The sequence below is a fragment of the Streptomyces sp. NPDC014907 genome, from assembly GCF_055562975.1.
In genome coordinates, this window is record NZ_JBVHEG010000006.1 from 1 (window position 1) to 55,021 (window position 55,021).

54 protein-coding genes and 1 rRNA gene (1 of these 55 cut by a window edge) are annotated in these 55,021 nt (G+C 73.1%); 34 read left to right on the forward strand and 21 right to left on the reverse strand.

Annotated features, from left to right (window positions below; all coding sequences use genetic code 11):
- From rrf to ACZ3IL_RS17850, 10 genes are all read left to right on the forward strand, one after another.
- A 5S ribosomal RNA gene (rrf, locus tag ACZ3IL_RS17805) occupies positions 1-92 on the forward strand; the annotation flags it as partial.
- Between the two features lie 68 nt (positions 93-160).
- Entirely contained in the window at positions 161-808 is a 648-nt protein-coding gene (locus tag ACZ3IL_RS17810; RefSeq protein ID WP_467391352.1) for an HAD family hydrolase, read from the forward strand.
- 43 nt (positions 809-851) lie between these two features.
- Positions 852-2,063 carry an MFS transporter gene (locus tag ACZ3IL_RS17815; protein ID WP_467391353.1) on the forward strand — a complete coding sequence of 404 codons (1,212 nt, stop codon included), beginning with the start codon at positions 852-854 and terminating at the stop codon, positions 2,061-2,063.
- The gene (locus tag ACZ3IL_RS17820; RefSeq protein ID WP_467391354.1) at positions 2,032-3,207 is read left to right on the forward strand and encodes an acetoin utilization protein AcuC; all 1,176 of its coding nucleotides are present in this window, start codon (positions 2,032-2,034) and stop codon (positions 3,205-3,207) included. The genes ACZ3IL_RS17815 and ACZ3IL_RS17820 overlap by 32 nt, the downstream gene beginning before the upstream one ends.
- A 177-nt stretch (positions 3,208-3,384) precedes the next feature.
- Entirely contained in the window at positions 3,385-3,684 is a 300-nt protein-coding gene (locus tag ACZ3IL_RS17825) for a hypothetical protein (protein WP_467391355.1), read from the forward strand.
- 94 nt (positions 3,685-3,778) lie between these two features.
- On the forward strand, positions 3,779-4,594 hold the full coding sequence (locus ACZ3IL_RS17830; protein WP_467391356.1) for a phosphatase: 816 nt from the start codon (positions 3,779-3,781) through the stop codon (positions 4,592-4,594).
- A gap of 127 nt (positions 4,595-4,721) precedes the next feature.
- Positions 4,722-4,931, forward strand: a complete 210-nt coding sequence (locus ACZ3IL_RS17835) for a helix-turn-helix domain-containing protein (RefSeq protein WP_467391357.1) — start codon at positions 4,722-4,724, stop codon at positions 4,929-4,931.
- A gap of 182 nt (positions 4,932-5,113) precedes the next feature.
- Entirely contained in the window at positions 5,114-5,212 is a 99-nt protein-coding gene (locus tag ACZ3IL_RS17840; protein WP_003948845.1) for a 30S ribosomal protein bS22, read from the forward strand.
- 149 nt (positions 5,213-5,361) lie between these two features.
- The gene (locus tag ACZ3IL_RS17845; RefSeq protein ID WP_467391358.1) at positions 5,362-6,429 is read left to right on the forward strand and encodes an NAD-dependent epimerase/dehydratase family protein; all 1,068 of its coding nucleotides are present in this window, start codon (positions 5,362-5,364) and stop codon (positions 6,427-6,429) included.
- Positions 6,430-6,444: 15 nt separating this feature from the next.
- Positions 6,445-7,500, forward strand: a complete 1,056-nt coding sequence (locus ACZ3IL_RS17850; protein ID WP_467391359.1) for a lysophospholipid acyltransferase family protein — start codon at positions 6,445-6,447, stop codon at positions 7,498-7,500.
- Between the two features lie 84 nt (positions 7,501-7,584).
- Here ACZ3IL_RS17850 and ACZ3IL_RS17855 read toward each other — a convergent pair whose 3' ends face one another.
- From ACZ3IL_RS17855 to ACZ3IL_RS17865, 3 genes are all read right to left on the reverse strand, one after another.
- The gene (locus ACZ3IL_RS17855) at positions 7,585-8,832 is read right to left on the reverse strand and encodes a DUF5667 domain-containing protein (RefSeq protein WP_467391360.1); all 1,248 of its coding nucleotides are present in this window, start codon (positions 8,830-8,832) and stop codon (positions 7,585-7,587) included.
- A gap of 287 nt (positions 8,833-9,119) precedes the next feature.
- The gene (locus ACZ3IL_RS17860; protein WP_467391361.1) at positions 9,120-9,905 is read right to left on the reverse strand and encodes an ECF subfamily RNA polymerase sigma factor, BldN family; all 786 of its coding nucleotides are present in this window, start codon (positions 9,903-9,905) and stop codon (positions 9,120-9,122) included.
- 446 nt (positions 9,906-10,351) lie between these two features.
- Positions 10,352-11,290, reverse strand: coding sequence for an HAD family hydrolase (locus ACZ3IL_RS17865; protein ID WP_467391362.1), 939 nt, complete (start codon positions 11,288-11,290; stop codon positions 10,352-10,354).
- Between the two features lie 104 nt (positions 11,291-11,394).
- Between ACZ3IL_RS17865 and ACZ3IL_RS17870 the strand changes: the two genes are divergently transcribed.
- The 7 genes from ACZ3IL_RS17870 to ACZ3IL_RS17900 all read left to right on the forward strand — a co-directional run bounded on the left by ACZ3IL_RS17870 (position 11,395) and on the right by ACZ3IL_RS17900 (position 18,252).
- Complete coding sequence (locus tag ACZ3IL_RS17870; protein WP_388699138.1) at positions 11,395-11,664, forward strand: glutaredoxin family protein; 270 nt, start codon at positions 11,395-11,397, stop codon at positions 11,662-11,664.
- Positions 11,665-11,936: 272 nt separating this feature from the next.
- Positions 11,937-12,722, forward strand: a complete 786-nt coding sequence (locus tag ACZ3IL_RS17875; RefSeq protein WP_467391363.1) for a redox-sensing transcriptional repressor Rex — start codon at positions 11,937-11,939, stop codon at positions 12,720-12,722.
- Positions 12,719-14,092 (forward strand): glutamyl-tRNA reductase, encoded by a 1,374-nt coding sequence (locus ACZ3IL_RS17880; RefSeq protein ID WP_467391364.1) that lies wholly within the window; start codon positions 12,719-12,721, stop codon positions 14,090-14,092. The genes ACZ3IL_RS17875 and ACZ3IL_RS17880 overlap by 4 nt, the downstream gene beginning before the upstream one ends.
- The gene (gene hemC / locus ACZ3IL_RS17885) at positions 14,089-15,075 is read left to right on the forward strand and encodes a hydroxymethylbilane synthase (protein WP_467391365.1); all 987 of its coding nucleotides are present in this window, start codon (positions 14,089-14,091) and stop codon (positions 15,073-15,075) included. Before ACZ3IL_RS17880 ends, hemC begins: the two co-directional genes overlap by 4 nt.
- Complete coding sequence (locus ACZ3IL_RS17890; RefSeq protein ID WP_467391366.1) at positions 15,072-16,742, forward strand: bifunctional uroporphyrinogen-III C-methyltransferase/uroporphyrinogen-III synthase; 1,671 nt, start codon at positions 15,072-15,074, stop codon at positions 16,740-16,742. Before hemC ends, ACZ3IL_RS17890 begins: the two co-directional genes overlap by 4 nt.
- A gap of 124 nt (positions 16,743-16,866) precedes the next feature.
- A complete protein-coding gene (gene hemB / locus ACZ3IL_RS17895; protein WP_467391367.1) occupies positions 16,867-17,868 on the forward strand; it encodes a porphobilinogen synthase in 1,002 nt (333 codons plus the stop codon).
- A gap of 111 nt (positions 17,869-17,979) precedes the next feature.
- Entirely contained in the window at positions 17,980-18,252 is a 273-nt protein-coding gene (locus ACZ3IL_RS17900) for a DUF1876 domain-containing protein (RefSeq protein ID WP_467391368.1), read from the forward strand.
- A gap of 120 nt (positions 18,253-18,372) precedes the next feature.
- On the opposite strand, the gene ACZ3IL_RS17905 is transcribed toward ACZ3IL_RS17900, so the two are convergent.
- Positions 18,373-19,164, reverse strand: a complete 792-nt coding sequence (locus tag ACZ3IL_RS17905) for a DUF4232 domain-containing protein (protein WP_467391369.1) — start codon at positions 19,162-19,164, stop codon at positions 18,373-18,375.
- Between the two features lie 260 nt (positions 19,165-19,424).
- Here ACZ3IL_RS17905 and ACZ3IL_RS17910 point away from each other — a divergent pair, with 260 nt between their 5' ends.
- On the forward strand, positions 19,425-21,107 hold the full coding sequence (locus tag ACZ3IL_RS17910) for a helix-turn-helix domain-containing protein (protein WP_467391370.1): 1,683 nt from the start codon (positions 19,425-19,427) through the stop codon (positions 21,105-21,107).
- Between the two features lie 73 nt (positions 21,108-21,180).
- On the opposite strand, the gene argS is transcribed toward ACZ3IL_RS17910, so the two are convergent.
- Positions 21,181-22,950, reverse strand: coding sequence for an arginine--tRNA ligase (argS, locus tag ACZ3IL_RS17915; protein WP_467391371.1), 1,770 nt, complete (start codon positions 22,948-22,950; stop codon positions 21,181-21,183).
- Between the two features lie 280 nt (positions 22,951-23,230).
- Between argS and lysS the strand changes: the two genes are divergently transcribed.
- Positions 23,231-24,997 carry a lysine--tRNA ligase gene (lysS, locus tag ACZ3IL_RS17920; protein WP_467391372.1) on the forward strand — a complete coding sequence of 589 codons (1,767 nt, stop codon included), beginning with the start codon at positions 23,231-23,233 and terminating at the stop codon, positions 24,995-24,997.
- 88 nt (positions 24,998-25,085) lie between these two features.
- Here the strand turns inward: lysS and ACZ3IL_RS17925 are convergent, their stop codons facing one another.
- The 3 genes from ACZ3IL_RS17925 to ACZ3IL_RS17935 form a co-directional block, all read right to left on the reverse strand.
- Positions 25,086-26,363 (reverse strand): DUF2637 domain-containing protein, encoded by a 1,278-nt coding sequence (locus ACZ3IL_RS17925; protein WP_467391373.1) that lies wholly within the window; start codon positions 26,361-26,363, stop codon positions 25,086-25,088.
- A 125-nt stretch (positions 26,364-26,488) separates the two neighbouring features.
- Positions 26,489-27,223, reverse strand: a complete 735-nt coding sequence (locus ACZ3IL_RS17930) for a DUF3558 domain-containing protein (RefSeq protein WP_467391374.1) — start codon at positions 27,221-27,223, stop codon at positions 26,489-26,491.
- Positions 27,224-27,347: 124 nt separating this feature from the next.
- Positions 27,348-28,319: a DUF3558 domain-containing protein gene (locus ACZ3IL_RS17935; RefSeq protein WP_467391375.1), complete on the reverse strand. Its 972-nt coding sequence runs from the start codon at positions 28,317-28,319 to the stop codon at positions 27,348-27,350.
- Positions 28,320-28,493: 174 nt separating this feature from the next.
- Here ACZ3IL_RS17935 and ACZ3IL_RS17940 point away from each other — a divergent pair, with 174 nt between their 5' ends.
- On the forward strand, positions 28,494-29,687 hold the full coding sequence (locus tag ACZ3IL_RS17940) for an RtcB family protein (protein ID WP_467391376.1): 1,194 nt from the start codon (positions 28,494-28,496) through the stop codon (positions 29,685-29,687).
- 133 nt (positions 29,688-29,820) lie between these two features.
- On the opposite strand, the gene ACZ3IL_RS17945 is transcribed toward ACZ3IL_RS17940, so the two are convergent.
- A complete protein-coding gene (locus tag ACZ3IL_RS17945) occupies positions 29,821-30,585 on the reverse strand; it encodes an SDR family NAD(P)-dependent oxidoreductase (RefSeq protein ID WP_467391377.1) in 765 nt (254 codons plus the stop codon).
- Between the two features lie 158 nt (positions 30,586-30,743).
- On the opposite strand from ACZ3IL_RS17945, the gene ACZ3IL_RS17950 reads away from it, so the two are divergent.
- Entirely contained in the window at positions 30,744-31,226 is a 483-nt protein-coding gene (locus tag ACZ3IL_RS17950; protein ID WP_467391378.1) for a hypothetical protein, read from the forward strand.
- Between the two features lie 58 nt (positions 31,227-31,284).
- Positions 31,285-31,842, forward strand: a complete 558-nt coding sequence (locus tag ACZ3IL_RS17955) for a MarR family winged helix-turn-helix transcriptional regulator (RefSeq protein WP_467391379.1) — start codon at positions 31,285-31,287, stop codon at positions 31,840-31,842.
- Here the strand turns inward: ACZ3IL_RS17955 and ACZ3IL_RS17960 are convergent.
- From ACZ3IL_RS17960 to ACZ3IL_RS17975, 4 genes are all read right to left on the reverse strand, one after another.
- On the reverse strand, positions 31,839-32,576 hold the full coding sequence (locus tag ACZ3IL_RS17960; protein ID WP_467391380.1) for a Mut7-C RNAse domain-containing protein: 738 nt from the start codon (positions 32,574-32,576) through the stop codon (positions 31,839-31,841). The genes ACZ3IL_RS17955 and ACZ3IL_RS17960 overlap by 4 nt on opposite strands.
- A gap of 226 nt (positions 32,577-32,802) precedes the next feature.
- The gene (locus ACZ3IL_RS17965) at positions 32,803-33,654 is read right to left on the reverse strand and encodes an NAD(P)H-binding protein (protein ID WP_467391381.1); all 852 of its coding nucleotides are present in this window, start codon (positions 33,652-33,654) and stop codon (positions 32,803-32,805) included.
- A 190-nt stretch (positions 33,655-33,844) separates the two neighbouring features.
- Complete coding sequence (locus ACZ3IL_RS17970) at positions 33,845-34,378, reverse strand: GNAT family N-acetyltransferase (RefSeq protein ID WP_467391382.1); 534 nt, start codon at positions 34,376-34,378, stop codon at positions 33,845-33,847.
- Positions 34,379-34,392: 14 nt separating this feature from the next.
- Entirely contained in the window at positions 34,393-35,376 is a 984-nt protein-coding gene (locus ACZ3IL_RS17975; protein WP_467391383.1) for a DUF6597 domain-containing transcriptional factor, read from the reverse strand.
- Between the two features lie 212 nt (positions 35,377-35,588).
- Here ACZ3IL_RS17975 and ACZ3IL_RS17980 point away from each other — a divergent pair, with 212 nt between their 5' ends.
- Both ACZ3IL_RS17980 and ACZ3IL_RS17985 read left to right on the forward strand, forming a co-directional pair.
- Complete coding sequence (locus tag ACZ3IL_RS17980) at positions 35,589-36,167, forward strand: TIGR03086 family metal-binding protein (RefSeq protein ID WP_467391384.1); 579 nt, start codon at positions 35,589-35,591, stop codon at positions 36,165-36,167.
- 180 nt (positions 36,168-36,347) lie between these two features.
- Positions 36,348-37,334, forward strand: a complete 987-nt coding sequence (locus ACZ3IL_RS17985) for an ABC transporter substrate-binding protein (RefSeq protein WP_467391385.1) — start codon at positions 36,348-36,350, stop codon at positions 37,332-37,334.
- 104 nt (positions 37,335-37,438) lie between these two features.
- Here the strand turns inward: ACZ3IL_RS17985 and ACZ3IL_RS17990 are convergent, their stop codons facing one another.
- Complete coding sequence (locus tag ACZ3IL_RS17990; RefSeq protein WP_467391648.1) at positions 37,439-37,840, reverse strand: MerR family transcriptional regulator; 402 nt, start codon at positions 37,838-37,840, stop codon at positions 37,439-37,441.
- A gap of 400 nt (positions 37,841-38,240) precedes the next feature.
- The gene (locus tag ACZ3IL_RS17995) at positions 38,241-38,870 is read right to left on the reverse strand and encodes a hypothetical protein (RefSeq protein WP_467391386.1); all 630 of its coding nucleotides are present in this window, start codon (positions 38,868-38,870) and stop codon (positions 38,241-38,243) included.
- Positions 38,871-39,139: 269 nt separating this feature from the next.
- On the opposite strand from ACZ3IL_RS17995, the gene hemL reads away from it, so the two are divergent.
- From hemL to ACZ3IL_RS18035, 8 genes are all read left to right on the forward strand, one after another.
- Entirely contained in the window at positions 39,140-40,447 is a 1,308-nt protein-coding gene (hemL, locus tag ACZ3IL_RS18000) for a glutamate-1-semialdehyde 2,1-aminomutase (RefSeq protein WP_467391387.1), read from the forward strand.
- A gap of 152 nt (positions 40,448-40,599) precedes the next feature.
- A complete protein-coding gene (locus ACZ3IL_RS18005; RefSeq protein ID WP_467391649.1) occupies positions 40,600-41,247 on the forward strand; it encodes a histidine phosphatase family protein in 648 nt (215 codons plus the stop codon).
- A gap of 367 nt (positions 41,248-41,614) precedes the next feature.
- Positions 41,615-42,934, forward strand: coding sequence for a polysaccharide deacetylase family protein (locus ACZ3IL_RS18010; protein WP_467391388.1), 1,320 nt, complete (start codon positions 41,615-41,617; stop codon positions 42,932-42,934).
- Between the two features lie 125 nt (positions 42,935-43,059).
- The gene (locus tag ACZ3IL_RS18015) at positions 43,060-43,662 is read left to right on the forward strand and encodes a TlpA family protein disulfide reductase (RefSeq protein WP_467391389.1); all 603 of its coding nucleotides are present in this window, start codon (positions 43,060-43,062) and stop codon (positions 43,660-43,662) included.
- Between the two features lie 4 nt (positions 43,663-43,666).
- Positions 43,667-44,404: a cytochrome c biogenesis CcdA family protein gene (locus ACZ3IL_RS18020; protein WP_467391390.1), complete on the forward strand. Its 738-nt coding sequence runs from the start codon at positions 43,667-43,669 to the stop codon at positions 44,402-44,404.
- 5 nt (positions 44,405-44,409) lie between these two features.
- Positions 44,410-46,173, forward strand: coding sequence for a cytochrome c biogenesis protein ResB (resB, locus tag ACZ3IL_RS18025; protein ID WP_467391391.1), 1,764 nt, complete (start codon positions 44,410-44,412; stop codon positions 46,171-46,173).
- Positions 46,170-47,246 (forward strand): c-type cytochrome biogenesis protein CcsB, encoded by a 1,077-nt coding sequence (ccsB, locus tag ACZ3IL_RS18030; RefSeq protein ID WP_467391392.1) that lies wholly within the window; start codon positions 46,170-46,172, stop codon positions 47,244-47,246. The genes resB and ccsB overlap by 4 nt, the downstream gene beginning before the upstream one ends.
- Before the next feature lie 47 nt (positions 47,247-47,293).
- The gene (locus ACZ3IL_RS18035) at positions 47,294-47,824 is read left to right on the forward strand and encodes an SRPBCC domain-containing protein (RefSeq protein ID WP_467391393.1); all 531 of its coding nucleotides are present in this window, start codon (positions 47,294-47,296) and stop codon (positions 47,822-47,824) included.
- 15 nt (positions 47,825-47,839) lie between these two features.
- On the opposite strand, the gene ACZ3IL_RS18040 is transcribed toward ACZ3IL_RS18035, so the two are convergent.
- The 3 genes from ACZ3IL_RS18040 to ACZ3IL_RS18050 all read right to left on the reverse strand — a co-directional run bounded on the left by ACZ3IL_RS18040 (position 47,840) and on the right by ACZ3IL_RS18050 (position 51,889).
- Positions 47,840-49,381 carry an ABC transporter substrate-binding protein gene (locus ACZ3IL_RS18040; RefSeq protein WP_467391394.1) on the reverse strand — a complete coding sequence of 514 codons (1,542 nt, stop codon included), beginning with the start codon at positions 49,379-49,381 and terminating at the stop codon, positions 47,840-47,842.
- 4 nt (positions 49,382-49,385) lie between these two features.
- Positions 49,386-51,455, reverse strand: a complete 2,070-nt coding sequence (locus ACZ3IL_RS18045) for a hypothetical protein (protein ID WP_467391395.1) — start codon at positions 51,453-51,455, stop codon at positions 49,386-49,388.
- A gap of 239 nt (positions 51,456-51,694) precedes the next feature.
- Positions 51,695-51,889 (reverse strand): hypothetical protein, encoded by a 195-nt coding sequence (locus tag ACZ3IL_RS18050; RefSeq protein ID WP_467391396.1) that lies wholly within the window; start codon positions 51,887-51,889, stop codon positions 51,695-51,697.
- Between ACZ3IL_RS18050 and ACZ3IL_RS18055 the strand changes: the two genes are divergently transcribed.
- On the forward strand, positions 51,870-52,160 hold the full coding sequence (locus ACZ3IL_RS18055; RefSeq protein ID WP_467391397.1) for a hypothetical protein: 291 nt from the start codon (positions 51,870-51,872) through the stop codon (positions 52,158-52,160). The two genes, ACZ3IL_RS18050 and ACZ3IL_RS18055, sit on opposite strands and share 20 nt — an antisense overlap.
- A gap of 18 nt (positions 52,161-52,178) precedes the next feature.
- Here the strand turns inward: ACZ3IL_RS18055 and ACZ3IL_RS18060 are convergent, their stop codons facing one another.
- A complete protein-coding gene (locus tag ACZ3IL_RS18060) occupies positions 52,179-52,805 on the reverse strand; it encodes a flavodoxin family protein (RefSeq protein WP_467391398.1) in 627 nt (208 codons plus the stop codon).
- Between the two features lie 148 nt (positions 52,806-52,953).
- Between ACZ3IL_RS18060 and ACZ3IL_RS18065 the strand changes: the two genes are divergently transcribed.
- Positions 52,954-53,889, forward strand: a complete 936-nt coding sequence (locus tag ACZ3IL_RS18065; protein ID WP_467391399.1) for a DMT family transporter — start codon at positions 52,954-52,956, stop codon at positions 53,887-53,889.
- On the opposite strand, the gene ACZ3IL_RS18070 is transcribed toward ACZ3IL_RS18065, so the two are convergent.
- Together ACZ3IL_RS18070 and ACZ3IL_RS18075 are read right to left on the reverse strand one after the other, a co-directional pair.
- Positions 53,786-54,676 carry a LysR family transcriptional regulator gene (locus tag ACZ3IL_RS18070; RefSeq protein WP_467391400.1) on the reverse strand — a complete coding sequence of 297 codons (891 nt, stop codon included), beginning with the start codon at positions 54,674-54,676 and terminating at the stop codon, positions 53,786-53,788. The genes ACZ3IL_RS18065 and ACZ3IL_RS18070 overlap by 104 nt on opposite strands.
- Positions 54,677-54,754: 78 nt before the next feature.
- Positions 54,755-55,021, reverse strand: partial view of a PLD nuclease N-terminal domain-containing protein gene (locus tag ACZ3IL_RS18075; RefSeq protein ID WP_467391401.1) — the 3' portion only. The gene runs 111 nt beyond the window's last position; the window shows 267 of its 378 coding nt (coding positions 112-378); the start codon falls outside the window, past its right edge; its stop codon occupies positions 54,755-54,757.

The following is a 55,021-nucleotide window of genomic DNA, read 5'->3' on the forward strand; positions in this document are numbered from 1 at the left end:
CGCCCGGTTACATTCCGAACCCGGAAGCTAAGCCTTTCAGCGCCGATGGTACTGCAGGGGGGACCCTGTGGGAGAGTAGGACACCGCCGAACAATTTTTGAGCCTCAACCCCCGGACCCTGTCCGGGGGTTGAGGCATTTTTGCGTTCTAAGCTCGGTCCATGCGATACGACTTGGTTATCTTCGACAACGACGGTGTGCTGGTGGACAGCGAGCCGATCTCCAACACCCTGTTGGCCGGCTACCTGACGGAACTCGGGCACCCCACCTCGTACGAGGACTCGTTGCGCGACTACATGGGGTCCGCCCTGCACCGCGTCCACGACCTGATCGAGGAACGGACCGGACAGCGGTTGCCCGTGGACTTCGACGACGTCTTCCACGCGCGCGTCTTCGCCGCCTTCCGGACCGGGCTGGAGGCCGTGCCCGGGGTCGAGGACGTGCTGAAGCGGCTCGTCGCGGCCGGAATCCCGTACTGCGTGGCCTCCTCGGGGAGTCACGAGCGGATCAGGGTCGGGCACCGGAAGACCGGGCTCGACGCCTGGTTCCGGGACGAGAACGTCTTCAGTTCCGAGGACGTCGGCCGGGGCAAGCCGGCGCCCGACCTTTTCCTGCACGCCGCCGCGCGGATGGGGGTCGAACCCGGGCGGTGCGTCGTCGTCGAGGACAGCGGGCTCGGCGTGCGGGCCGCCCTGGCCGCGGGGATGGACGTCTACGGATTCACCGCGATGACCCCCGAGGAGAAGCTCACCGGGGCCGAGGGGTTCTTCCGCAGGATGGACGAGCTGCCCGCCATTTTGGGCATGTGATCCATCTACCCAGGGGTAGTTTCCGGCCGTACGCTGTGCCGCCATGACGGATGCGCGGTTGCGGCGTGGGCGGGGATCCCTGGCGGTCGGTTTCTTCGTGCAGGGGGTCACCTTCGCCCTGCTCGTGACCCGGATACCGGCGATCCAGGACCGGTACGGGATATCCGACGGGCTGCTCCCCGCCTTCCTGGCCGCCGTTCCGGTCCTCGCCGGAGTCGCGAGCGTGGCGACCGAGAAGGTCGTCGCCCGGACCGGGCCCGCGGTGGTGCTGCGGTGGGCCCAGCCCTTCGTCCTCCTCGCCCTGCTCGCCGCGGGAGCCGGTACCGAGCTGTGGCAGGCCGCCGTCGCCCTCGGACTCTTCGGACTCGCCGTGGGCGCCCTCGACGCCTCCATGAACATGCTGGGGGTCAGCCTCCAGCGGGCGTACGGGCGGAGCATCATGCTCGGCTTCCACGCCGCGTACAGCCTCGGCGGGATCGCGGGGGCCTCCCTCGCCTGGGCGGGGGCGCACTGGCACCTGTCGCTGTTCGCGTCCTACCTGCCGGTCGTGGCCGTCCTGCTGCCCGTCGCCCTCGCCGCCGGCCGGTGGTACGCGGCCGGCGGGGACGCGCCCGGGGAGGCGAAGGCCGGGGAAGCGGCGGAGAACGGGGCGGGCGGCGTCGGCCTCACGCTGCTGCTGCCGCTCTGCCTCGTCATGACCTTCGCCTACATCGGGGACTCCACCGTCTCCAACTGGAGCGCCAAGTACCTCCAGGACGTGCTGCACAGCTCGGAGGAGCTGGCGACCGTCCCGTACAACGCGTACATGGTGACGACCCTCCTCGGGCGGGCCGTCGGGGACTTCGGGGTGCGCCGGCTGGGGGCCGCGGCGGTCGTGCGCGGCGGGTCGGTGCTCGCGGCGCTCGGATTCGCCCTCGTCGCGGCGGCGCCGGGCGCCTGGGCGGGAATCGCCGGGTTCACCGTCCTCGGCCTCGGCCTGAGCGTCCTCGTCCCGCAGACCTTCGCCGCCGCCGGACGGCTCTTCCCCGGCGACAGCGACACGGCCGTGGCGCGGCTCAACGTCTTCAACTACGTCGGGTTCCTGGTCGGATCGCCGCTCGTGGGGGCGCTCGGGGACGCGTGGAGCTACCGGGGCGCGATGCTGGTGCCGATGGTGCTCGTCCTGGTGACGGTGGCGTACGCCACGTCGTTCGGCCCGCGGGCGGCCCGATACGGTGACGGGCATGAGCGGCCGCGCACTGTTGATGTGGGATGAAGCTGTCACGCAGTACGACTTCGGGCCGGGGCACCCGATGGACCCGGTGCGCCTCGCGCTGACGATGTCGCTGGTGCGGGCCCACGGCCTCGACCGGGCCGTGGACGTGGTCGCGGCGAAACCGGCCGGGGACTCGACGCTGCGGCTCGTGCACCGCGAGGACTACGTGGCGGCCGTGCGCGCCGCCTCCGCCGACCCGCGCCACGCCGACCAGGCGTACGGGCTGGGCACGGTGGACGACCCGGCGTTCGCCGGGATGCACGAGGCGTCGGCGCTGATCGCCGGACAGTCGGTGGGGGCGGCGGAGGCCGTGTGGCGGGGAGAGGCCGCGCACGCGGTGAACTTCGCCGGAGGCCTGCACCACGCGATGCCGGGCGCGGCGGCGGGCTTCTGTATCTACAACGACGCCTCCCTCGCGATCGCCCGGCTGCTCGAACTGGGCGCGGAACGCGTCGCGTACGTGGACGTCGACGTGCACCACGGGGACGGGGTGCAGGCGGCGTTCTGGGAGGACCCGCGGGTCCTGACGGTCTCGCTGCACGAGCACCCGCGGACCCTGTTCCCGCAGACCGGGTGGCCGGAGGAGACCGGTGCGCCCGGGCCCGGCGAGGGCGGGGCGGTGAACGTGGCCCTTCCGGCCGGGACCGGGGACGCGGGATGGCTGCGGGCCTTCCACGCGGTCGTGCCGGAACTGCTCGCGGACTTCCGGCCGCAGGTGCTCGTGACGCAGCACGGCGCGGACACGCACTTCGAGGACCCGCTGGCGCACCTGGCGGTCTCCCTCGACGCCCAGCGGGCGGTCCAGGAGGCCTGCCACGAACTGGCGCACGCGCACGCCGGCGGCAGGTGGCTGGCGCTCGGCGGCGGCGGGTACGCGGTGGTGGACGTCGTGCCCCGGTCCTGGACGCACCTGGTGGCGATCGCGGCGCACGCGCCCGTGGACCCCGCGTCGGTGATCCCCTCCTCCTGGCGGGACGAGGTGTACGCGCGGACGCGGCAGCCGGGGCCCCGGCGGATGACGGACGGGCGGTGGCCGGTGGACTTCCGGGACTGGGCCGCCGGGTACGACCCGGCGGACCGCCTCGACCAGGCGGTGCTCGCGACCCGCAGGGCCGTCTTCCCGCTGCGGGGGCTGCTCGCGTAGGGCGTGTGCCGGAAGTGGCGTCGTCCGCCCGGAGGGCAGGCGGGACTTCCGGCACACGCCCCGGGTCCGGGGCCGCCGGGTCGCCGTGCCCGGTGTGGGGGAGGACCCTGGAAGGAGAGCGCCCGGGCGTCGAGGGCGTGGAGAACGGAGCGCCTGCCCGGTCGGAAAGGGCGCGTCATGCGCATGATGCTGAAGATTCAGATGGACACCGCGGCCTCCAACGAGGCCATCGACCGGGGGACCCTGCGGGAGACCATGGAGGGCGTGATGCGGGAACTGCGCCCCGAGGCCGTCTACTTCACCCCCGAGGACGGCTGCCGCACGGCCTACGTGTTCTTCGACATGGTGGACCCGTCCCAGATGCCGAAGATCTCCGAGCCCCTCTTCCGGGTGCTCGGCGCCCGGCTCCACTACTCGCCGGCCATGAACCGGGAGGACCTGGACAAGGGGATGGCCGCCCTCGGCTCCGGCGGCTGAACCGCCCGGAACGCGCCGCCGGGTGTTACGCCGACCGTGGGGTGTCCGGAGGGTTCGCGCCCCCGGGCGGGAACGTTCGGGCAGCATCGGACGGGTGCGGAGTACCGGGGCGTTGCGGGCGCATCTGTTGGCGGCGGGGCTGGCCGGCGCGGTGGCGACCCCGCGGGAGGAGAACCTGCGGAGCTACCGGCTCTTCGCCGCGCGCGATCCGCGGGTGCTGCTCGGGCTCGATCCCGCGCGGGGGTGGGACGAGGCCGAGCTGCTGCGGCTGATGGCCGACAGGTGCGGCGTGTCGGGGGACCCCGCGCACCGGTCGGGGCCGGACGTCATCGACCCGGAGCGTACGTTGAGGGGGCTCGACGCCTTCGCCGCGCGGCTCGGAGCAGCGGCGGAGCAACGGGTTCCGGTGCTGCTGGGGACGGGGCACCCGCACCGGCTGATCGGTTTCTACGCCGCTCTCGCAGACGCCTTGTCGGCGGCGGGGTGCCCTGTGCTCACCCCGGCGCAGGGGCGACGTGTCGACATGACGACCCGGTTCGGCGTACGCACCCACGTCCTGGACTACGTGCGGGGCGTCGCCCTCGTACGGGAACCGGGACCCTCCGGGGGCGGGCGCACGCCGGGGGCGCACTCCCATTCGCCGCTGCCGGTCAGGGCCGCCCTGGAGAGCGCGGCCGACTCCGGCGGGCCGCTTCCGGAACTGGTGGTCGGCGACCACGGCTGGGTCTGCGGAGCAGGTCAGCTGGGCATCGAGGCCATCGGGCTCGCCGACACGGACGATCCGGCGCTGTTCGTCGGGGAGGCGGAGGGGCAGGTGTCGGCGGTGGTCCCGCTCGACGACGGCGTGCGCTCCGTCTCGTACCTCCCCCTGTCCCGCTATGTGCTCGAACGCGCGCGTCTGTCACGGTGAACGGCCGGTCGCAGCTCCTCTTCCCCACTCGTACCACCCGCCCCTAGTCTGGAGCGTGAGCGCTCGACGACGAAGAGTCACCGGAGGGGAAGCCGGTGGCCGTCGCGGCGGAAGGTACAGGTGGATCATGGCTGCTGGCGATCGGCCTCTCAACGAGGTCAAGTTCCTGACCGTGGCGGAAGTCGCCTCGGTGATGCGCGTCTCGAAGATGACCGTGTACCGCCTGGTGCACAGCGGTCATCTGCCGGCGATCCGGGTGGGCAGGTCCTTCCGGGTGCCGGAACAGGCGGTTCACGAGTACCTGCGGCAGTCTTTCGTGGGGGTGGGGACCGCGTAGCGGGCGCGCGGAGCGGCACCGGAGAGCTTCACGAGGCCCTCGGGCGACGACCGGGAGGCCCTCGGATTACGACCGGGGTGCTCGGGACGGTAGGCTAGGCCGACGTAGGTCGTGTGGGCCCAGACGCCCCGCACCGATCCCCGCCCCGGCGGGGATGTTCCGAGAAGTGAGCGAGGGTAGTCGTGGGCTCTGTTATCAAGAAGCGGCGCAAGCGGATGGCGAAGAAGAAGCACCGCAAGCTGCTCAAGCGCACGCGCGTTCAGCGTCGCAACAAGAAGTAAGGCGACAGCTGCTTCGCAGCGTTCGGCGCGTCGGCGTGGCCCTTCACCCCTGTGGTGGAGGGCCACGCTTTTGTCCCGGGGGAATCCGGAGGCGCTACGGTGGCGACCGACGGAAGCGATCCACGGAAGACCGACGGAAGGCGCTGATCTTGGGCAAGGTCGTGCTCGTCACCGGTGCCGCCCGGCATCTCGGCGGCCGTTTCGTGCGGAGGATCCAGCGGGACCCGGAGGTGGAGCGGGTGATCGCGGTGGACGCGGTCGACCCGGAGCACCGGCTCGGCACCGCCGAGTTCGTACGGGTGGACATCCGCCGGCCCGAGATCGCGAAGGTCCTCGTCGAGCACGACGTCGACACGGTGGTCCACCTGGACGTCACCGGGACGGCCCTCGGCGGCGGCGGGCGGACGTCGGTCAAGGAGACCAACGTCATCGGCACCATGCAGCTGCTCGGCGCGTGCCAGAAGTCGCCGCGGACCGCGCGCCTGGTGGTGAAGTCCAGTACGAGCGTCTACGGTTCGGCGCCGCGCGACCCGGCCGTCTTCACCGAGACGACACCGGCGAAGGCGCTGCCGAGCGGGGGCTTCGCGAAGGACGCCGTCGAGGTCGAGGGGTACGTCCGGGGCTTCGCCCGGCGACGGCCGGACGTGGCCGTGTGCGTGCTGCGGTTCGCGAACATCCTCGGCCCCCGGATCGACTCCCCGCTGACCGAGTACCTGGCACTGCCGGTCCTGCCGACCGTCCTCGGCTACGACCCGCGGCTGCAGTTCGTCCACGAGGACGACGTGATCGACGTCCTGCGCCTGGCGGCGCACGAACCCCGCAGGGCCACCCAGAACAGCGGCACCTTCAACGTGGCCGGGGACGGGGTGCTGCTCCTCTCCCAGTGCGCGCGGCGGCTCGGCCGGCCGACGGTGCCGGTGCTGCTCCCGGCGGTCACCTGGGTGGGCACGGCGCTGCGCGCGGTGGGGGTCACCGACTTCGCGCCCGAGCAGATCCGGCTGCTCACCCACGGCCGGGTCGTCTCGACGGTCCACACGCGCGAGGTCTTCGGCTTCGCGCCGTCCCGCACGACGGCGGAGGCCTTCGCGGACTTCGCGCGGAGCCGGGGGCCGGGGCTGCTGCCTCCCGCCGTGCTCGCCGGGGCGGTGGACCGGCTCGCCGGGCACCTGGCCCCCGTTCCCCCTTCCGGGGCTTCCACAGTTCACGACGGCGCCTGAGGAGGCCCGACAGCGATGGCGGACGCCAAGGTCATTCCCTTCGACGACGACCGCTCACGGGCCCGCAGGCGGCCCGCCCGGACCGACGGCGAGGCGGCGGCCGTACGGGCCCTGCCGGGGCCGCAGCAGGTGCCCGGGGAGCCCGGGGCCCCCGCTCCCCGGGGGGCGGAGGACCCGGGGGAGACGGCCGCCCCGGCGGAGCGCGCCGTTCCGGACGCACCGGCCGCCGGGGGCGGCTGGGAGAGGCGGCTCGCGGGCGGCCTCGCGTTCCTGCGGCGGCGGATCACCGGTGAGTACGAGGTCGACGAGTTCGGCTACGACGAGGAGCTGACCGACCAGGTCCTGATGCCGTTGCTGCGCCCGCTGTACGAGAAGTACTTCCGGGTGGAGGTGAAGGGCGTCGAGAACATCCCGGAGAAGGGCGGGGCGCTGGTCGTCGCCAACCATTCGGGGACGCTGCCGCTGGACGGGCTGATGATGCAGGTCGCGGTCCACGACCGCCATCCGGCCGGGCGGCACCTGCGGCTGCTCGCCGCGGACCTGGTCTTCGTGCTGCCGGTCGTGAACGAACTGGCGCGCAAGGCGGGGAACACCCTGGCGTGCGCGGAGGACGCGGAGCGGCTGCTGCGCGCCGGCGAGGTCGTCGGGGTGATGCCGGAGGGCTTCAAGGGCATCGGGAAGCCCTTCGGGGAGCGGTACAAGCTCCAGCGGTTCGGCCGGGGCGGGTTCGTCTCGACGGCGCTGCGGGCCGGGGTGCCGATCGTTCCGTGCTCGATCGTGGGCGCAGAGGAGATATACCCGATGGTCGGGAACGCCAGGACGCTGGCGCGGGTGCTCGGCCTCCCGTACTTCCCGCTCACCCCGACCTTCCCGTGGCTGGGGCCGCTCGGGATGGTGCCGCTGCCGACGAAGTGGACGATCCAGTTCGGCGAGCCGATCCCGACGGACTCCTACGCGCCGGAGGCGGCGGAGGACCCGATGCTGATGTTCAACCTGACGGACCAGGTGCGGGAGCAGATCCAGCACACGCTCTACAAGCTGCTGGTGCAGCGGAGGTCGGTGTTCTTCTGAGGCCCGCGCCGGGTCCCGGAGCGCGCGGGAGGGGCGCCCCCATGCGGGGGCGCCCCTCCCGTGTCGTACCGCCGGACGTCCGTACTAGGGGGCGTCCTCGCTGTCGATGCCGAGGTCCGGAAGCAGACCCGGCAGGAGCGGCGGAAGGGTCACGTCCGGCACGTCCGGGGCCGGCTCGCCGGCCGCGGGGGGCGTCGGGGTGCCGGTCGGGGAGGGCTTGAGGAGCCCGCCGCCGCCGATGAGGCCGCCGTCCCTCGGTGGCGCGGTGGTGCTGTCGTCCGTGTCCGGACCGGTTCCCGTGCCGGGCTCCGAGGGGTGGGACGGGGTGGCGGAGGAGTGGCCCGGGGCCGCCGTCTCGTGGGCGGACGGCGGGCGCTGGGTGTCCGTGCCCCGGGGGCCGCCGGTGGCGCCGGGCGTGCTGCGCGGGCCCTCGGTGCCGGCCGCTTCCTTCTCGGGGGTGCGGGGGAGCACCGACTGGAGCGGCTCGACGGCTTCGTCTATGGCGTCGAAGACGTGCGTCACCTCGCTGCCGACGTCCGAGAGCTGGACGGGGAGCCGGTCGCGGAGGCCGTTCCAGGTGTCCCGGTGGGCCTGGGCGAAGGAGTTGAGCCGGGCCATCGGGGCGATCGCGCCGTCCCGCTCGTACGCCTGGCGGAGCAGCCGGTGGCCCTCGCTGGCGTCGTGCTTCATCCCGCCCAGGACGCGGCGGATCTCGGTGAGGGACTCGTGGTCGAGCTCGCCCGCGCGGCCGCGTTCCATGAGCCTGCGGGCCTCGCTGAGGCGGGTGGATGCCTGGTCGAGGTAGATGCCGCCGCGGTCCGCGTCGTCGTCCGCCATGCCCAGTTTGATGTCCTCCATCCCCCGCTTGAGCCCGTAGAGCGAGTCACCGGGAAGGGCGTCGGAACTGGCGGCGGCAACTCCGCCGAAGGCGCCCGCCGCCACACCGACCGTGAGGCCGCCGGCGGCGAGCCCCTTGGTCCAGCGGGAACGGGGACGCAGCTTCCGGAGCGGGGACGCCCGGTGGGCCCCCCGTCCGGCGGACGCCCGCTGCTCCGGCACGGTAGGGCCCGCGGTCGCGCCGCCCTCCTTGAGCATCGCTTCCATGGCGGCGACCAGCTGGGCCCGCTGCACCACTTTGACCTCGGGGTCCAGCTGCGGCTTGGGCAGCTCGCCGAGTCCGTTCGCCAAGGCCAGAAGCCGTCCCTGCTCGGCAGGTTCGGCCGGTTCGGCCGGGGGCTCGGGCTGCTCGGCCGCGGCGCCCTCGGACGCCCGGTCCTCCAGGGCCTGGGCGAAGGCGTTCGCCCGCCGGTGCGCCGATACGTTCGCGATCACTGGCGGCACCTCCTCTCGTCATGACGGTCGACCCCCTGGGGTGTCCGGAAGGTTGCACACCTTGAGCGCGACCACACGAAAGAGTGAGTGGCTGCGGGCACGGCGTGACCACAGGGAGCCTGCATCCCGCACAACGAGCGGCGCGGCACTTGGGTTACGCGCGGGAGACGATCGGGCCTGTGCGTCATCGGGGCGTCACCGACTGTGAGTTGGACGGGGGTCGTGGGGATGCGGGGCGGGGACGGACCCGCGGGCCGGCCGGGGCGTGCGCGGGGGGCGCGGGCCGGTCAGCGGGCGTCGTCCGGGAGGAGCCGCGCCAGGGTGCGGACGGCCCGGTACTGGAGGGTCTTGATCGCGCCCTCGTTCTTCCCCATGACCCGGGCGGTCTCGGCGACCGAGAGGCCCTGGAGGAAGCGCAGGGTCACGCACTCCTGCTGCTGGGGGTTGAGGCGGCGGACCGCGTCGAGGAGGGCGGCGTTGGAGAGGGACTCCAGGACGGAGTCCTCGGGGCTGCGCTCGACCTCGTTGGCGTCGAGCATCTCGCCGGTGGTGACCTCCAGGCGGAAGCGGCTGGACTTGAAGTGGTCCGCGACCAGGTTCCTGGCGATGGTGACGAGCCAGGCACCGAAGTCGCGGCCCTGCCAGGTGAAGGTGGAGATCCGGCGCAGGGCGCGCAGGAAGGTCTCGCTGGTGAGGTCCTCCGCCGTCGCCTTCCCGCCGACGCGGTAGTAGATGTAGCGGTAGACCGTGTCGCTGTACTGGTCGTACAGCCGGCCGAAGGCCTCGGCCTCGCCCGCCTGGGCGCGCTCGACGAGGTCCATCATGCGGGCGCTGTCGCTGTCCGCGGTGGGGCGGCGGGCGGTGGTCGGGGTTCCGGACCGTGCTCCCCGTCTGCCCACGGCGGCGCTGCCGTCGGCCAGGGCGTAGTAAGGGCCGACGGGTGCCGGTGTGGCGAAGGCGAAGGCGGGGACAGGGCCGGCGTACGCGGTGGGGACGAAGCCGCGCAAGTGGTCGAGGACCGTTGCGCGCAGCGTAGCCAGGCCCGAGGCGTCAACCCCGACGTGTGGGTACACGGGACTCCCAGAGGCAGAGCTTCCATCACGTGCAGTGCGGGACCGTTCACCCGTCGTGGCGACGCGAGGGGTCCTTTGTGCGTCTGAGGAGAATAACGCTTCGTACAGGCGGCGCTACACCCAGTTGCTCAAATCACCGGTTACTTATGATCTGTTACTGGTTGCAGTCGAATCAAGGTGCGATTGATGACCGACAGTTGATCGGTCTGCTTTCGAATATGACTGAGCGGACGCTGCGTTGTGCTCGGGTGAAGACAGGAGGAGTGATCGGGGCCGCTGCGGGGTAAGGGGGCCGGAATGGCGGGGAGTCGACCTGTGCGGTGGTGTTCGACCACGGACGGGTGAGGGCGTCCGGTCCGGGACTGTCGCAGGTGATCACAGGTGAAACGCGCCGGAGGGGCGGAGCGGGGCCCGCCGGAAGCGCGGGGCCCGGGAGTGCGGAAGCGTCAGTGGCGGCGGCGGTGGAGGGCCACCGCGGCGGCGGTGCCGCCGGCCAGCGCGCCGAGCCCCGCCGCGGCGGGGATGCCGACCTTGGCGGCCTTGCGGCCGGTCCGGTAGTCGCGCAGCCGCCACTCCCGGTCCTTCGCGTACCTGCGGAGCTTGGCGTCCGGGTTGATCGCGTACGGATGCCCGACCAGCGACAGCATCGGGATGTCGTTGTGCGAGTCGCTGTACGCGGCGCAGCGGCCCAGGTCGAGGCCCTCGGCGGCGGCGAGCGCCCGCACCGCCTCGGCCTTGGCCGGCCCGTGCAGGGGTTCGCCGACCAGCCGGCCCGTGTAGACGCCGTCGACGGACTCGGCGACCGTCCCGAGCGCGCCGGTCAGCCCGAGCCGGCGGGCGATGATCGTGGCCGTCTCGACGGGGGCGGCGGTGACCAGCCAGACCTTCTGGCCCGCGTCCAGGTGCGCCTGGGCGAGACCACGGGTGCCGGGCCAGATGCGGTCGGCCATGTACTCGTCGTAGATCTCCTCGCCGATGCTCATCAGCTCGGAGACGCGGTGGCCCTTGACGATGGACAGGGCGCTCTCGCGCGCGTCCTGCATGTGCTCGGGGTCCTCGACGCCGGCGAGCCGGAACCAGGCCTGCTGCCAGGCGAAGCGGGCGAGCTCGCGGCGGCGGAAGAACTTCCGCTTGTACAGGCCGCGGCCGAAGTGGAAGATCGCGGCGCCCTGCATCACGGTGTTGTCGAGGTCGAAGAAGGCGGCCGCCCGCACGTCCCCGGCGACCGGGAAGTCCGGCTCGGCGGGGGGCCCGGCCGCCGCCTCCCGCTCCCTTTCCAGCTGGAGCGAGGACTCGCGCGCTGCCTCGGCAGCGGCCTCGCCTGCCAGGACGCTGCGCGCGGTGGCGGAGCGCCTGCGGGGGGAGAGCCATCCCAGAGCGGCCATGCCGTGAGCATAGCCAGTCTGTTCGGTACTTCCCGACGCGTGACGGTGCCGGGGACGTGAACGGCGCGGGACGTCCCGCCGGCCGGCCGGGACAGAATGGCGGCATGTTCGGACGGAAGAAGAAGGCGGACGCCGGGGCGCGGACCGTGACGCTGATCGGCAGGCCGGGGTGCCACCTCTGCGACGACGCGCGGGCGGTGGTCGAGGCCGTGTGCGCGGAGACGGGGGCGGCCTGGGAGGAGAAGGACATCACCCGGGACGAGGAGCTGTACCGGGCGTACTGGGAGCAGATCCCGGTGGTCCTGGTCGACGGCGAGCAGCACACCTTCTGGCGGGTGGACGCCGACCGGCTCCGGCGCGAACTGGGTGCCTGACCGGAACGCGGTTACCATCGTGGTCGTTTTGTCGGGTCTCGGGGGTGACGTCGTAAGGAGAGTGTGCGGTTTTGCCCCCTTCGGAAGACCAACGCGCCGAGACCCCTCACGGTTCCGTGACGAGGGCAACCGGTTGCGTGACACCGGTCACTTTGGCCGGGCAAAACGGACACCATCTTTGTGCACGCGTTCACAAAGACATAGCCTGCATTCGACGGGGCGGTCTTGGGACGTATGGCCGCCTGCAGCCCCGCTCATCCCGCAGGAGCACCGTGGCAACTGGCCGAACTCACCGACCGGCGACCCGTAGCCGAGGAATTCCCGAGGCCACCGTCGCCCGGCTTCCGCTGTATCTGCGCGCACTGACCGCGCTCTCGGAGCGTTCCGTACCCACGGTCTCCTCCGAAGAGCTCGCGGCGGCGGCGGGGGTCAACTCCGCGAAGCTGCGCAAGGACTTCAGCTACCTCGGCTCCTACGGCACCCGCGGGGTCGGCTACGACGTCGAGTACCTCGTCTACCAGATCTCCCGCGAGCTGGGCCTCACCCAGGACTGGCCGGTCGTCATCGTCGGCATCGGAAACCTCGGTGCCGCGCTCGCCGGCTACGGCGGCTTCGCCTCGCGCGGCTTCCGCGTCGCCGCGCTGATCGACGCCGATCCCGCCATGACCGGCAGGCCCGTCGCCGGCATCCCCGTCCAGCACAGCGACCACCTCGAGCGGATCATCGAGCAGGACGGCGTCTCCATCGGCGTCATCGCCACCCCGGCCGGCGTCGCCCAGCAGGTCTGCGACCGGCTCGTGGCCGCCGGGGTCACCTCCATCCTGAACTTCGCCCCGACCGTGCTCTCCGTGCCCGACGGCGTGGACGTGCGCAAGGTCGACCTCTCCATCGAGCTCCAGATCCTCGCCTTCCACGAGCAGCGCAAGGCCGGCGAGGAGTCCGGGACCGGCACCGGCGCGGAGTCCGTGCCGGCCGTCGTGCCGCCGGCCCCCCGCGCCGCGGGGAACGACGGCCGCAAGGGACCCGACGGGGACGTCCCCGCGGTGATGCCGGCATGAGTCTCCTCGTCGTCGGCCTGAGCCACCGCAGCGCCCCGGTCTCCGTCCTGGAGCGGGCCGCGCTGTCGCCGGACGCCCGGGCCAAGCTCCTCCAGGACGCCCTCGCCGCCGAACCGGCGACCGAGGGCGCCGTCCTGGCCACCTGCAACCGCATCGAGCTCTACGCCGACGTGGACAAGTTCCACGCCGGTGTCGCCGAGCTGTCCACCCTGCTCGCCCAGCACAGCGGCGTCGGCCTGGACGAGCTCACCCCCTACCTCTACGTGCACTACGAGGACCGGGCCGTCCACCACCTCTTCTCGGTGGCCTGCGGCCTCGACTCCATGGTCGTCGGCGAGGGCCAGATCCTCGGCCAGATCAAGGACGCCCTCGCCCTCGGCCAGGAGCTGCACACCGCCGGCCGCCTCCTCAACGACCTGTTCCAGCAGGCCCTGAGGGTCGGCAAGCGCGCCCACAGCGAGACCGGGATCGACCGGGCCGGGCAGTCGCTCGTCACCTTCGGCCTGGAACAGCTGGCCGGAGGCACGGGCGACACGGACGGCACGGACGTCGGGACCTGGGCCAAGGGCAAGAGGGCGCTCGTCATCGGCGCCGGCTCGATGTCCTCGCTCGCCGCCGCCACCCTCGCGCGCTCCGGCGTCTCCGAGATCGTCGTGGCCAACCGCACCCTCGCCCGCGCCGAGCGGCTCGCCGAGATCCTCAACGAGCCCGGCGGCACCGGCGTGACCGCGCACGCGGCCGAGATGGTTGCCGTCGGCGACGAACTCACCCGTGCCGACATCGTCGTCTCCTGCACCGGCGCCACCGGACTCGTCCTCACCGGCGGCGACGTCGAGACCGCCGTACGGGGCCGCCGCGCCCCGCTCGCCCTGCTCGACCTCGCCATGCCCCGCGACATCGACGCCGCGGCCCACCGCGTGCCCGGCGTCCGGCTCGTCGACATCGAGTCGCTCGCCGACGCCGCCGCCGACGCGCCCATGGCCGCCGACGTCGACCGGGTGCGCGCCATCGTCTCCGACGAGGTCGCCGCCTTCGGCGCGGCCCAGCGGGCCGCCCACATCACCCCGACCGTCGTCGCCCTGCGCGCCATGGCCGCCGACGTGGTGGCCGGCGAGGTCGCCCGGCTCGAGGGCCGGCTGCCCGGCCTCGACGACAAGCAGCGCGCCGAGATCACCCAGACCGTGCGCCGCGTGGTCGACAAGCTCCTGCACGCGCCGACCGTGCGGGTCAAGCAGCTCGCGGGCGAGCCCGGCGGCGCCGGGTACGCCGACGCGCTGCGGACACTCTTCGACCTCGACCCGGAGACGGTGGCGTCCGTCAGCCGGGCCGACCTGAATGACGCCGACGTCAAGAACCGAGGGCGAGTATGACCGAGAGGGCACTGAGGCTCGGGACCAGGCGCAGCAAGCTCGCCATGGCCCAGTCCGGGCACGTGGCCGACGCCGTCCGGCAGGTGACCGGCCGGCCCGTCGAGCTCGTGGAGATCACGACGTACGGGGACACCTCCCGGGAGCACCTCGCGCAGATCGGCGGCACCGGCGTCTTCGTCGCCGCCCTGCGCGACGCGCTGCTCGCCGGTGAGGTGGACTTCGCCGTCCACTCGCTGAAGGACCTGCCGACCACCCCGCACCCCGACCTGGTGCTGGCCGCGGTCCCGCGCCGCGAGGACCCGCGCGACGTCCTGATCGCCCGCGCCGGGGTGACGCTGGACCGGCTGCCCAAGGGCGCCCGGGTCGGCACCGGCTCGCCGCGGCGGATGGCCCAGCTCCACGCGTACGCGCGCAGCCACGGCCTGGAGCTGACCTGCGTCCCGATCCGGGGCAACATCGACACCCGGGTCGGTTACGTGAGCGGCGGAGAACTGGACGCGGTGGTCCTCGCCGCGGCCGGCCTCAACCGCATCGGCGGCACGGAGGAGCTCACCGGCTCCCTGTCGCTCGACCGCCTGCCGGTCGACGTCGTGCTGCCCGCCCCCGGTCAGGGGGCCCTGGCCGTCGAGTGTCCGGCGTCGAACGCCGAACTCGCCACCGCGCTCGCCGCTCTCGACGACCCGCGCACGCGGGCCGCCGTGACCGCCGAGCGATCCCTGCTCGCCGCCCTGGAGGCCGGCTGCTCCGCACCCGTGGGTGCGCTGGCCGACCTGCTGGCCGACGACCCCGGTCACGGGCAGGCTGTCACCGAAATGCGCCTGCGCGGCGTCGTCGGCACCACCGACGGCTCGACGCTGGTGCAGCTGTCCACCACCGGACCCGTACCCACCTCGCACGACGAGGCCATGGCGATCGGACGCGAACTCGCGGACGAGATGCTCGCCAAGGGTGCGGCCGGTCTTATGGGGGAGCGAGCACTTTGAACCCCACCAGCCCGACCACCAGCCCCCTGTCCCCGGCCTTCGCGGGCCACGGACACGTCACGTTCCTCGGCGCGGGTCCCGGCGATCCCGGACTGCTGACCCTCCGGGCCGTCGAGGCCCTCTCGGGAGCGGACGTCCTGATCGCCGAGCCGGAGGTCCTCGACGTCGTTCGCGGCCATGCGCGCGCGGGGGTGAGCACGCCGGAACTGGCGGTTGTCGACGAGGCGTCAACAGCCGCCGGTGTCCCCGTGTTGAGGGACGCCGCCAATCTTGTCATGGAGGCCGCGAGGAGCGGCAGGCGGGTCGTCCGTGCGGTGACCGGCGACCCCGGCCTCGACGGCAACGCGGGAGCGGAGATGCTCGCCTGCGCCGCCGAGGGCATCCCCTTCGAGGTCGTCCCCGGCGTCGCCAACGCCGTCGGCGTCCCCGCGTACGCCGGTGTGCCGCTGCGCGACGCGCAGGGCACCGACGTCCGGTTCGTCGACGCCCGGTCCGCCGACGAGCGGTGCTGGACCGAGGTCGGCGCCTCCGACGGCACCGTCGTCGTCTCCACCACGCTCGACTCGGTGGCCGCGGCCGCCGGCGAGCTGGTGGCGGCCGGCCGCAAGCCGGACACCCCGATCACCGTGACGATCGCCGGTACGACCACCCGGCAGCGGACCTGGAACGCGACCCTCGGCACCATCGCCCAGGTCTTCAAGCAGGGGAAGGTCCTCCCCTCGCCCGAGGGCCACCGGCCGGTCATAGCCGTGGTCGGCGAGCGCAGCGCCCCGGCGCAGCGGGACCGGCTGGCGTGGTTCGAGTCGAAGCCGCTCTTCGGGTGGCGGGTCCTCGTGCCGCGCACCAAGGAGCAGGCCGCCTCGCTCTCCGACCAGCTGCGTTCGTACGGCGCCGTGCCGCACGAGGTCCCGACGATCGCCGTCGAGCCGCCGCGCACCCCGCAGCAGATGGAGCGGGCCGTCAAGGGCCTGGTGACCGGACGCTACGAGTGGATCGCCTTCACCTCGGTCAACGCCGTGAAGGCGGTGCGGGAGAAGTTCGAGGAGTACGGGCTCGACGCGCGCGCCTTCGCCGGGATCAAGGTCGCGGCGGTGGGCGAGCAGACGGCCGCCGCGCTGGTCGACTTCGGCGTGAAGCCGGACCTGGTGCCGAGCGGCGAGCAGTCCGCCGCCGGGCTCCTGGAGGACTGGCCGCCGTACGACCCGGTCTTCGACCCGATCGACCGCGTCTTCCTGCCGCGCGCCGACATCGCGACCGAGACCCTGGTCGCGGGCCTCATCGAGCTCGGGTGGGAGGTCGACGACGTCACCGCCTACCGGACCGTCCGGGCCTCGCCGCCGCCGGCGGACACCCGCGAGGCGATCAAGGGCGGCGGCTTCGACGCGGTCCTCTTCACCTCGTCCTCGACCGTGCGGAACCTCGTCGGCATCGCCGGCAAGCCGCACAACGTGACGGTCATCGCCTGCATCGGCCCGGCCACCGCCAAGACGGCGGAGGAGCACGGGCTCCGGGTCGACGTCCTGTCGCCCGAGCCGTCCGTCCACAAGCTGGCGGAGGCCCTCGCGGACTTCGGCGCGCGGCGCCGGGAGGCGGCCCTGGAGGCCGGTGACCCGGTGACGCGGCCGAGCGAGCGGCGGCCGGGCGCGAGACGGCGCCGGACGACGTAGCGGTACGCGTTCCACGGGTGCGGGTCCCTCTCCGGGGCCCGCACCTTTCGCATGCCCCCCCGAGACTGACGCGGCAACACGGTGTCGGCAAGTGCACGGCACGCGCGGGCGTAGCCTCGACCGTATGAACTCGTACGGATCCTTTCCCGGGGCGCGGCCGCGGCGGCTGCGGACGACGCCCGTCATGCGGCGGATGGTGGCCGAGACGCGGCTGCATCCCGCCGACCTGATCCTGCCCGCGTTCGTGCGCGAGGGGATCAGCGAACCCGTGCCGATCGAGGCGATGCCCGGGGTCGTGCAGCACACCCGCGACACCCTGCGGAAGGCCGCCGTGGAGGCGGTGGAGGCCGGGGTCTCCGGGATCATGCTCTTCGGCGTGCCCGAGGACGAGAAGAAGGACGCCGCCGGTACGGCGGGCACGGACCCCGAGGGCATCCTCCAGGTCGCGATCCGGGACGTGCGGGCCGAGGTCGGCGACGACCTGATCGTCATGTCGGACCTGTGCCTCGACGAGTACACCGACCACGGCCACTGCGGCGTCCTCGACGCGGACGGCCGGGTCGACAACGACGCGACGCTGGAGCGTTACGCCGAGATGGCCCAGGTCCAGGCCGACGCCGGTGTCCACGTCGTGGGGCCCTCCGGGATGATGGACGGTCAGGTCGGCGTGGTCCGGGACGCCCTGGACACCATCGGCAAGGAGGACGTGGCGATCCTCGCGTACACCGCGAAGTACTCCTCCGCCTTCTACGGCCCCTTCCGCGAGGCCGTCGGCTCCTCCCTCCGGGGCGACCGCAAGACCTACCAGCAGGACCCGGCCAACCTCCGCGAGTCGATGCGCGAACTGGCGCTCGACCTGGAGGAGGGCGCGGACATGGTGATGGTCAAGCCGGCCGGCCCGTACCTCGACGTCCTCGCCCGGGTGGCCGCGTCGGTGGACGTACCGGTCGCCGCGTACCAGATCAGCGGGGAGTACGCGATGGTCGAGGCGGCCGCCGAGAGGGGCTGGATCGACCGCGACAAGGCGATCATGGAGACCCTGACGGGCATCCGGCGGGCCGGCGCGCGGATGATCCTCACGTACTGGGCCACCGAGGCCGCGCGCGGGCTCCGCGACGGGGTCTGAGCCGGGGCCGGCGCGGGCCGGCCGGGCGGCGGTCCTCCGGGCTGGTGGGCGGCCGCCGGGCGGCGCACCCTGGAGGGGTAGCCGACAGGTACCCCTCCGGAGGTGGTCCCCATGACGCACACGCTGGTCGGATGGCACGTGGAGATGGAGTTCCGGGAGGAGGGCGACCGGACGCGGGCCGCGGCCATGGTCCGGCTCGGGGACGGCACCGAGTTCCGGGCCCGCGGCACCGCCCGCCGGCATCCCTCCGACCCGGACCAGCTCCGGGTGGGGGAGGAGATCGCCGGCGCCCGCGCGCTGATGGACCTCGCCTCGCAGCTCCTCCGGAAGGCCCACACGGAGATCGACGCCGTGTCGGGACGGACGTCCCGCGCCCTCCACTGATCCGGCGGCCCGTCCGCCGTTCCGCCCGTCCCTCTGCCTGTCCGCCGTTCCGCCGGTGCACCGGCGCGTGCGGTGTGCCGCGGCCCGTGCGGGACGCGGCACACCGGAGGGCGGGCGGGGTCAGAAGCTCAGGGCGTCGTCCATCGAGCTCTGCCAGTAGGTGACCCGGGCGCTGCTGTCCGTGTACGTACCGGCGGGCAGCCCGAGGACCTTCGAGCCGCCGACCGAGCCCGCGTCGTCGCGCGACGCGAACCAGACGGTCAGGTTCTTCGCCGTGCCGCCGTGCGATCCGCTGCCGTCGGCCGCCGCCAGGGTGATCCCCGCGTACGCGCTCTCGCCCGGGGCGAGGGTGACGACCGCCTGCGGCTTGCTGCTCCGGTCCACCGCGACCGCCGCCTGTCCGTCGTCGATGCGCAGCACCGGCGCGTGGTAGGCGTTGCACGCCTTGCCGCCGGTGTTGGTCACGGTGAGCAGGGCGTGGTTGAGGGGACGGCTGACGGGGCTGTAGACGACCCGCACGGTCGTCGCCGTGCACGACCGGTCCACGACCGGGGTGTCCTCGCCGCCGCTGCCGCCCTTGCCGGCGCTGTTCCCGCCGCTGTTCCCGCCGCTGTTCCCGCTGTTCCCGCCGTTCTTGCCGCCGGGGGCGGTGGAGCCGTGCGGGGAGGCGCCGGTGCCGCGCGGGGTGCTTCCGGCCGGCGTCGCCGTGGACCCCGCCGGCTCCGTCGTCCGGGACGCCGTCGGCGCCGGCTCCGGTGCGGAGGACGAGGAGGACGCGGAGGCGGACGGGACGGCGGCCGGGGCCCGGCCCTCGTCCCGCGTTCCGTCCGTCGAGGTCTGGCAGGCGGTGAGCGAGAGGGTGGCGGCGGTCAGGGCCGCGGCGGTGACGACGCGGATGCGGTGTGCACGCATGGTGGTGGAACTCCCCGTTGGGTCGGTGCTTTTCGGTCGGTCTCGATCCGCCGCGCTGCCCGTTCGACCGGTGCGCCGCGGCGTGGTCCCAGGTTGCGGGGCGGCGGATTCCGGACGCAACGCCGACGGGGCCATCGGGGACGCCGGAACGTTCACGGGTACGGTGACCAGCGGGAACGCCCTCTGCCTGGAACGCCGTTCCGGGACGCGAGCACTACGGACACGAGGGCTACGGACACGGGGAGACGGGGAGGGGCGCGGTGGCGACCACACCGGAGGCGCAGGAGCTGGGCACGCTGCTGCGGCAGTTGAAGGAACGCTCGGGGCACAGCTACGGGGTGCTCGCCAAACGGCTGCACGTCAGCACGTCGACCCTGCACCGCTACTGCAACGGCGACGCCGTACCGGCCGCGTTCGCGGCGGTCGAGCGGTTCGCGCGGCTGTGCGGGGCGGAACGCGGGGAACTGATCGAACTGCACCGGCGGTGGATCGTCGCGGACGACGCGCGGACGCGGGGGCGTACGGCGACGGGAACGAAGCCGCCGGAGCCGGACCCTGAACCGGTGGCGGGACCGGCCGGGGAGCCGCTCGCGGGACCGGCCGGGGAGCCGCTCCCGGGACCGGCCGGGGAGCCGCTCCCGGGACCGGCCGGGGAGCCGCTCCCGGGACCGGCCGGGGAGCCGCTCCCGGAATCCGCCACGGAATCGGTCGCGGAGGAGCCGGGGCCGGAGCCGGACGGGAAGGCGGCCCGGGCGCCGGGTGCGGCGGGCGCCCCGGAGGTGCCTGCCGGTCCCACCAGCCCCACCGGTCCTGCCGGGCCTGCTGACGCCGCCGGTCCCGCCGGGTCGGCCGGCCCCGCCGGAGCCGCCGGGTCCGCCGATGTCCTCGCGTCCTCCGGGGCCTCCCGATCCTCCCGGTCCCCCGGGTTCTCCCGGAAGGAGCCCGGGCCCGGTTTCCCGGCCGGTGGTCCGCGCCGGCGGCGGGTGCTCGTCGGGCTCGCCGCCGCGGCGGTCGTCGCGGTGGCCGTGCCGGTCACCGTGTTCGCCACCAGCGGGGACGGCGGGGGGCGTCCGGGCGGTGCGGCGGGCTCCACCCCGTCCGGCCCGGTGACCGGTGCCGCCGCCTTCGTACGCCCCGGTTCCTCCCCGAGCGCGACCCCGACGGCCCCTCCGACCGCGACCACGCCCCCGACCCCGTCCGCTCCGGCTACCCCGACCGGGTCCCCGGGCGCCACGTCACCCTCGGCCCCGGCCTCGCGTCCGGCTCCGGGACGGAAGCCGGCGCCGACCGCCCCCCGGCCCGGTGACGCGCCCGCGACCGGCGTTCCGCTGCACGTCAACGTCAGCTCGTACAACTGGGAGAATCCCTGCGGTCAGTACTACCTGCTCGACAGCGCGCCCGGCAGGGTCCCCCCGCCGCCGTCCCCCCAGGAGCACCGGAGCTGGGCGCGTTCGCTCGGCGCGGTGGACGGCGGCGGCATGCGCCTCGAACTGACCGCCACGGGCCGGACGGCCGACTCCGTGGTGATCAACGACGTCCACGTCCGGGTGGTGGAGCGCTCCGCCCCGCTGCCCTGGTCGGCGTACTCGATGGGCGAGGGCTGCGGCAGCGGTGTCGTCCCGCAGACGTTCGCCGTGGACCTCGACCGGTCCCGGCCCGATCTCCGGCCGGTCGCCGGCCAGGACGGTGACACGGTCGTGCCCGCGAAGGACTTCCCCTACAAGGTCGCGTCCGACGACCCCCAGGTGCTCCGCTTCGACCTGACCACGAAGGCCCACGACGTGAGCTGGTACCTGGAGGTCTCCTGGAGCAGCGGCGACCGGAAGGGCGTGATCCGGGTCGACGACGAGGGCCGTCCGTTCCGTACCAGCGCGACCGCCGGGCGTCCCTCGTACATCTGGTGGGCCGAACAGGGCGAATGGCGCCCGTCCGACGGGAGCTGAACCCGGAACGGGCGCCGTCCCGCGTACGCGCACGTACGCGGGACGGCGCCCGCCGGTGTCCGGTGCCCGGAGGTCAGAGGCGCTCGGGCGTCCGGATGCCCAGGAGGGCCATGCCCTGGTGGAGCGTGCGGGCGGTCAGGTCGCAGAGGAAGAGGCGGTTCTCCGCGACCTCCCGCGCCGGCTCCGGCTTCACGACCGGGCACTGGTCGTAGAACGTCGTGTACAGCGAGGCCAGCTGGTAGAGGTACGCGGTCAGCTTGTGCGGCGCGTACTCCGCGGCGGCCTCGGCCACCGTCTCCGCGAACCCGTCCAGGTGCAGGCCGAGCGCGCGCTCCGCCGGGGCGAGTTCCAGCTCCGGGTGGGCGGCCGGGGTGCGGTCGCCCGCCTTGCCGAAGATGGACCTGATCCGCGCGTACGCGTACTGGAGGTACACCGACGTGTCGCCGTTCAGCGACACCATCTGGTCCAGGTCGAACTTGTAGTCCCGCGCGGCCGACGTCGACAGGTCGGCGTACTTCACCGCGCCGATGCCCACGTACTGGCCGTTCTCGACGATCTCCGTCTCGGTCAGGCCCACCTTCTCGGCCTTCTCGCGGACGACCGCCGTCGCCCGCTCCACGGCCTCGTCGAGGAGGTCCACCAGCCGGACCGTCTCGCCCTCACGGGTCTTGAACGGCTTGCCGTCCTTGCCCAGGACCGTGCCGAACGCCAGCTGGACGGCCTTGACCTCGTCGTTCAGCCAGCCCGCCCGGCGGGCCGTCTCGAAGACCATCTTGAAGTGCAGCGACTGCCGCGCGTCCACCACGTACAGCAGGGTGGTCGCCTTCAGGTTCCCCACCCGGTCCCGGATCGCGGACAGGTCGGTCGCCGCGTACCCGAAGCCGCCGTCGGACTTCTGGACGATCAGCGGGGTCGGGTTGCCGTCCGGGCCCTTCACGTCGTCGAAGAACACGCACAGCGCGCCCTCGGAACGGACCGCGACGCCCGACTCCTCCAGGATGCGGCAGGTCTCCGCCAGCATGTCGTTGTAACCGGACTCGCCGACGACGTCGGCGTCCCGGATGTCCATGTCCAGCTTGTCGAAGACCGAGTAGAAGTAGATCTTCGACTCGTCGACGAACCGCTGCCAGAGCGCGAGCGTCTCCTCGTCGCCGGCCTGGAGGTCCACCACGCGCGCCCGGGCCCGCGTCTTGAAGCCCTCGTCGGAGTCGAACAGGGCGCGCGAGGCCTTGTAGAGCCGGTTGAGGTTCGACATGGCCTCCTCGCCGGAGACCTCGGCCTCCGAGGAGTGGTCCAGCTCGTGCGGGTGCTCGATCAGGTACTGGATGAGCATGCCGAACTGGGTGCCCCAGTCGCCGATGTGGTGGCGCCGGACCACCGTCTCGCCGGTGAACTCTAGGATCTCGACCATCGCCGCGCCGATCACGGCCGAACGGAGGTGGCCGACGTGCATCTCCTTGGCCACGTTCGGCTGGGCGTAGTCGATCACCGTCGTGCCGGCCGACTCGTTGAACGGCACGCCGAGCCGCGCGTCGGCGGCGCGGGCCGCCAGCGTCCCGACGATCGCCGCGTCGGTGACCGTGATGTTCAGGAAGCCGGGGCCGGAGACCTCGATCTCCTTCAGGACGTCGTTCGCCGGGATCGCCCCGACGACCTTCGCCGCCAGCTCGCGCGGATTGCCCTTGAACCGCTTGGCCAGTGCCAGGATGCCGTTGGCCTGGAAGTCGGCCCGGTCGCTTCGTCGCAGCAGCGGGTCGGCGGACGCGGCCTCCGGCAGGGCGGCCGAGAGTCCGTCCGCGAGGCGCTGCTGCACGGTCGAAGCGAGGGAAGGGACCGAGGCCATGAGCTTCCGTTCCTGTTGTCGTGTCGGATGTCCCCGCCGGGAGCGGGGCTCTTTCGCCCGTCAAGTGTCCCACGGGAGGGCAACGCGTTTTCTCCCCGGACCGCCCGCCTGTGGACAACTCCGTTCCCGTCCTCCGCCCGCCCCGCGTCCGCCCCGTTCCGCCCTGTGGACGCCCCCCGGTTCCTCCCGCCCTGTGGACAACCTCCGGGTGCCCCGCTCCGTCTGGGAGAATGGCCGACACGAGACCGCGAGGGGTTCCGCCCCTCCGTGAACGCCCGGCATGAACATCCAGGAAAGATCAAGGAAGAAGGACGTACCGACCGTGGCTCAGAGCAGCACCGAGACCGACTGGGTCTCCCGTTTCGCGGACGAGGTCATCGCCGAGTCGGAGCGACGTGCGCCTGGCAAACCGGTCGTGGTCGCCTCCGGACTCTCCCCCTCCGGCCCGATCCACCTCGGCAACCTCCGCGAGGTCATGACCCCGCACCTGGTCGCCGACGAGATCCGCCGCCGCGGGTACACCGTCCGGCACCTCATCTCCTGGGACGACTACGACCGCTACCGCAAGGTGCCGAACGGCATCGAGGGCATCGACGAGTCCTGGGCCGAGCACATCGGCAAGCCCCTCACCTCCGTCCCGGCCCCCGCCGGCTCGCCCCACCCCAACTGGGCCGAGCACTTCAAGGCCGCCATGGTCGAGTCCCTGGCCGAACTGGGCGTCGAGTACGACCCGATCAGCCAGACCGAGCAGTACACCGCCGGCACCTACCGCGAGCAGATCCTGCACGCCATGAGGCACCGTGCCGACATCGACGCCATCCTCGACCAGTACCGGACGAAGAAGGCGCCGAAGAAGCAGTCGCAGAAGCCCGTCGACGAGGCCGAGCTGGAGGCCGAGGAGGGCTCCGGCGCGGCGGCCGAGGACGACGGCTCCGGCGGCACCTCCGGCTACTTCCCGTACAAGCCCTACTGCGGGCGGTGCGAGAAGGACCTCACCACCGTCACCTCGTACGACGACGACACCACCGAGCTGGCCTACACCTGCACCGCCTGCGGCTTCGGCGAGACCGTCAAGCTCAGCGAGTTCAACCGCGGCAAGCTCGTCTGGAAGGTCGACTGGCCCATGCGCTGGGCCTACGAGGGCGTGATCTTCGAGCCGTCCGGCGTGGACCACTCCTCGCCCGGCTCCTCGTTCGTCGTCGGCGGCCAGATCGTCCGCGAGATCTTCGGCGGCGTCCAGCCCATCGGTCCCATGTACGCCTTCGTCGGCATCAGCGGCATGGCCAAGATGTCCTCCTCGCGCGGCGGCGTGCCGACCCCCGCCGACGCGCTGAAGATCATGGAGGCGCCCCTGCTGCGCTGGCTCTACGCCCGCCGCAGGCCCAACCAGTCCTTCAAGATCGCCTTCGACCAGGAGATCCAGCGGCTCTACGACGAGTGGGACAAGCTGGAGGCCAAGGTCGCCGACGGCACCGCCCTGCCCGCCGACGCCGCCGCCCACTCCCGTGCCGCCCGCACCGCCGCCGGCGAGCTGCCCCGGACCCCCCGCCCGCTCCCGTACCGGACGCTGGCCTCGGTCATGGACATCACCGCCGGCCACGACGAGCAGACCCTGCGGATCCTCACCGAGCTCGACCCGGAGAACCCGGTCACCTCCCTCGACGAGGTCCGGCCGCGCCTCGACCGCGCCGAGAACTGGATCACCAACCAGGTCCCGGCCGACCAGCGCACCATCGTCCGCGACGAGCCCGACACCGAACTGCTCGGCTCCCTGGACGAGCAGGACCGCACCTCGCTCCGCCTCCTCCTGGACGGCCTCGACACCCACTGGTCGCTCGACGGGCTCACCACCCTCGTCTACGGCGTCCCGAAGGTCATGGCCGGGCTGGACCCCGAGGCCAAGCCGACGCCGGAACTGAAGCTCGCCCAGCGCGCCTTCTTCGCCCTGCTCTACAAGCTCCTCGTCAGCCGGGAGACCGGCCCGCGCCTTCCCACGCTGCTCCTCGCCGTGGGGGCGGAGCGGGTGCGGAGGCTGCTGGGCGCGTGAGCGACGCGACGCGAGCGTGAGCACGTGAAAGGGCCGCCGCCCGGATTCCGGGCGGCGGCCCTTTCGCACGACGTCGTGCGGGGGTGGATCAGGGGGTGCGCTGCTCGGCCATCGACTGCCGGATCTCCTCCTGGATCCCCGGGATCAGCCGCTGGAGCAGATCGGGCTCGGGGAACCGCTGGAACCCGTAGTGCAGGGCCACCTGCCGTTCCAGCTCCGCGTACTCCGGGAAGCGGTCGTGCTCCACGGCGTACGTCAGGGTGAGCTTGTGGGTGAGCTCGCGAAGCTCCTCGACCTGCTGGTCCCGTTCCGCGTACGCGGCCTCCTCCGCGCGCTCCGGGGACTCCCCGTCCCGCTCCGGCGGGGGCGCGGCGCCCTCCGGACCTCCCGGGGCGGGGGCCGGGACGGGCTCGGGCTCCACGACGCGCAGGGGGTCGTACGTGCCGGTGTACCTCTTCGTCAGGAGGCTCTGCGCGTCGAACCAGGGGCTTCCGTGGGTCACGTGGGCCGCCGGGTCCACCGCCGCCGGAGCGGCCGGGGGGACCTGCGGGACCCCGGTGGGCGCGAGTTCCTGCGGCGCGTGGGCCTGCGGCTGGGGGAGGGGCCGGGGCCCCTGCGCCTGGTCCTGCGTCAGCTCCCGCGCCTGCTGCTCGTGCGCCACGGACGGCCGCGGCGGCAGCAGGACCGGTTCGATGCCCGCCGCCGCCAGGCCCGCCGGCGCCGTCTCCGCCAGCGGCACCCCGTACCGGGCCAGCCGCAGCGGCATCAGCGCCTCCACCGGCGCCTTGCGCCGCCAGCTCCGGCCGAACCGGGCCTGCAGCCGGGCCTGGTAGATCATCCGCTCCTGCTCCAGCTTGATGACCTGCTCGTACGACCGCAGTTCCCACAGCTTCATCCGCCGCCACAACCGGAACGTCGGTACGGGGGAGAGGAGCCACCGGGTGAGCCGGACGCCCTCCATGTGCTTGTCGGCGGTGATGTCCGCGATCCGGCCCACCGCGTGCCGCGCCGCCTCCACGGCCACCACGAAGAGCACCGGGATCACCGCGTGCATGCCCACGCCCAGCGGGTCCGGCCAGGCCGCCGCGCCGTTGAACGCGATCGTGGCCGCCGTCAGCACCCACGCGGTCTGCCGCAGCAGCGGAAACGGAATCCGCAGCCACGTGAGCAGCAGGTCCAGGGCGAGCAGGACGCAGATGCCCGCGTCGATGCCGATCGGGAAGAAGTACGAGAAGGTGCCGAAGCCCTTCTGCACGGCCAGCTCACGCACGGCGGCGTACGAACCCGCGAAACCGATCCCCGCGATGACCAGCGCGCCGGCGACGACGAGGCCGATGAGTATTCGGTGTGTGCGTGTCAGCTGCATCGCGGCCACCCGCGATCCCTCCCGTCGTTCGACATCCCGCGCGCACAGAGTGGCACACGTGAGCGAAGCCCGGCCTCCGGGGGAGGGACGGGCTCCGTGTGAATGTGCTGTTTCGTGCCGGTTCGCTACTGCTTGTTGGCGGCCTCGACCGCCGCGACGGCCTCCTTGGCCGCGCCGACCGCGCCGTCCATGACGGTCTTCTCCGTCGGGGACGGCGCGCCCGCGTACCCGGCGCCGTTGTACGACAGCAGGACCAGCACGTTGCCCGTGCGCGCGACGACCGAGGCGTAGACGAAGTCCGCGTTCGTCTTGCGCACCTGGTAGGTGACGGTCTTCGCCTCGTCGCCGACGCCCGGGGTCACGACCGTGCGCAGCTTCTTGGCGTCCGGGGTCGCCTCGACCTTCGCCAGCTCCTTCGCGAAGTTCTCCCCCGCGCGCTCCTGGCCGCTGCCGAGCGAGACGTCCGACGCGTACCGGAAGAACGACACGTCCAGCCACCGGTACTGCGAACCCTTCACGCCCTTGTCGTCGAGGCCGTTCCACGAGCAGCCGCCACGGCTGGACGAGTCCGCGGTACCGGTCGGCGTGCCGTTCTTGACCTTCGCCTTAGGAACCAGCGCCTCCGTCGTCTTCGCCGAGATCGACCGGCAGACCTGGGGCAGCTTCGCGAACTTCGCCGCCTCGACCGTCTTCGTCGCCTGCGCCGGCGAGGGGGTGGCGGACGCCGACGCGCTCGAAGCCGCCCCCGCCTTCGGCTTGCCGGAGTCACCGGAGTCCGAGGAGCATCCGGCTGCGACGAGCATCACCGGGACGGCTGCGCAGGCGAGGGTGCGGGTGAGTCGCGAGGCTGATCGCTGCATGGTTCCTTCAGTCGCTTGTCGTACGGTCCGGCCACCGGCCCGGCGGCCGTGACCACCGGTACGGCCACGGGCTACGCCGACACGTTACGTGTTCGGCACCCGCTCACGGAGCGGCACCGGACGGCTACTCCTCCAGGCGCTCGGCGAGCAGCCGGGCCAGGTTCCGGGCCCTTTCCTGCAGTTCCCCGCTGTCCGGAGCCTCGGGGGAACCGGACGTCTGCGCCCGGTAGGAGACGGTCACGAGCACGTTGGATGTGCGGAACACCACGCTGACGACCCGCTGGTGGCTGTTCGCGCCGAGCGTGCCGACCGCGTCGTCGAGGTACGCGGCGTCGCCGAGGCCTTCGAGGACGCGCGGTTCCAGGCCGGTGGGGGCGGGGGTCCCGGAACCGGGGGTGCCGGAACCGGCCGGGGCGGTGGCGGTCGGAGTGGCGGTGGCCGGGCCGGTGGAGCCCGGGGCGGGGGCGCCGCCGCCCGCCGGGTGCCCGCCCGCCGGATCGGCGGGCGCCCCCGGCGGCCGGGACGCGGGAGCCGTGGCCGTGCCGGAGGGCGTACCCGTGACCGTGCCGGAAGCCGGGGCGGCGGGGGTGCCGGCGGTCGTCGGCGGGGCGGTGGGGGACAGGGGGATGTCCGCCGCGAGCTGCTTGCGGACGTACACCTCCTGCGCCCGGTCGTCGTCGCTGACGGCGGTGTCGTACGAGACCACCCGCTCGACGTCGAGGGTGAGCTGGTGCGAGGCGCCGGCGGCGCCGGCCTTCCACGCGCAGCCGACGCGCCGGTCGTTGTCGTAGGTGACGACGGGGCTGCCCCGGTACACCTTGTCGCGCTCGGAATCGGGCAGCCCCGCCGCGCCCGGGAGCATGTCCTTGAGGGTGGCCCGGGGGACGGCGTCACAGGCGTCGAAGAGGGTGCGGTAACGGCCCGGGCGCGCGGCGGCGACGGCCGGGGCCGCCTTGGCGTCGACGGTGACCTCGTCCGTCGGGCCGCCGGAGGAGCAGCCGGTGAGGCCCGCGCCGAGGCCGAGGCCGAGTGCGAGGACGGCGGCGGTACGAGCGGTGGGCCCGGTGCGGCCGGGGGCGTACGTCTTTCGCTGCACGGTCCCAGGCTCCCTTCTCCCGAAGACTTTCCCGAAAACTGTTTGCCGCGCGAACCCGGCCGGTGGACACAATGTCTATCGCACACGCTGCCGTTGATGCCGGTTCCCTGTCACCTGTACGGGCTTTGGCTCCGGTTTTTGCGTTATCGGTCTTTTCGGGGGAATCGAGGGAGTATGTCGTACGTAGAGCTGTCCGGGGCCAAGGTGCCGATCCGGATGTGGGCCGATCCCGCCGCCGTGGACGACGGCGCCCTGCGGCAACTGCAGAACACGGCGACCCTCCCGTGGATCAAGGGCCTGGCCGTGATGCCGGACGTGCACTACGGCAAGGGGGCGACGGTCGGTTCGGTGATCGCGATGCAGGGCGCCGTCTGTCCGGCGGCGGTCGGCGTGGACATCGGCTGCGGGATGTCGGCGGTCAAGACCTCCCTGACGGCGAACGACCTGCCGGGCGACCTCTCACGGCTCCGGTCGAAGATCGAGCAGGCGATTCCGGTGGGACGGGGGATGCACCGGGACGAGGTGGACCCCTCGCGGTTGTTCCGGTTCCCGGCGGCGGGGTGGGACGACTTCTGGTCGCGCTTCGACGGGATCGCGGAATCGGTCAAGTTCCGTCATGAACGTGCTCACAAGCAGATGGGAACGCTCGGATCCGGAAATCACTTCATCGAGTTCTGTCTCGACGAGTCGGGTGCGGTCTGGCTGATGCTGCACTCCGGATCGCGGAACATCGGCAAGGAGCTGGCCGAGTACCACATCGGCGAGGCGCGGAAGCTGCCACACAACCAGGGCCTGGTCGACCGCGACCTCGCGGTGTTCGTCGCGGACACCCCGCAGATGGCCTCCTACCGGCACGACCTCTTCTGGGCGCAGGAGTACGCGAAGTACAACCGCGCGATCATGATGGCGCTCTTCCAGGAGGTCGTCCGCCGGGAGTTCCGCAAGGCCCGGGTGACCTTCGAGCCGGTGATCTCCTGCCACCACAACTACGTGGCGGAGGAGCGGTACGAGGGCATGGACCTGCTGGTCACGCGGAAGGGCGCGATCCGGGCCGGCTCCGGGGAGTTCGGGATCATCCCGGGTTCGATGGGCACGGGCTCGTACATCGTGAAGGGCCTGGGGAACACGGCGTCCTTCAACTCGGCCTCGCACGGCGCGGGCCGGAAGATGAGCCGGAGCGAGGCGAAGCGGCGCTTCTCGGCGCGGGACCTGGAGGAGCAGACGCGGGGCGTGGAGTGCCGCAAGGACTCCGGTGTCGTGGACGAGATCCCGGCCGCGTACAAGTCGATCGACGAGGTGATCGACCGGCAGCGGGACCTGGTGGAGGTCGTCGCGAAGCTGAAGCAGGTCGTCTGCGTGAAGGGCTGAACCGCTTCGGCGGGCTTCGGGGGAGGCCGGGAAGGCTTCTTGGCCCGGGGCGTCCTGGCCCGGGCCTCGCGTTCCGGGTTTCGGGTCCGGGGAGGGAGGGGGCCGGCGCGTGTGCGCCGGCCCCCTCGCGATTCTACGACTCGCGGTGGACCTTGGTGTTGGAGGCCTGGGCGCGGGGGCGGACGACCAGGAGGTCGATGTTGACGTGCGGGGGGCGGGTGCAGGCCCAGGTGACGGTGTCGGCGACGTCGTCGGCGGTGAGGGGCTCGGCCACGCCCGCGTAGACCTTGGCGGCCTTGTCGGTGTCGCCGCGGAAGCGGGTGGTGGCGAACTCTTCCGTCTTGACCATGCCGGGGGCGATCTCGATGACGCGGACGGGGGTGCCGACGATCTCCAGGCGGAGGGTCTCGGCGAGGACGCGGGCGCCGTTCTTGGCGGCGACGTAGCCGGCGCCGCCCTCGTAGGTGCCGTGACCGGCGGTGGAGGAGAGGACGACCACCGTGCCGTCGCCGCTCGCGGTGAGGGCGGGGAGGAGGGCCTGGGTCATGTGGAGGGTACCGAGGACGTTGACCTCGTACATCCGGCGCCAGTCGTCCGGGTCACCGGTGGCGACGGGGTCGGCGCCGAGGGCGCCGCCGGCGTTGTTGACCAGGACGGCGAGGGTGCGGAAGGCGGTGGCGAACTCGTCGACGGCGGCGCGGTCGGTGACGTCGAGGGCGTACGCGGTGGCCTGGTGGCCGGCGTCGTTGATCTCGGCGGCGAGCGCTTCGATGCGGTCCTTGCGGCGGGCGGTGAGGACGACCCGGTAGCCGGCGGCGGCCAGCCGCCTGGCCGTGGCGGTGCCGATTCCGCTGCTCGCTCCGGTGATGACGGCGATGGGGGTACCGGGGGCGGTCATGGCGTGCTCCTCGCGCAGGTGGTCGGTGTCGTCGATCGCCCGGTCAGGATAGGTGGGGCGTGAAGCGACCGGCGGGGGCGGTCGGGGGACGGACCGGCAGGGACACGCGGACTGTCGGATTGTCGGAAGATGTGAAGTTTCATGGGTATTTTGTGTGCATGCGAGGATTGTGGAAGGCTGCGTTCGGGGCCGTTCTCGCGGCCGCGGTGGTGGCCGTGACGGTGGGCGCGGGTCCGGATGCCGGTGCCGTGGAGCCCGAACCCGAGGCCGATCTGTCCCATCACGGTCACGTCTCCCTCCGGGACGGGCAGGTGGGGGTCTGGCTGGTCAGCGAGAACCACGGGCCCGCCGGTCTCGCGCAGGCGACGGTCCGGATCGCCTTCTCCTTCCCGATGGAGGGCGGACGGGAACTGCCGCCGGCCTGTCTGTGGAGCAGCGACCGGGTGGTGTCCTGCCGTACGGGGGAGCTCCCGGCCGGCGGGACCGGGAGGCTGGGGCTCGACCTGTGGACCGCGGGGCTTCCGGACGAGATGACGGTGGAGATCACCACGGCCTGGCGGGACGGAGCGGTGGACCGCGACCCGGCGAACGACCGCCACCACGTCCTGGTGCTCGCCACCGGCGACCCCTACGTCTTCTGAACCCGCGTTCCTCCCCGCCCGTGACGGCCGCCCGGCGGCCGGTCCGTACGATTGCTGCATGACGCAGAAGAGTTCCGCCCGGCGCGAGGCCCTGATGGGCGAGTTGTACGGGGAGGCCCGCCGCTACATGGCCGCCTACGCCCTGTTCAACCAGGCCGTCGCCGACCACCTGGGGCTCCACCCGACCGATGTGCAGTGCCTCAGCCTGCTCGGTCTGGAGGAGGCGCCGGTGACCATCGGGCGGGTGGCCGAGCTGACCGGGCTCACCACGGGTTCCGCCACCCGGCTCGTCGACCGCCTGGAGCGGGCCGGGTACGTGACGCGCGAACGCGACGCCCAGGACCGACGGCGGGTCCTGGTGGCGCTCGTCCCCCGGCGGACGGCGGAACTCGGGGCCCTGTGGCGGAAGCTCAACAGCACCTGGGGCACGATGTTCGACGCCTACAGCGACGCCGAGGTCGCCCTGCTCATCGCCCACATGCGGCGCACCGTCGAAGTGAGCGCCCGGCAGGTCGAGCGACTGCGCGGCGGCGACCTGGACCGTCCGGCCGGGAGCGGCCCGGCGGGCGGGGCGCCCCGGGACGAGCCCGCCCGGACGGGGACGGACGCCTCCTAGCGCGCGGCGGCCCCGCCGAAATCCCGTACCGCGTCGGTGACGATCGCCTCCAGGCGGGCGTGGTGGGCGCCACGCCAGTAGACCCGGTCGCACTCCACGCACTGGGCGAACACGTCGTACGTCTTCTCGGTGCCCTGTTCGAGGCGTTCGCGCACCGCTTCCTTGTCGGCGCCGCTCAGTTTCCCGTTGCACGCCGTGCAGCGGGTCCACGGCGCGAGTGGCGGCGCGAACCGTTCCAGGACGTCCCGGAGCTGCTCCTCCGGCCGGTCGCTGTAGACGTACGCGCCCGCCCACAGCTCCCTGCGGCGCAGCAACCCCCGGTCCCGGGAGAGCATGACGCGCCGCTCCCGCGCGGAGAGCGCGGCCAGGGCCGGGTCGCCGATGTCCTCGCTCTCGTAGGCCGCGTCCACACCCAGCAGCCGCAGCCGCCGGGCGAGGGTGCCGAGGTGCACGTCGAGCAGGAACCGGAGCGGGGCGCCGGGCACCCGCTGGGGCCGGGCGACGCTCTCCACCTCGACCGTCTCGCCCGCGCCGGGGACGTGCGAGGCGTCGACGGGCCGCCCGTCGACCAGGAGCCGCCCGGCTTCGGTGAGGGGAACGCCCAGTGATTCCACGACGTGGCCGAGCGAAGAGGCCCCGTCGGTGATCAGGGGGGTGCGGCCCGAGCGCCGTTCCGCCGAGACGAAGAGCCGCAGGGCGGGGGCGAAACTGATCTGGATCTCCGGTCCGTTCACGGGGACAGGATGGCACCGGGACCGGACGGTCGGCCAGGGGGTTTCCCCGTGCTCCGGTCCGCCCCGCCCCGCCCCGACCCTGCCGGTCCGTCCTCATCCTGCCGGGCCCGCTCCGGCGCACCCGGTCCGGTCCGGCGCACCCGTTCCGGCCGGGCCCGACCGGACTCGGTCCGGTCCGGCCTTCGGCCCCGGCCCTCGCGTCGGGCCGGGCCGGAGGCCGATGTGGTCAGGGGCGGAAGGCCTCCGCGTGGTCGGTGACCCAGGTGGCGAAGGTGCGGGCCGGACGGCCGGTCAGCTCCTCGACGGTGTCGGTGAGGTGGACCGGCCGGCCGTCGTGGGAGGCCCAGTGGGAGAGGAGGGCGTCCGCGAACGCCTCCGGTATGTGGGCGGTCACCGATTCCTTCCATTCTTCCGGCGTGACGGTGATGTGCGGCGCGGGGCGGCCCGTCACCCCGGCGACGATCGCCAGCTGTTCGGTGAAGTCCAGTGATTCGGGGCCCGTCAGCCAGTACGAGGAACCGCGCCGCCGGGGCTCGGTGAGGACGGCGAGGGCGGCCTCGGCGATGTCGCGCTCGTGGATCGGGTCGTTGTGGGCGTGCGGGTACGGCAGGGCCGGTCCGTGGCCGCTCCGCAGGGCGGGCGCCCACGGGAGGGCGTTGGTGGCGAAGGCGCCGGGCCGGAGGACGGTGACCTCGAAGTCCCCGGCCCCGGCGGCGGCCTCCAGGGCCCGCTCGGCCGACAGGTGGGAGGCAGCGATCGCGTTCCCGGCGGCGTCCGGGGCGAGGACGGAAGAGGAGGAGAGGAGGACGACGTGCTCGACGCCGGCGGCGCGGGCCCGCTCGGCGAAGGTGCCGGCGTGCGTGGCGTCGGCGTACAGGAAGACGGAGTCGACGCCCTTCAGGGCGGTGTCGAAGGTGGCCGGATCGGAGAGGTCGCAGCGCACGGTGCCGGTTCCGGCGGGTGGGCGCAGGCCGGCGGGGTCCTTGGAGCCTGCCCTGGCCTCGACGCCCGCGGAGGCGAGGAGGCCGAGCAGGGCGGTGGCGACGCGGCCGCGGCCGCCGGTGACGAGAACGGTCATGAGGAATGCCCTTCCGGGAGGAGCGCCGACGGGGAGGAGACGCCGCCGGTGAGGGCGGAGCGCCGCCGCTCGGCTGCGTGGCGAATATGCTGTGTCACGCAGATGACTATCCGTGGTGACCCGTTGCCCGTCAACCCTGAAAAAACCGGGGGTGCCGTCCCGGTGTGAAGGCCGCCGACCCCGCGCCGGATCAGATCTCCCGGCCCGGGGCCGTCAGGTCGAACCGCCAGTCGTTGCACCGCATCGGGCGCCCCGGCGGGTAGGCGAAGTCCCGCTCGCCCCGCAGTTCGAACCCGGCCCTGCGGCACACCCCGTTCGAGGCGGCGTTGTCCGTCGACGGGAACGCGTGCAGGAAGCGGTGGTGGCCCGCCGCCCGCGCCTCCGCGACCACCGCGCGCGCGGCGGCCGTCGCCACGCCCCGGCCCTGGAAGCCCGGCAGCACGGCCCACCCGGTCTCGTACACCGGCTCGTCGTCCCAGGTCCGGGCCCAGAAGCCGACGCTGCCCGCCACGACCTCCTCCGGGAGCAGCACGACCCGGAACACGCGCCCCGCTTCCGGGGCACCGGCGTTCATCCCCGCGTACCGCAGGTGGCGCCGCGCGAGCTGCTCCTCGGTCTCCGGGCCGCCGAAGTGTTCCGTCATCTCCGGGGTGTTCAGGGCCCGCAGCAGACCGTCGTCCTCTTCGGGCCAGGGTGCCAGGCGTACGCGTGAGGGTTCGTTCATGTCCGTACGGTAGGTCAGGGGTCCGACAGCCCACGGGCGTACGCCGTCGGCGGCACCCCGATCGTCGCCGTGAAGTCCCGTACGAGGTGGGCCTGGTCGCTGTAGCCCAGCTCCGCCGCGAGGGCCGCCCAGTCCGGGGCGCCCACCGCTCCGGCGGTCCCGGCGCGTTCCAGGGCCTCGTGGATCCGGTAGCGCAGGATCACCCACTTCGGGCCGACTCCGACGTGATCGGCGAAGAGGCGCTGGAGCGAACGCGGCGACAGGCCCGACACGGCGGCGAGCCGGGAGACCTTCCGGACCGTGCGGTCCGAGCGGATCAGGTCGACCAGTTCCACGGCCCGGTCGGCGGCCGGATCGGGGACGGGGCCGTGGGCCAGGAGGAAGGCGTCGAGCGCCGCCACGCGCGCGTGGTCCTCGTCGGGGGAGAGGACGGCGGCCAGGACGCCGGGGTCCGCGCCGCCCCCTTCACCCCCGCCGCTTCCCTCGGCCCCGCCGCCCGTTCCGTCGCCCCCGCCACCCACTCCGTCCCCGCGCCCGCCCGTGGCCGCGCCCCCGCCGGTGCCGTCGCGCCCGTGCGCGCCCGCGTCCGGGAACACCTCGTCCAGCGGGACCCGGCGGCCCGTCCACGCCGACACCGGCCACGCGGGCGCGAAGGGACGGAAACCGCCGGGGCGGAACTGGACCCCGCAGACGCGGCCCGAATCCGCCAGCTTCCGGGTGAACAGGCCGAGCCCGATTCCCGAGACCTCGGCCGACGCGCGCGCCTCCCCGGCCGGGGCCCCCGGACGGCCGTACCGCTGGAAGACGACGTTCACCGACGGGTGCGGGACGAGGTGGGCCGCGTACGGCTCCGGCAGCTCCCAGTCGATCAGCCAGTAGTGCTCCAGGTAGGGCCGCAGTTCCGGCGCCGGGGCGTGCCGGCGGAAACGGACCCGGGAGAACAGTCCGGCGGGGTCGACGATGCCCCGGGTGTCCCGGCGGGGGGTGGGGTCGGGCATGGTCCGCATGCTAGGGCGCGGGGCGGACACCCCGCCCGGCCCGCGAGCCCCTGCCCAACCCGCGAGCCCCCACCCATCCGCGAGCCCCGGTCCGGCCCGCGAGCCCCCGCCCGTCCGCGAGCCCCGTCCGGCCCGTGCGCGTCCCGCCCCCGGGCACGTGGCGGCGCGTTTCTTCAAGACCGGGCCGGGCGCGCCCGCCTACCGTCGGACGCATGACGAATGACGACACGCCCCGCATCGGTGACCTGCTCCGCACCGCCGCAGCCGACGCCGTCCCCGTGGTCGGGGGCATCTCCGACGCGTCGCTCGACGCGCCCACGCCCTGCGCCGAGTACGACGTGCGCGCCCTGCTCAACCACCTCCTCCACGTCGTCGTGAACTTCCAGCTCCTCGCCGCCAAGGGGACGCCCGACTTCTCGGAGACCCCGGACCGGGTCTCCGGGGCCGACTGGCGCGGGCTGTTCGAGACGGAGGCGGGGAAGCTGGTCGAGGCGTGGTCGGCGCCCGGCGCCGACGAGGGCACGACCGGCGCCATGGGGCTGCCCGCGCGGACGGTCGGGTCCATGGTGCTGCTCGATCTGACCGTGCACGCCTGGGACCTGGCCCGCGCCACCGGCCGGCCCTTCGAGCCGGACCCCGCCGTGGTGGCGGGACTGACCGGGGAGGTGGAGCGGATGGCGCCGATGGCCCGCGAGAGGAAGGTCTTCGGGGAGGCCGTCGCCCTGCCGGACGGCGCCACCGCCTTCGAGCGCCTGCTCGCGACGACGGGCCGTGACCCGCGCGCCCGGTGACCCGCACGCCCGGTCCTCCGTGGACCCGGCGTCCCGCGCGCCCGGTGGTGCTCCGTGGGCCGCCGGGCCGGGGCCGGGGCCGGACGGCCGCCCCCGGGTCCGCAGGCCCTCTTGTGCGGGCCGCACAACCGTTCCAAGGTGACGGGAGAGGGAGATTCCGGCCGGGGAGGGAACAGCCGCATGTCCGGAGCACAGGCATGGGAATTCACGGACGACAGGGGCGAGGAGCTGCGGGCGGACCACGTGCCGAGGCGGGTGGTCGCGTACGCGCGGGCCGGGGCCGCCCTGTACGACCTGGGGGTGACACCGGTCGCCGCGTACGGCTCCGGGCACGACGGCGACACGCCCGACCCGGCGAAGGCGGGCATCCTGGAGGCGGTCGGCGTGCCGTACCTCGGACCGGGCCGGGACCTCGACGAGGAGGGCCTGAGGGAGCTGCGACCGGACCTCGTGGTCGACGTGACGTACGACGGGAAGAGCCCCTACGCACTGGACGGGGCGCTCGCCGCGCGGATCGGGGTGCCGCTCGCCGTGCTCTCCGTCGGCGGCGAACCCGGCCTGCGGGCCATCCTCGACCGGTTCGACGCGCTGGCCGCCGGTCTGACGTTCCTGGGACCGAACGCCGCGCACGGGGACGCGGGGGAACGGGAGCCCGCCGGGCCCCGGACCGCGCCCCCGGGAACCGCCGGTCCGCAAGCCTCCGGTCCGGAAGCCGTCGGCCCGGAGACCGCGTACCCGGTGACCGCGAGCCCGGCGACCGGACTCGGCCGGGGAGCCGCGCTGGCGGAGTTCGCGTCCGCCGAGGCCGCGCTCCGGGAGGCCGCCGTGCGGACCGGGCTCGGAGTGCTCGCCCTCTCCGGAGCGGGGCCCGACCAGGTGCACCTGGCCCGCCCGAAGGCCTGGCCCGAGCTGGCGTGGCTCTCCGGGATCGGCGTCCGGATGATCGACCCCGGTCCCGGTCCCGGGGCGAACTGGCTCACCACGGACTGGGAGCGGGCCGCCGGACTCCGCCCGGACCTGGTCCTCTTCGACAACCGGGCCCACGCCACGCCGCCGTACGGGCTTCCGTCCGGGGTGCGGCTCGTTCCCTGGAGCCCGGAGATCCCGCCCAGCCCCGCCGCGTACGCCCGTTTCCTCCGCGACCTCGCGGAGGTGCTGGCGCCCTGACCCCGGCCCCGGGGCCACCCTGATCCCGGCCCCGGTCAACCCTGATCCCCGCCCCGCCCCGCCCCCCGTCCGGTCCCGTCCCCGCCCGCCCGGTCCCGTCCCCGTCAGGCCGGAGCCGTCGCGAGGCGGGTGCGGAGGGACTGGGCGAACTCCTCCGCGCGGGCGAGCTGCGTCTGGAGTTCCGCGACCCGCTCGGCGGCGGCCCGTTCGTAGCGGCGGACGCGGGACACGAGCGCGGCCCGCTCGTCCGGGTCGAGTTCGGTGGCCGTCCCCGGCCGGTCGGCGGCCAGCAGGTCCATGGCCCCGAGGAGTTCACGGGACTCGTCGAGCGTGAAGCCGAGCGGCTTCATCCGGCGGACCACCATGAGCCGGGACACGTCCTCGTCCGTGTAGAGCGGGAAGCCGCCCGGTGAGGCCGCCGACGGGGCGACCAGGCCGCTGTCCTCGTACTGCCGGATGGTGCGCAGGGTCAGTCCGGTCCGTGCGGCGACCTCGGCGATCTGCATGGGCTCGCCGGCCGTTCGTACTCCGCTCACGCGTCAGGTCCTTCCTCGTACGGGGCTCCCACAGGGCGTAAGGCGCTCCCACCTGGGGATGAGCACTCCCGTGAGGGGGTACCCCCGCGAGGGGAGCAAGCCCCTCCCGCAGGACGCGACGTCCGCGCATTACATCCCATTCGTCCTAACTTCATCACTTATGAGCACAGGATGTGCGGCGAAACGCCTGCTCGTAGACCGTCCGCCGGAGAACGGGCGGAACGCGGACGCGGTGGAGACCCGCGCGGAGCCGGGGAACCCCGGGGGGGCGGGACGGGAATCGGGGCGGCCGGGCCCGTGGGGCCTCAGGACCGCCCGGGACGGCGGACGGGCTTCCCCGGGCCGGGGAGCGCGGTCGCGCGGTCCGGTCTCACGGCCACACCAGGCAGTACGGCTGGTGCCCCGCCTCGTGCAGCCGGTGGCTGAAGTCCTGCCATTCGTGGAGGAGCCGGTAGACGTCGAAGGCGTCGCGGGGGCCGCCCCGGTCCGGGACGGTGGACCAGATGAAGGCGGCGGCGCCGACCGACTCCTCGCCGATCGCGCGCAGCGGGTCGACGACGGTCATGGGCAGCTTCACGACCGCGTAGTCGGGGTGCAGCACGACCAGTTCCAGCGGGGGCACCCTGTGCAGGGGCATGCCCTGGATGCCGGTGAGGACCATGGCCGCTATGGTCTCCGGCTTGATCTTGGTGAACATGCCGCCCATGCCCAGCTCGTCGCCGCCCAGCTCCTCCGGGCGCATCGAGATGGGGACGCGGGCCGCCGTGGCGCCGTCGGGCGCTCCGAAGTACTTGTACGTCACCCCCAACCGGCTCCTCCCGCTCTCCGCGGCCGGTTCGTCCGGAGAGTCCGGGACCCCCGGCCGGGCCGCCTTCCCCGGCTTGCCCGGAGTTCCCGGGACCGGGTCCTCGGTCCGCCGGCGCCGGTGCCTTCCCCGTCGGGCAGAAGACTCCGGACCCAGGTCTCCCGTCCCCTCGCCCGGTCCGCCACCGCGATGCATATCTCCACCCGACTGCTTTTTCTCGGCAGCACGACTCCGCCGCGCAACCCGATCATCGTGTCAATGACCTCCCCCACGCTCCTGCGGTGAAACACCAGTCCGCGAGAACGCCGTGGCCTCTGACACCATGGAATCCGTGAGTCATCCCTATGACGCCCCAGTTTCGCAGACGCGGAGGGCGGGCGCCCCGGCGTAACGCACAGGATGTCCACGCAGTCCCTCCGTTCCCGATGTCGTGACCGACGTCGTTCTCGCAGGTCAGGATCACAGTGCCGTATTCATACGAAGCCCCAGTCTCACAGACGCTTTTCGACCGCGCTTCCCTCGTGACGCCCGGCGGCGTGAACTCACCGGTGCGTGCCTTCCGGGCGGTGGGTGGAACGCCCCGGTTCATGGTGTCCGGTTCCGGTCCGTACCTCACCGACGCGGACGGGCGGGAGTACGTCGACCTGGTCTGCTCGTGGGGACCGATGATCCTCGGCCACGCGCACCCCGAGGTCACCGCGGCCGTGCGGGAGGCCGTGGAGCGCGGCACCTCGTTCGGCACGCCCGGTGAGGGCGAGGTCGCCCTCGCCGAGGAGATCGTCGCGCGGATCGAGCCGGTCGAGCAGGTGCGCCTGGTCTCCTCCGGCACCGAGGCGACGATGTCCGCGATCCGGCTCGCGCGCGGGTTCACCGGCCGCGCGAAGGTCGTCAAGTTCGCGGGCTGCTACCACGGTCACGTGGACGCGCTGCTCGCCGCGGCCGGTTCCGGCGTGGCCACCTTCGGCCTGCCGGACACGCCCGGCGTGACCGGCGCGCAGGCCGGCGACACGATCGTGCTGCCGTACAACGACCTGGAGGCGGTGCGGGCCGCGTTCGCCGCGCACCCGGGCGAGATCGCCTGCGTCATCACCGAGGCCTCGCCGGGCAACATGGGCGTCGTCCCGCCGGCGGAGGGCTTCAACCAGGGACTCGCGGACCTGTGCCGGGAGAACGGCGCGCTGTACGTCTCCGACGAGGTGATGACCGGTTTCCGCACCTCGCGGGCGGGCTGGTACGGCGTCGACGGCGTGCGGCCCGACCTGATGACCTTCGGCAAGGTCATGGGCGGCGGCTTCCCGGCCGCCGCGTTCGGCGGCCGCGCCGACGTCATGGGCCACCTGGCTCCGGCCGGGCCGGTCTACCAGGCGGGCACCCTCTCCGGGAACCCGGTCGCCACCGTCGCCGGCCTCGCGCAGCTGCGGCTGCTCGACGACGCCGCGTACCGGAAGGTGGACGCGGTCTCGCAGGAGATCCAGGGCCTGGTCACCGGCGCGCTCGCCAAGGAGGGCGTGGCGCACCGGCTGCAGACCGCCTCCAACATGTTCTCGGTCTTCTTCACCGCCGACGAGGTGCGGAACTACGACGAGGCGAAGCGGCAGGAGGCCTTCCGCTTCAATGCCTTCTTCCACTCGATGCTGGCCGACGGGGTCTACCTGCCGCCGTCCGCTTTCGAGTCCTGGTTCGTGTCGACCGCGCACGACGAGCGGGCCGTCGAGCGGATCGCCGCCGCGCTGCCGGCCGCCGCCCGCGCCGCCGCGGAGGCCACGGCGTGAGCGACCCGACGAACGAGCGCACCGAGGAGAAGAACGTGAGCGGAACCGGGCGGCCCAGCGGCACCGAGGTCGCGACCGGCTCGGCCACCACCCCCGAGGACCGGGTCCAGGCGCGGGCGAAGAGCGACGACGACATCACCGTCGTCCACCTGATGCGCCACGGCGAGGTGCACAACCCCGACGGCGTCCTCTACGGGCGCCGTGCCGGCTACCACCTCTCCGACCTCGGCCGGCGGATGGCGGACCGGGTCGCGGAGCACCTGGCCGACCGGGACGTCACGTACGTCGTCGCCTCCCCGCTGGAGCGGGCGCAGGAGACGGCGACGCCGATCGCCGTCTCCCACGGCCTGGACCTGGAGAGTGATCCGCGTCTCATCGAGGCGGCGAACGTCTTCGAGGGCAAGACCTTCGGCGTCGGCGACGGGGCGCTGCGCAAGCCGGCGAACTGGAAGCACCTGACCAACCCGTTCCAGCCGTCCTGGGGCGAGCCGTACGTCGAGCAGGTCGTCCGCATGATGGGCGCGCTCGACGCGGCGAAGGACGCGGCCCGGGGGCACGAGGCGGTCTGCGTCAGCCACCAGCTGCCGATCTGGATCGTCCGCAGCTTCGTGGAGAAGCGGCGCCTCTGGCACGACCCGCGGCGGCGGCAGTGCACGCTGGCCTCGCTGACCTCGTTCACGTACCGGGGCGACAGGATCGTCTCGGTGGGGTACAGCGAGCCGGCCCGGGACCTCGTCCCGGCGCACCTGCTCGCGGGCGCGAAGCCGGCCCGGGGGAAGTCGAAGGCCTTCGGCGCCTAGGGAGAGCCCTTCGGCACCCGGGACTCTTCGGCACCCAGGGGGCTTCGGTGCCCAGGGGCTTCGGTGTCCAGAGAAGGCCCTTCGGCGTCCGGGAGAGGCCGGGCGGTCCCGTCCGGCCGCCCCTGGGGGACGGGACCGCTTTCGCCCCGCGCCCCGCACCCCACGGGGCTCTCCCGGCGCTTCCCTCCGGCACTGGACAGCGTCGCGCGAAGAGGCCACAGTTCAGGGCGTTCGGATGATGTCCATGTCATTCGAACGCCCTGAAATTTTTGTGTCAATTACCGGAACCTCCGTGTTCCTCCTCGCATCTCACTGATTGTCGGATTGGATGACGTTTAGGTCATACGTCAGCGCGAATGGGGAAGTCATGCGCGAAATCAGTGGGATCTCTCGAAGGGGGCTGCTCGGGGCGGGTGTGGGTGCCGCGGCGGCCATGGGCATCACGGCGTGCAGCACCTCGAACAAGGACAATGCGGGTCATTCCGGACCCAACAAGCCCGGCAAGGGCGGTGACGCCACGACGGGTCCGGGCACCCCCGCCCCGTCCAAGGACGCCGTCCGGCTCATCGGCGACGGCTCCACCGCCGACACCGGCAAGCAGCCCCACCAGCCCGGCGCCCCCGTCCCGCTCGAACCCGGCCAGACCCCGCCCCAGTTCGTGATCTTCTCCTGGGACGGCGCCGGCGAGGTCGGCAACGGACTCTTCCCCCGCTTCCTCGAACTCGCCAGGAACCACGGCGCGGCGATGACCTTCTTCCTCTCCGGGATCTACCTCCTCCCCGAGTCGAAGAAGAACCTCTACCGCCCGCCGAACAACCGCGTCGGCGCCTCCGACATCGGCTACCTCACCGACGCCCACATCAAGGACACCCTGAAGTACGTCCGGCAGGCCTGGCTCGAGGGCCACGAGATCGGCACCCACTTCAACGGGCACTTCTGCGGCGGCTCCGGCTCCGTCGGGAACTGGACCCCGGCCCAGTGGCAGAGCGAGATCGACCAGGCGATGAAGTTCGTCACCCAGTGGAAGACGAACAGCGGCTGGACCGACCTCGACCCGCTCCCCTTCGACTACTCCAAGGAACTCGTCGGCGGCCGCACCCCCTGCCTCCTCGGCCAGGACAAGCTGCTCCCCACCGCCAAGCGGCTCGGCTGGCGCTACGACGCCAGCTCGCCCGGCGGCCGCCAGACCTGGCCCGAGAAGCGCCGGGGCATCTGGGACCTGCCGCTCCAGGCCGTGCCCTTCCCCGGGCACTCCTTCGAGGTCCTCTCCATGGACTACAACATGCTCGCCAACCAGTCGAAGAACTCCACGAAGGGCATGCCCTCGCGCTACCCGGGCTGGCGCAGGCAGGCGACGGAGGCGTACCTCTCCGGCTTCCGGCGCGCGTACGAGACCAACCGCGCGCCCTTCTACATCGGCAACCACTTCGAGCAGTGGAACGGCGGCATCTACATGGACGCCGTCGAGGAGGCGCTCAAGGGGATGGCCGGGAAGAAGGACGTCCGGCTCGTCTCCTTCCGGCAGTTCGTGGACTGGCTCGACGTCCAGGACCCCGCGATCCTCGCGAAGCTGCGCGGCCTGGGAGTCGGCGAGAAGCCGGCCGGCGGCTGGAACGCCTTCCTCAGGCCCGCCCCGGCGAAGACCGCGGGCACCGGGGGGAACCCGTCGGGCACGCCCGCCGCCTAGGCGGTCCTGGCACGCGCCGCCCGGACGGTCGTGACACACGCCGCTTAGACGGTCTTGACAAGGGGCTTTACGGGCACGTAGGGGGGTGCCCAAGATCCCCCAAACGCTCATGCGAAACTTTTCACATGAGCCTTAGCCGTGCCCCTCGACGCACCCTGCTCGCCGTCGGAGTGCTGACCGCCGCCCTCGCGCTCTCGGCCTGCGGCGGCGACGGCGGCACGACCGGCGGCGGTGGCAACACCAACTTCGTCACCAGCAAGGGCGGCATCTCCACCGCCGCCAGGGGCGAGCGCGCGGCCACCGGGAAGCTCGCGGGCGAGACCCTCGACGGGAAGCGGCTCGACGTCGCCGACCTCAAGGGCAAGGTCGTCGTCCTCAACGCCTGGGGCTCCTGGTGCGGCCCCTGCCGCGCCGAGGCCCCCCACTTCGCGAAGGTCGCCGCCGACCTCAAGGGCAAGGGCGTCGAGTTCGTCGGCCTCAACACCCGCGACTTCAACAAGCAGCAGGCGCTCACCTTCGAGGAGGACTACCGGGTCCCCTACCCGAGCCTCTACGACCCCGACGGCAAGCTGCTCCTCTTCGGCTTCCCCAAGGGCACCCTCAGCCTCCAGGGCATCCCCTCCACCGTCGTCCTCGACAAGGAGGGCAGGATCGCCGCCCGCGCCCTCCTGGCCCTCGACGAGGCGAAGCTCCGCTCGATGATCGACCCGCTCCTCGAGGAGAAGTGAGCCGGTGAACGAGACGGTCACCAGCGGAGCCCTGCTGCTCGCCCTGCCCCTCGCGGTCCTGGGCGGGCTCGTCTCCTTCTTCTCGCCGTGCGTCCTGCCGCTCGTCCCCGGCTACCTCAGCTACGTGACCGGGGTCACCGGCACCGACCTCGCGGACGGCCGGCGCGGCCGGATGACCGCCGGCGCCGCCCTCTTCGTCCTCGGCTTCACCGCCGTGTTCGTCTCCGGCGGCGCCCTCTTCGGCTACTTCGGGTCCACCCTCCAGGAGTACCGGGAGACGCTCACCACGGTCCTCGGCGTGCTCATGATCCTCATGGGCGCGTTCTTCCTCGGCCTGATGCCCTGGTTCACCCAGCGCGAGTTCCGCTTCCACCGGAAGCCCGTCGCCGGCCTGGTCGGCGCCCCGCTCCTGGGCGCCCTCTTCGGCATCGGCTGGACCCCGTGCATCGGCCCGACCCTCGCCTCCGTCAACGCGCTCGCCCTGGAGCAGGCCAGTGCCGGACGCGGCGCGGTGCTCGCCTTCGCGTACTGCCTCGGTCTCGGCGTACCGTTCGTGCTCGCGGCCATCGCCTTCCGCAAGGCGCTCGGCGCGTTCGGCTGGGTCAAGAGGCACTACGCGTGGGTCATGCGGATCGGCGGCGGCATGATGGTCGTCACCGGGGTCCTGCTCCTCACGGGCGTGTGGGACAGCATGGTGGCCACGATGCAGGGCTGGTCCAGCGGTTTCACGGTGGGGATCTGAGTTCCATGAGCAAGGCCGGTACGACCGACATGACCGACACCACGGAGAACGCCGCGGCCGCCGACGAGGCGGCCGGGGCGCAGCTGTCGACCGCTCCCCGGGAGGACCGGCCGGACGCCCCCGCGGGCGGCCCCGTCCTCGGCGTCGTCGGCTGGGTCCGCTGGTTCTGGCGGCAGCTGACCTCCATGCGGGTCGCCCTGATCCTCCTCTTCATGCTCTCCCTGGGCGCCGTCCCCGGCTCCCTCGTCCCGCAGAACAGCGCGGACGAGCTGAAGGTGCAGGCATTCAAGGACGCCCACCAGACCCTCACCCCGCTGTACGAGAAGCTCCAGTTCTTCGACGTCTACAGCTCGGTGTGGTTCTCCGCGATCTACATCCTGCTCTTCGTCTCCCTCATCGGCTGCATCGTGCCGCGCAGCCTGCAGTTCGCCGGCCAGCTCCGCGGCCGGCCGCCGGGCGCCCCCCGCCGCCTCGACCGGCTCCCCGCGTACGCCACCTGGCGCACCGACGCCGAGCCCGAGCGGGTCCGCGAGGCCGCCCTCGCGCTCCTCAGGAGCCGCCGCTTCCGCTCCCACACCGCCGGGGACGCGGTCGCCGCCGAGAAGGGCTACCTGCGCGAGGCCGGCAACCTGGCCTTCCACATCGCCCTGATCGTGATGCTCGTCGCCTTCGCCTGGGGCCAGCTCCTCAAGTCCGAGGGCGGCAAGCTGATCATCGAGGGCGACGGCTTCTCCAACACGCTCACCCAGTACGACGACTTCAAGTCCGGCTCCCTGTTCGGCACCGACGAGCTGGAGCCGTTCAGCTTCAAGCTGGACGCGTTCGACGGCACGTACGAGAAGAGCGGCCCGCAGCGCGGCACCCCGCGCACCTTCGAGGCGGCCGTCACCTACTCGCGGGGCGGCGCGGACCGGAAGGCGGTCATCCGGGTCAACGAGCCGCTGAAGGTCGGCGGCTCCAAGGTCTATCTGATCGCCCACGGCTACGCTCCCGTCGTCACCGTCAGGGACGGGCGCGGCAAGACCGTCTTCCACGGCGCCGTGCCCCTGCTGCCGATCGACAACAACATCACGTCGACCGGCGCGATCAAGGTCATGGACGGCTACCGCGACAAGAACGGCAGGAAGGAGCAGCTGGGCTTCCAGGCCTTCTTCGTGCCGACCTTCGCGGGCGCCGGCAAGGGCACGATGTTCTCGCAGTTCCCGGCGCTCGACTTCCCGGTCATGGCGCTCACCGGCTTCCACGGCGACCTGCGCGTGAACTCGGGCCTCCCGCAGAACGTGTACCAGCTCGACAAGTCCAAGATGAAGCAGTTCACGGACGCGTCCGGCAACAAGCTCGCCCAGCGCATGCTGCCCGGCGAGACCATGACGCTCCCCGACGGCGCCGGCTCGATCACCTTCGAGAAGGACATCAAGGAGTGGGCGAGCTTCCAGATCTCGCAGCAGCCGGGGAACGGCCTCGCCCTCGCGGGCGCGATCGCCGCGATCGCCGGCCTGAGCGGTTCGCTCTTCATCCAGCGGCGCCGGATCTGGGTCCGGGCCGTGCGGGGCGAGGACGGCGTGACCGTCGTCGAGACGGCGGGGCTCGGCCGGAGCGAGTCCGCCAGGCTGCCGGAGGAACTGGGCGACCTCGCGGCCGCGCTCGCGGCGGAGACGCCGCAAGCCGCCCCGGAGGCCGTACCGGAAACCGCGGACGGAACCGCCGCACCCGCCGCACCCGCCGTACCCGCGGAAGACCCCGCCCCTTCTGGAGAGGCTGACAAGTGATCCTCGCCGCCACGACCGACGAGAGCCTGGCGCGGATGAGCGACGTGCTCGTCTACTCGTCGATGGCCGTCTACACGCTGGCCTTCTTCGCCCACATCGCCGAGTGGGTGTTCGGCAGCCGCAGCAAGGTCGGCCGCACCGCCGCCGCGCTCACCGCCAAGGCCCCCGCCCCCGCCGTGACCGTCCGGGCCGAGCAGGCCGGGGGCACCGCCGTCCTCGACAAGCCGAAGGTCGTCACGCGTTCCGCGGCCGGCGCCCGTGACGTGCCGGACGGCCCCGGCGCGGCCGGCGGCACGGTCAAGGGCGACCTGTACGGCCGCGTCGCCGTCTCGCTCACCGCCCTCGCGTTCCTGATCGAGGCGGCGGGCGTGGTCTCCCGGGCGCTCTCCGTGCAGCGGGCCCCCTGGGGCAACATGTACGAGTTCTCCACCACCTTCTCCACGGTGGCGGTCGGCGCGTACCTCGGCTTCCTCCTCGCGAAGAAGGACGTCCGCTGGATCGGCCTCCCCCTGGTCACCACCGTCCTGCTCGACCTGGGCGTGGCCACCACCTGGCTGAAGACCCCGAGCGACCAGCTGGTGCCGGCGCTCGACTCGTACTGGCTGTGGATCCACGTCTCCACCGCGATCTTCTGCGGCGCCGTCTTCTACCTCGGCGCGGTCGCGACCCTGCTGTACCTCTTCCGCGACTCGTACGAGAACAAGCTCGCGACCGGCGGGAACCCCGGTTCCTTCGCCCGCTCGGTCCTGGAGCGGCTGCCCTCCGCGGCCTCGCTCGACAAGTTCTCCTACCGGGTCAACGCGGCGATCTTCCCGCTCTGGACCTTCACGATCATCGCGGGCGCCATCTGGGCCGGTGACGCGTGGGGCCGCTACTGGGGCTGGGACGCCAAGGAGGTCTGGTCCTTCATCACGTGGGTGGGGTACGCCGCGTACCTGCACGCGCGCGCGACGGCCGGCTGGAAGGGGCGGAAGGCCGCGTACATCGCGCTCATCGCCTTCGCCTGTTTCCTCTTCAACTACTACGGCGTGAACATCTTCGTGACCAGCAAGCACTCCTACGCCGGAGTCTGACCGCCTCCGGGCTGGCACCGCCCCCGCCCCGGGGTGACGCTGGAGGGATGAGCGAGATGCCACGGGGCAGGAGCGAGACCCGCGACGACGGCACCCACCTGGTGCGGTACGCCGTCGAGCTGCCCCACCCACCGCCCGCGGTGTGGACGGCCGTCGCCACCCCCGGGGGCCTGGCGGACTGGCTGTGCGCGGCCGACCCGCTGGAGCCCCGGCTCGGCGGCCGGGTCGTCCTCCACCGGCTGACCAGCGGCGACACCGAGGACCCCGGGCGGGTGACCGCCTGGGACCCCGGGTCCGTCGCCGAGTACACGGTCGATCCGACGCACGGCCGCATCCGGTTCCACCTGGAGCCGGGGCCCGGCGGCGGATCGACCGTGCTGCGTCTCACCAACGAGTTCCGGGGACCGCGCGAACACCTCCTGGACCGGCTCGCCGCCTGGCACGACCACCTGGAGTGCCTCGCCCGCGCCCTGGACGGCCACCCCGTCGCGTGGCGGGAGCGGACGTCCGAGCGCTGGCTCCACCTGCGGGACCTGTACGAGCGGGACACGGCCCCCTGGCCGAAGTGGGAGCCGTAGGCCCTCCCCGTGCGGTCAGCCCCGGTTCGGCGGCAGGCACGACGCCTCCGGCGCGTGCCCCTCCGGCCAGGCGATCTGGACGAAGCGCTGGGAGCCGTCCGGGGCCAGCTCCACGATCGGCACCGCCTTGTTGTACGGGTTGCCGTAGTTGTCCAGGCAGATCCAGCCGCTCGCCCCCCGTACCCGCAGCGAGCCCTTCACCTGCGGCCACTGCCGGGTCACGTCCTCCGCCGACGGGTGGCGGGACCCCTGCGGGGTGGCCTGGCGGATCGCGTGGACCGCCGTCGCCATCGCGTCGTAGGCCACGATCGCCTGCCCGTCCGCGAGCGCCACCGGCTGCTTCGGGTCGCGGCCGATGTCCTTCAGGAAGGTCGCGTACGCCTCCGGGGAACCGCCCGTGGCCGGAATCCGGTGCCCCTCCGCGGGCACCCAGGTGTCCGGGTGGGCGAGCGCCGCGTAGCGCACGGTCAGCTTCGCCCTGAGGGCGTTCCGGTCGAGCTTTTTGTCGGCGCCCAGGTACGAGCCCTCGTCCCCGGTCAGGACGGTCAGGGCCCGGTCGGTGCAGCCGCGCGCCCCCAGCGCGTTGATGAACTGGCGCAGCTGGGTGTGGCGGCCCGCGAAGAACACGGTCTCGGGGCGGGCATCGCAGATCAGGTGGGTGATCTGGCGGAAGGTGTTGGCGGTGGTGCCCTCCTCGTTGGGGTCGGGGGGCGAGGTGAAGAGTTCCGGCTGGTGGGGGATGCCCTTGAGGATGGCGGAGAAGGCCGCCTTGAGGGTGTCCGTGTAGTGGTCGCCGGTGCGGGTGTCCTGGACGAGGATCGCCTTCGTGGCGTCCACGCGCCCGAAGTGGGCGAGGGCCCTCGCCTCGTCGCCGTTGGTGGGCGAGACGCGGGCGAGGCCGGGATAGCGCTCGTTGCCGGGGGAGTTGGCGATGTCGTCGGCGGTGATGGTGGTGCCGACGACGGCGATCCCGGCCCCGGTGAGGGCGGTCACCGCCTCCCGCACCTCGGCGGAGGAGGTGGCGACGCCGGAGACGGCCCGCAGCCGGTCGGCGGAGTCCTTCATGGCGACGAGCCGGTCCACGGTGGGGCGCCAGTGGGCGTTGGACTTCCCGGTGTTGGCGAGGACGAGCCGGATCTTGGGAAGCTCGTCGTTGGAGTCGTGGTTGGCGCGGTACTGGTAGGCGTAGGCGCCCCGCAGCTCGTGCAGCACCTTGACGCGCATGCCCGCGTCGGTGGAGGTCAGCGGCAGGAGCAGGGCGACGGTCACGTACTCGTCGGGCTTGAGCGCGGCGTTCTCGCCGCCGATGGCCCCGGCGATGCCGCTCAGTTCGCCGATCCCGAAGTCGTGGCCGTCGCCGTTGACGCCGACGCACTCCTCGCTGCCCACCGGGCGCTCGACGCCCGCCGCGCAGGAACGGTCCTCCGGGGTGGTGAGCCGGGTGACGCCGTATCCGCCGAGGCCGAGGACGACGGCGGCGGTGACGAGGGAGGCGGCGAACTTCTGGCGGGGGGTGCGGACGCGGCGGCGCAGCCGGTCGGAGAGGCGGTCGGGCATGGCGTCAGACTCCGTCCTCGCGGCCCGGCGGCAGCGAGGGCTCCCGCCAGGCGCGGATGTCGCGCGGCCAGTGGGTGGCAGCGTCCCAGAGTGAACCGCTGCCCGACAGGTGGCGGCCGGACAGCCTGCGCAGTTCGTGCGCGAGCCGGTCGGCCACCTCCTCGTCGGGCAGCGCGAGCGGATCGGTGAGCAGCCATACGGCGTGCAGCAGCCGGCGCAGGGAGAGGTGCAGTTCGACGCCGTCGGCGTCGAGCCCGGCCGGCGGGTCGCCGGCCGGGGCCCGGCCGAGGGCGACGGCCCGGCGCGGATCGGGCCCCGTCGCGTTCCGTTCGCGCGGGTACGGGGCGGAGGCGACGAACCGCAGCCGCCCGAGCCAGCCGAGGACGTCCGGCCCGGGGAACGTCTCCCGCAGGTGGGTGACGGCCTCCTCGGTGCGGCCGAGCGCCAGGTCGTGGTGGAGCCGGTACGGACCGGGCTCGGGCCCGTAGTGCCGGCGCAGGGTTTCGTGGACGGCGTGCCAGGCGGCGTAGTGCGGGTGGTCGCCGTCCTCGAAGCGCAGCCGGTGCAGGAGCAGGGCGCGCAGCAGCGGGTCGGCGACGAAGTGGCGCGAGCCCGCCGCCGACGCGGACCAGTCCTCGGCGCGCAGCCGGTCGCGGACGCGCAGGGCCACGTCCCCGTCCAGGGACTCGCCCTGGAGCCGGGTGCGGGCCAGCACCCGGGCGGACTCCTCGTCGTGGGCGGCCGCGAGCACGGCGTACGGGCCGAGCCGGGGCACCGGGAGGAGCTCGGCGAGGAGCGCGGGGGCGACCGGCACCGGCGGGGCGTCCTCGCGCAGCTCCACCGTCAGGTCGAGCAGCCGGCCCGGGGTGAGCCCGGGCCTCAGGTGCGCGGGCGCCTCGCCGGCGGCCCGGCCGAGGAGGGCCACGCCGAGGGGGCGTCCGCCGGTCAGCCGGTGGACCGCGCGGGCGAGGTCGGCGGGGGTGCGGCCCGCCGGTTCGTAGTGGTCGAAGGCGGTGCGGGTCTGGGCCGGGGAGAGGGGCGTCAGCTCGACGGCGAGGATGCCGGAGCCGACGCTCGTCCCGCGCGGGCACGGGGCCCGGTGCGCGGTCTCCGGCAGCCGGGTCCGGGTGGCCTGGCGCAGCCCCTCGTGGTCGCGGACCCGGGAGGTGGCGAGGACGACGATCCGGTCCCGGCGGCCCTCGGCCCGGGCGCGCAGGACCGGTTCGATCAGCTGCCGGCCCAGCGGCTCGTGGGCGTTGTCGAGGAGGAGCAGCGGCCGGCCGACGCGGCTGCCGCGCCGGAGCCCGGTGTAGGCGCGGAGCAGGTCCTCGGTCAGGCAGCCGACCAGGAAGGCCTCGGCCTCCTGGCGGCGCCTGCCGCCCTGCTCGAAGTCGTTGGCGAGCTGCTGGAGCCCGGCCTTCCCGCGCCCGCCCGCGTTGCGGTAGGTGCCGTACCAGCTCTCCGAGGTGCGCTGGAGGCGCCCGAACACCTCCTCCAGGACGGTCTCCACGGTCGCCTCGGCGAGCAGCCCGGCGAGCGGGGCGGTGGCCTCGGCGAAGGTGGCGGCGAGCTTGGCGAGGACCTTGCCGACCCAGTTGGCGGCGGCGCCCCGGGTGGCGTCGACGGTCGCCAGGAGCGGCCCGAGCCGCTGGAGGTCGTGCCGGGCCCGCTCGTCGTCCTCCGGGGACCAGGAGATCGAGGCGACGGCGACCAGGCCGAGCGAGAGCCGGGGGAACCGCACGGGCCGCGCCCCGAGGACCTTGGGGGAGAGCTGCACGGCCAGTTCGGCCAGCGCGCCGATGAGCGGGGTCCAGCCGTGGCCGTGGTCGTCGGGCGGCTCGATGCGGGCGCAGTCGAGCAGGGCGAGCGGCGTGTACCCCTTGTAGCGGTTGCGGACCTCCTTGAGCAGGGCGGTCTTCCCCGTTCCGCGCCCGCCGGTGAAGACCGTCACGGGCGGATCGTCCCCGTGCTCGTACGCCACCCGGGAACCCCCGTGCCGGGTGAGTCCGCTGAGCCGCGCGACCAGACCGCCGTCGTCCAGGACCGCCTCGCGGCCGTACAGTTCCCTGTCCATGCCCCGCCACCCCCGTCACAGTCAACTCAAGGATATAGACGGTGTGTTGGTAAAGCGTTCGGCTTTTCGAGTCTGTTGCGAGTCCGTAGCGGGCCGGTGGCGGGACCTCACCCGTCGCCGGTGTCCTCGCTCCGGAGGCCGGGTCCCCTCCCCGGCCGCCCGGTGGGGGCGGCTCGGTCCGCGTGCTCGCCGCCGGGCCCGGGGCGGGAAACCACGGGGGTGGGCGAGTTGCCGCTGGATCACCGCTGCGCCCTCACCGTCGCGTGCCGGGTCGGTGTGCGGAGCACCGTGGGCGCGACGACGGTGACCTGGAGCGTCGCCACGCTGTCGTCGCCGGAGACGCGCCGGCCGCCGCGGAAGGAGGCGCCGGTCGCCTTCGAGTGCCCGCGGTGCGGGAAGCCGTTCGTGGAGAGCGTGGCCAGGGCCCGGCGCAAGCGTCTGGTCTACGTGACGATCGGCCTGCCGCTGTTGCTCTCGCTGCTCGTCACGCTTCCCATGGCCTTCCACTTCGGGGGCCAGATCCGCGAGGAGGACGACCCCTCGATGAACCCCCTGGTCGTCCTGGTGCCGCTCGTCGCCGTGGGGTTCGTCGCCGGGCTGACCTTCTTCCGGGTCGGCCGCCGCTACGAGGGCGTCAAGAAGTACCGTCCGGTCCTGCCGGACGGGAAGCGGACGGCACTGGTCCGGGGCCACCGCTTCGACTGACCCGCCGGGCCCGCCCGCTCACGCTCCCGCCCCCTCCACCTCGTACGGGAACCGCGCGAGCGGCGCCTCCCCCCGGAAGAAGGACTTCGCGCGGATCAGGGCCTCCGTGTCCGCGCGGACCTGGCCGGGCCGGGAGCCCGTGCCCATGAGGACGCCGCCGAAGCGCATCCGGAGGTAGGCCGCCGAATGGTTCAGGGAGGTGACCAGGCCCTCGGCGACGACGTGTTCGTCGTGGGCCAGGGCCGTCACCCCCCAGAGGGTGCCGCCCTCCATGCGCTCCTTGAAGTCGGAGCCGGGGACGTTCAGCCAGCCCGACCAGTAGTCGAGGTAGCGCTTGGTCTGGGCGGAGAGGCTGTACCAGTACAGGGGCGAGACGATGACGACGTCCGTGGCCGCGACCGTCGCCTCCAGCAGCGTCTTCTCGATCTCGTTCACCGGCGGGTCCGTGACCTCGTGCCGCCCGTCCCGGAAGTCCGGCAGCGGCAGCCCGTTCAGGTCCACCCAGCGCCGCGGGACGCCGGCCGGCAGGTGCGCGGCGGCCTCGCGGGCCAGGATCTCCGAGTTGCCGTCCGGGCGGGAGCTGCCCAGGACGAAGAGGAACGAGCGGTTCGAGAAGCCCGTTTCGGGCGTGGCGCCGAGGTTCATGTCTGCTCTCCGTCCCAGGGGTCACCCGGTGCCAACTCCCCTGCTCCCGAGGGTATTCCGGCCCCATCGGTTCCGCCGATCGGCCTCATCGGCAGGTCGCCCCACGAGGCCGTGGACCGTTCCCGTCCCCCTCCGTAGCGTCGCCGGCATGAGAAGCGAAACGCGCGGCACCGTCGAACTCACCCTCGCCATGGTCCTCTCCGGCACCCTCGGCGTCTTCGTCGTGGAATCGGGGGCCCGGCCCTTCGAAGTGGTCTTCTTCCGGTGCCTCTTCGGAGCCCTCGCGCTCGGGGCGTACAGCCTGGCCCGGGGGTTCCTCACCGGGCACGGGTTCACCCCCCGGAAGCTGGGGCTCGCCGCGCTCGGCGGGGTGTTCGTCGTCCTCAACTGGGTCTTCCTCTTCGAGGCGTACGAGGCCGCCTCGATCTCCCTCGCCACCGTCGTCTACCACACGCAGCCGTTCTTCCTGGTGCTCCTGGGCGCGCTGTTCGCGGGGGAGCGGATCTCCGCCGGGAGGCTGGGGTGGCTCGCCGTCGCCTTCGCCGGGCTCGTCCTCGTCTCGGGGGTGCGGCCGGGCGCCACCGGCTCCCTCCGGGGGCTCGGGTTCGCGCTCGCCGCCGCCGTCCTCTACGCCCTGGCGACCTTCGTCACCCGGCGGATCGCCGGGGTGCGGCCCCATCTGATCGCCCTCGTGCAGGTGCTCACCGGGCTGCCGCTGCTGCTGCCCTTCGCGGACTTCGGGGCGGCGGCCGGGCTCGGCGCCGGGTGGGCGTGGCTCGCGGGCCTCGGCCTGATCCACACCGGACTCATGTACGTGCTGATGTACACGGCCTACGCCAAGCTGCCCACCGCCAAGATCGCCGTGCTCGCCTTCGCCTACCCGGCGGTCGCCCTGGGTGCCGACTGGGCCGTGTACGGGCACCACATCGGGCTCGTCCAGGCGCTCGGAGTCCCGCTCATCGTCCTGGCGAGCCTGCGGGTCACCCTGTCGGGGCCTGCTCCCGCACGAGCCGTCGCGCCTGCTCCACGAACAGCCGGGCGGGGGCCGGAAGCCGCTTCCCCCGCCGCCACGCGAGCTGTGTGAAGAGCGTGAACGGCGCCTCCCAGTCCAGCGGGGCCAGGACACCGGACGCCAGCTCCTCCGCGACCGTCACCCGGGGCAGCAGCGCCGCCCCCAGGCCGGAGGCCACCGCGCGCTTGGTCGCCTCGACCGTGCCGAACTCCAGGAAGACCGGCGACCACTCCCGCAGCTCCGCCTCGAACAGGTCGCGGTACGCGCAGCCCGGCTCCGGGCCCACCAGCCGCGCCCCGGCCACGTCCGCCGCCGTCAGGCCCGTGCGCCCCGCCAGCGGATGGCCCGGTCCCGCCACCAGGACCAGCGGCTCGGGCGCGAGGACCTCCGACTCCAGGCCCTCGTGCTCCGTCCCGGCCTCCATCAGGAAACCGACGTCGTACGTGCCCTGCCGCAGCGCCCGCCGGGTCTCGTCGCCGAGCGTGGGCCGCAGGGCGATCCGCACCTTCGGGTGGCGGTGGTGGAAGTACTCCAGGAGCGGCGGCAGCCGGTAGGAGGTGAGCGACTCCATGGTGCCGACGGCGACCGTCCCGGCCGGCTCCCCGGTGTCCGCGACGGCGGCCCGGGCCTCCTCCGCGAGACCGGTCAGCCGGCGGGCGTACGGCAGGAGCCGTTCCCCGGCGTCGGTGAGCCGGATGCGGCCGCCGAGCCGTTCGAAGAGTTGCGTGCCGAGGGAGGTCTCCAGGGACCTGATCTGTCCGGTGACGCTGGACTGCGCGTAGCCCAGCTCGGCGGCGGCCCGGGTGAAGGAGAGGACGTCCGCGACCTTCTCGAAGGTGGCCAGGAGTCGCAGCTCCATCAGTTCTCCGTCCTCGTCCCCGGACCTCCGGGCTCCGTCGGCTCCCCGTCCTCGTCCCCGGGCCTCCGGAGCGGCCCGTCAGTTCTCCGTTCCCGTCCCCGGCTCGCCGCGCTCGCGCCGCTTCAGCTCCTCCTCGCGGCGGCGCAGGTCCGCCTCCCAGTCCTTCAGGAGGGCGTCGTCGTCCTTCGGGGCGTTCGCGCCGTTCCCGAGGGATTCCAGGAACTCGGGGTTGTCGTCGGGCGCCACCCAGCCGCCCGCGCCGCCCCGGTTCCTCGGCTTCCGCTCCTTGCCCGCGACGATCCAGCCGACCGCGCCGACGATCGAGAACAGCAGGACCACGATGGC

What these genes read in the sequence shown, in the direction of transcription:
- ACZ3IL_RS17810 (WP_467391352.1), top strand. Translation starts at nt 161, where the DNA reads ATGCGATACGACTTGGTTATCTTCGACAACGACGGTGTGCTGGTGGAC.
- ACZ3IL_RS17815 (WP_467391353.1), top strand. Translation starts at nt 852, where the DNA reads ATGACGGATGCGCGGTTGCGGCGTGGGCGGGGATCCCTGGCGGTCGGT.
- ACZ3IL_RS17820 (WP_467391354.1), top strand. Translation starts at nt 2,032, where the DNA reads ATGAGCGGCCGCGCACTGTTGATGTGGGATGAAGCTGTCACGCAGTAC.
- ACZ3IL_RS17825 (WP_467391355.1), top strand. Translation starts at nt 3,385, where the DNA reads ATGCGCATGATGCTGAAGATTCAGATGGACACCGCGGCCTCCAACGAG.
- ACZ3IL_RS17835 (WP_467391357.1), top strand. Translation starts at nt 4,722, where the DNA reads ATGGCTGCTGGCGATCGGCCTCTCAACGAGGTCAAGTTCCTGACCGTG.
- ACZ3IL_RS17850 (WP_467391359.1), top strand. Translation starts at nt 6,445, where the DNA reads ATGGCGGACGCCAAGGTCATTCCCTTCGACGACGACCGCTCACGGGCC.
- ACZ3IL_RS17865 (WP_467391362.1), bottom strand. Translation starts at nt 11,290, where the DNA reads ATGGCCGCTCTGGGATGGCTCTCCCCCCGCAGGCGCTCCGCCACCGCG.
- ACZ3IL_RS17870 (WP_388699138.1), top strand. Translation starts at nt 11,395, where the DNA reads ATGTTCGGACGGAAGAAGAAGGCGGACGCCGGGGCGCGGACCGTGACG.
- ACZ3IL_RS17880 (WP_467391364.1), top strand. Translation starts at nt 12,719, where the DNA reads ATGAGTCTCCTCGTCGTCGGCCTGAGCCACCGCAGCGCCCCGGTCTCC.
- hemC (WP_467391365.1), top strand. Translation starts at nt 14,089, where the DNA reads ATGACCGAGAGGGCACTGAGGCTCGGGACCAGGCGCAGCAAGCTCGCC.
- hemB (WP_467391367.1), top strand. Translation starts at nt 16,867, where the DNA reads ATGAACTCGTACGGATCCTTTCCCGGGGCGCGGCCGCGGCGGCTGCGG.
- ACZ3IL_RS17900 (WP_467391368.1), top strand. Translation starts at nt 17,980, where the DNA reads ATGACGCACACGCTGGTCGGATGGCACGTGGAGATGGAGTTCCGGGAG.
- ACZ3IL_RS17905 (WP_467391369.1), bottom strand. Translation starts at nt 19,164, where the DNA reads ATGCGTGCACACCGCATCCGCGTCGTCACCGCCGCGGCCCTGACCGCC.
- argS (WP_467391371.1), bottom strand. Translation starts at nt 22,950, where the DNA reads ATGGCCTCGGTCCCTTCCCTCGCTTCGACCGTGCAGCAGCGCCTCGCG.
- lysS (WP_467391372.1), top strand. Translation starts at nt 23,231, where the DNA reads ATGAACATCCAGGAAAGATCAAGGAAGAAGGACGTACCGACCGTGGCT.
- ACZ3IL_RS17925 (WP_467391373.1), bottom strand. Translation starts at nt 26,363, where the DNA reads ATGCAGCTGACACGCACACACCGAATACTCATCGGCCTCGTCGTCGCC.
- ACZ3IL_RS17930 (WP_467391374.1), bottom strand. Translation starts at nt 27,223, where the DNA reads ATGCAGCGATCAGCCTCGCGACTCACCCGCACCCTCGCCTGCGCAGCC.
- ACZ3IL_RS17940 (WP_467391376.1), top strand. Translation starts at nt 28,494, where the DNA reads ATGTCGTACGTAGAGCTGTCCGGGGCCAAGGTGCCGATCCGGATGTGG.
- ACZ3IL_RS17945 (WP_467391377.1), bottom strand. Translation starts at nt 30,585, where the DNA reads ATGACCGCCCCCGGTACCCCCATCGCCGTCATCACCGGAGCGAGCAGC.
- ACZ3IL_RS17950 (WP_467391378.1), top strand. Translation starts at nt 30,744, where the DNA reads ATGCGAGGATTGTGGAAGGCTGCGTTCGGGGCCGTTCTCGCGGCCGCG.
- ACZ3IL_RS17955 (WP_467391379.1), top strand. Translation starts at nt 31,285, where the DNA reads ATGACGCAGAAGAGTTCCGCCCGGCGCGAGGCCCTGATGGGCGAGTTG.
- ACZ3IL_RS17965 (WP_467391381.1), bottom strand. Translation starts at nt 33,654, where the DNA reads ATGACCGTTCTCGTCACCGGCGGCCGCGGCCGCGTCGCCACCGCCCTG.
- ACZ3IL_RS17970 (WP_467391382.1), bottom strand. Translation starts at nt 34,378, where the DNA reads ATGAACGAACCCTCACGCGTACGCCTGGCACCCTGGCCCGAAGAGGAC.
- ACZ3IL_RS17975 (WP_467391383.1), bottom strand. Translation starts at nt 35,376, where the DNA reads ATGCCCGACCCCACCCCCCGCCGGGACACCCGGGGCATCGTCGACCCC.
- ACZ3IL_RS17980 (WP_467391384.1), top strand. Translation starts at nt 35,589, where the DNA reads ATGACGAATGACGACACGCCCCGCATCGGTGACCTGCTCCGCACCGCC.
- ACZ3IL_RS17985 (WP_467391385.1), top strand. Translation starts at nt 36,348, where the DNA reads ATGTCCGGAGCACAGGCATGGGAATTCACGGACGACAGGGGCGAGGAG.
- ACZ3IL_RS17990 (WP_467391648.1), bottom strand. Translation starts at nt 37,840, where the DNA reads ATGCAGATCGCCGAGGTCGCCGCACGGACCGGACTGACCCTGCGCACC.
- ACZ3IL_RS17995 (WP_467391386.1), bottom strand. Translation starts at nt 38,870, where the DNA reads ATGCATCGCGGTGGCGGACCGGGCGAGGGGACGGGAGACCTGGGTCCG.
- ACZ3IL_RS18005 (WP_467391649.1), top strand. Translation starts at nt 40,600, where the DNA reads ATGCGCCACGGCGAGGTGCACAACCCCGACGGCGTCCTCTACGGGCGC.
- ACZ3IL_RS18010 (WP_467391388.1), top strand. Translation starts at nt 41,615, where the DNA reads ATGCGCGAAATCAGTGGGATCTCTCGAAGGGGGCTGCTCGGGGCGGGT.
- ACZ3IL_RS18015 (WP_467391389.1), top strand. Translation starts at nt 43,060, where the DNA reads ATGAGCCTTAGCCGTGCCCCTCGACGCACCCTGCTCGCCGTCGGAGTG.
- resB (WP_467391391.1), top strand. Translation starts at nt 44,410, where the DNA reads ATGAGCAAGGCCGGTACGACCGACATGACCGACACCACGGAGAACGCC.
- ACZ3IL_RS18035 (WP_467391393.1), top strand. Translation starts at nt 47,294, where the DNA reads ATGAGCGAGATGCCACGGGGCAGGAGCGAGACCCGCGACGACGGCACC.
- ACZ3IL_RS18040 (WP_467391394.1), bottom strand. Translation starts at nt 49,381, where the DNA reads ATGCCCGACCGCCTCTCCGACCGGCTGCGCCGCCGCGTCCGCACCCCC.
- ACZ3IL_RS18045 (WP_467391395.1), bottom strand. Translation starts at nt 51,455, where the DNA reads ATGGACAGGGAACTGTACGGCCGCGAGGCGGTCCTGGACGACGGCGGT.
- ACZ3IL_RS18060 (WP_467391398.1), bottom strand. Translation starts at nt 52,805, where the DNA reads ATGAACCTCGGCGCCACGCCCGAAACGGGCTTCTCGAACCGCTCGTTC.
- ACZ3IL_RS18065 (WP_467391399.1), top strand. Translation starts at nt 52,954, where the DNA reads ATGAGAAGCGAAACGCGCGGCACCGTCGAACTCACCCTCGCCATGGTC.
- ACZ3IL_RS18070 (WP_467391400.1), bottom strand. Translation starts at nt 54,676, where the DNA reads ATGGAGCTGCGACTCCTGGCCACCTTCGAGAAGGTCGCGGACGTCCTC.